Origin of the sequence: Mesorhizobium sp. M0243, assembly GCF_040321775.1 — a bacterium.
In the GTDB taxonomy this organism is placed as follows: Bacteria; Pseudomonadota; Alphaproteobacteria; order Rhizobiales; family Rhizobiaceae; genus Mesorhizobium.
On sequence record NZ_JAMYSF010000027.1, the window covers coordinates 1 to 56,997 of the forward strand.

Below are 56,997 nucleotides of genomic sequence, written 5' to 3' on the forward strand. Positions count from 1 at the left end.
GCCAACCGCCGCTACTGCACGCTCACGAAGATCATTTGAAAGCGCTCGCGTCATCAGATGCTGGCCTCCAATCCAGCCAGCATCTTGAATCACAAACATCCGGCTTTGGGAATCCTACGATTCTCTCAAAATAGGAATCGCTCTAGTGCTCGATCGGTCCCTTGGCCATCACAAGCGCCGTGCCGGCGGTGGTCGGACGCTCGATCATACGCCGCACGCGCGGCGGTTCGTCGCCGCTGTGCAGGGCCCGCACGCGTTCGCCGATGACGGCGTCGGCATGGGTGATGCGTCCATTGTGCCTGATATATTCGATCCAGGTCGGCGTGTGATAATGCTCGATCCATACGGTGGGATTCTCGAGATCGCGTGCCAGCGTCCAGTTGCGGGCGCCGTCACGACGGCGGATGCGGCCGCGTTCGGCCATGATGGCGAGGAACTCCGGTTCGTCCTCGTGCCGGATCACATACTCGATCATGATGGCGATGGGACCACTGCGCGGCTTCAGGTCAAGCGCAAGGTGCGGTTCCTTGAAGCGATTGAGCGGGTCGAGGTTGAGCACCTGCTGTTGCGGCAGCGGGAGCAAAAGGCCGATGGCGCCGCCGGCCAGCATGGCGACGCTGGCTGCGATCAGCGCGGTTTCGGCGCCGTGCGCATCGGCGACGACACCCCAGATCCAGCTGCCGAGCGCGATGCCGCCGAAAGTCGCGGTCTGGTAGACCGACAGCACCCGGCCGACCACCCAGCGCGGCGTCGCCATCTGCACCGTGACGTTGAAATGCGAAAGCGCGATCACCCAGCAGGCGCCGCCGACAAGCAGGCCGAGCGACGTCTGCCAGGCATGCTGGCTGACGGCGGCATTGAAGGCGCAGACAGCGAAGCCGGCAAAAGCACAGCGCACCATCGTCTCGCTAGACAGCAACTGCCGCAGCCTGACGCTGATCAAGGCGCCGCCGACCGCGCCGATGCCGAAGGCGCCGAGCATGATGCCATAGGTCAGCGCATCGCCCTTGACGACATCGCGCGCCACCAGAGGCAGCAACGCAAGCACAGCGCCTGCACTGAAGCCGAACGCAGCTCCCCTGACCAGCACCTTGCCGATGTTGGGCGACATGGCGACATAGCGCAGGCCGGCGCCCATGGCGGCCCCCAGCGACTCGCGCGGCAAGGTCGACATGGGCACGTCCGGCTTCCAGCGCGCCAGCACGACGATCAGGCCGATATAGCTCACCGCGTTCGCCGCGAAGGCGGCCGCCGCACCGGCCGCGGCGACAATGATGCCGCCGATCGCCGGACCGACGCTGCGCGTCAGGTTAAAGCCCATCGAATTGAGGGCGACGGCCGCCGGCACCTTGTTGCGGGGTACGATATCGCCGACGGAGGCTTGCCATGACGGGCTGTTGAGCGCGGTGCCGCTGTCGATCAGGAAGGTGAAGGCAAGCAGCGTCCATGGCGTGATCAGGCCGGAATAAGTGAACACGGTCAGGAGCACCGACACCACCAGCATGAAGGTCTGGGCGACCAGCATCACCTTGCGCCGGTCGAAACTGTCGGCGATGGCGCCGGCTACGAGTGCAAACAGCATGATCGGCAAGGTGGTCGAAGCCTGGACCAGGGCCACCTGATAGGGCGAGGTGGCGATCGTGGTCATCATCCAGGCGGCGCCGACACCCTGGATCAGGCCACCGAAATTCGAGACGAGACTTGCGCCCCATACGGCGCGGAAAATGCCGTGACGGAAGGGCGCCAGCGCCGAGACGCTCTCGCTGTCCGGCTTTTCGTCAATCATTTGGGGTTCCTGCCATGTCGTGCCTGCTCGTCAGACAATCCGTTTGCGCAGACCGTTTGCCGAAAGTAGGGCATGGCGCCGCAAAGGGCAAAAAAGCTCATGGTCCAACAATGGGATAGAGGCGGTCCAGGCCTTGTCCGCCGTGGGTCCGGAGGTGCCGCGGGGATCGGCGGCTCTGTCTTCAGACAATTGCGAACGGCATGCCGCGGCACACCATCCTGGAACAGATTCAGAATCCGTTCTGGATGCGCTCGAAGATGACGTTGGTGAAGGCCGATATCTGGCTGCCGATGAAGGGGCCGGTCAGCGCCACCACCAGCATGATGGCGACGATTTTCGGCACAAAGGTCAAGGTGATCTCCTGCACCTGCGTCAGCGCCTGGATGAGGGCGATGCCGATGCCGACCACCATGGCGACCAGCACCACCGGAGCCGACGCGACGAGCACCGTCCACACCGCATACTGGACGATGTCGAGAGCGTCGGCCTCATTCATGGGACTGGCTCTCTGCCGAAAGCGTCAGCTTGCTGCCTTGACCGAAACTCCCGGACCGACCGCGACTTCGGTGCCGTTCTGCAGCACGGCGATGAGACCGTTGCTGGCGAGGCGCACCGAAGCCACGGTGCCTGTCGTCAGGCCGTCGGCGGAGGTTATCGAGCGCCCGATCAGTGCGTCGGCCTGCGACAGCGCCGAGGACTGCATGATCTGATTGAGCTTGGTGTTGGTCTGCACCGATTGCTCGACCTGAGAGAAGGTGGCGAGCTGGGCGACATATTGCGTCGAATCCATCGGCTTGGTTGGATCCTGGTTCTTCATCTCGGCGATCAGAAGCTTCAGGAACGACTGGTAGTCGACCGCTGTCTTCGAGGTCGACGCCGTGGCCTGATTGGCGCCGGTCGGAATCGTCGTCGTCATGTCCACGTTCATCAGTATCGTGCTCCCACAGCCAACGGGCGCTCGGCACCCGAAACATCGTCATTACCACCCAGCGCGCGGCGTTCGAGCGGATAAAGCGCGCGGATCGCCTTCAGCGCCTCGTAGATATGATCCTCGCCGACCATGCGGTCGATCTGTTTCAGCGCGCTGCAGATCTGGGTGTCCTCGAAGCTTGCCAGAAGCAGCGGCAGCGAACGGCGGAACATGTCGCGTGCGGCGGCGGCGCCGGCCGGGTTCATCAGCATGACCTGCAGGATGAAATAAAGCTGCTTGAGCGGCGTCGAGGCATCGTCGGCCTGAATCACGTGGCTTTCGAGCAGGAACTGGACGTCGTTCATCAATTCGACGGTGACCTTGCGGTCGACCCGGATGACGGCGCCGTTGATGTAGATCTTTTCGTTCGGCTTCAGCGATATCTTCAGCGTGTTGGTCATTGAATGCCGTCCCTGATGATCTGGGACACCTCGATCAACCCTTCGAAATTGTTGGTGCGGCCCTGACGGATGTCCTCCGCCTCGCGCAGCAGCCACAGGCCGATGGAAATGAGGTTGGCGCGCAGTTCCTTGGGCAGGGCGTTGTCGCTGGAGCCAAGATCCTCGACGAAGGCGGTCCAGACGCGGTTGGTGAAGTGAAGCGCCTCGATCGCCTCCATCGAATCGTGGCCGGCCGCTGCTGCCGCCGCCAGCATGTCGATCGAGCGGGTCAGAAGCTCCCGCTCGCGGTCCTTCGCGTCGGCAACGGAGTTGCTCTGGATGTCGGCGTAGGAGAATTGGTACATCGTTGGGGCTCTACCGTTCCGTTAAGCGTTGTCAGGTCAGGTAATTCAACAGGCTGAGCTGCTGCAGGCGTGCGGTCAACGCGAAAGACGTTTCGATGTGCTGTGTCAGGTCCGCGACCCGTGTCGCGGCTGCCGCCGGATCGACGGCTTCCAGATCGAGAATGTGCCGTTCGAAAAGGTCGACCTGCGTTTTCATCCGATCGTTGGCATCGGAAACCCGCTTCTGGACGATGCCGGTCTCGGATTGAAGCTGGCCAATGCCGCTCAGCGCTTCGCCAACCAATGTGGTCGAGCGGCTGACAACCGTATTCTTCGCCGCCTGGCTGATGTTGCTGGACATCAGGCTGCTGACCATGGCTGCCGCCATGGCGAGTTTCTGAATGCCATCGCTGTTGGCGCTGGTCGAAGTCGGTGTGGTTTCGTTGAGTGCGATGCGGCTGACGATCTGCTGGTCGGTGGCGTTCGACCAGTTGCCTTGCCAACCCGCGCCCGTGAACTGCGGCACGACATCATTGGTGATGAAATCGTCCATCTGGGCAGCCGTGATGTTGGCCGCTGCCGGGTCGTCCTGGGTGAAACCGAAATTGGTGAGGAAAGCGGTATCGAATGCAGCCTTGGCAGGAGAGCCGGCAGCGGTGAAATCGTTGATCGGCTTGACGTCTGTGTTGGTGCCGGCAAACAGATATTCACCATTAACGCTGGTGTTGAGGATCGAGGTCAGCTGCTGGATGGTCGCCTTGCCGGAGTCCCGGGTGAGGCTGTTGGACGAGTCGCTCGAGGAAGCGGTGGTCAGGGCGGACAGGAAGGTCTGCGCGGCGGTGGAGAGCTGACCAAGCGAGGTCTGCGTCGAGGAAAGCCGGGCGCCGACCAGGCCGTTGGAATCGATGATGACGTTGAGCCGGTCAAGATCGCGCTGGAAGGTGACGGCCTGGGTGGTGCGCCCACCGAGAGCCAGGCCGACGTCAGCGACCCGGCCCGTCGAGGATTCTTTGGTGGCTTTGACGAGTTCGGCCTGCATGCGCATCTGCTGGGAGCGCATGGCATTGGAGATTGCGGCCGAGGAGACTGAAGTCATGGAATTATCCCACCGCGTTGAGCAAGGCCGTCAACATGTCGTCGACGGTTTTCATCATCCGGGCTGATGCCTGGTAGGTGTGTTCGAGGTCGAGCAGCAGCGACATTTCCTGGTCGACATTGACCCCGGTCGCGTTGGACAGCGCCTCGGCGCTGCGCGATGCCAGTGCTTCCTTGGCGTCGGAGGCGGTCGAAGCCTGCTGGCGCACGCTCTCGAACCAACCGATCGAACTGGCGGCGTAGTCGGATACGCTGGAGGTTGCCGAAACGCCGGCGGCGGGGTCGAAAGTCATCGGCTGGTCGAGCCGGTCGCCATAGGCAACCAGAAGGGTGGAATAGGACGCGCCGCCGCCCGTGTTGGCGACATAGGCCGCACCGTTGGCACCGCCGTCGCGCAGCAGCGTCGGGTTGCCGCCGGTGCTCGGGTCCATCGCTGCATTGACGCTGATGGACGCGGCAAGGCCGGTGACCAGCGTGCCGGCGGCCGGCACGGCCGGCGCTCCCGACCAGGTGAACAGGCCGGCGGCATTGGCCATCGAGGGTGCGGTCTCGGCAAAAGCGGTGATCAGGCCACGCGCGGTCTCATCGAGCTGGCTCTGCATGGTCGAGGCGACGCCGTCGCGCAATTGCAGCAGGCCGGCAAGCGTGCCGCTGGCGCTGGTGTTGCCGCCGGCTCCCGCCGAGATCGGCACGTTGTCGATGTAAACGGCATTGCCGGCGGCACCCGCGGTATAGCCTGCCGACGCCGCGAAGGTGACCGTGCGCGGTATCGTCTCGAACAAAGTCGTGCCGTCACCGGTGGTGATGACCATGTCATTGTCGCCTCGCGTGAAGGTCGACACCGGGACATAGTTCGAAATCTTCTTCAAAAGCGCGTCGCGCTGGTCGAGCGCATCGGAAACGTCGGTGCCGGAACGGGTTCCGGACATGACCGCCGTGTTGGCATCCTGGAACTGGCTGAGCAGCGAGTTCAGGTCATCGACGGCGGTGGCGATCTGGCCGTCGGTCTGGGTGCGGAAATCCTGGACTGCCTTGGAGCCCTCATTGAGCGAGCGCACGACCTGCTTGGCGGCGTCGATGACCGAGGCGCCGAGGTTCTGGTTCGACGGCGAGGTGGCGTAGAGCTGCAGCGCCTGCTGCAGGTTGGCGATCGCGGTCGAGGGCGAGGACGCATTGTCGACGCCATTGACCGCAACGCCCAGCTGATCCATGCCGCTGTAGAGCGCGTTCTGCCCGCTCCAGGCCGACAGCGCGCCGAGATTCTGGCGAAACAAAAGCTCGTTGGCTGCGCGCTGGATATCGACCGAACGCGCGCCCGGCGCCGTGCTGGTGACGACGGCCTGACGCCGTGAATAGTCCGGGTTGGAGGCGTCGGCCACGTTGCGCGAGACAACGCTGGTCTGTCGCGCGGTGTTCATAAGCGCCGACTGGGCGATACTCAATGCGGTAGACAGTGACATGCGGGTCTTTCGCGGGCGACGCCCGTCTTATCTCTTCAGGTTGACAAGGACGTCCATCAGATCGGAACCGGTCTGGAAGACTTTCGAATTGGCGGTGTAGCTGCGCTGCGCCGCGATCATGTTGGTCAGCTCTTCGGCGATGTCGACGTTGGAATTCTCGAGCGCGCCGGAGATGATGGAGCCGAGCTTGCCTTCATTGGCAAAGCCGACACGAACCGCGCCGGACTCGGTGCCCTGCGAATAGACGTTGCCAGGCAGCGCGGTGAGCTGATCCGGGCTCTGTACGTCAGCCAGCGGGATCTTGTAGAGCGGCTTGGTGGAGCCGTCCTTGTACTGCGCGTAGATGGTGCCGTCCTTGCTGATCTGAACCTTGTCGATGGTGCTCGGCGCGTTGCCGTTGACCTGGGCGTCGGAAACCGTGAAGCCGGCGCCAAGCTGGGTCAGCGCAGACAGATCGAGCGAAAAGGCGGCGCCGTTGGGCACGGTGAGGGAGACGCTGTCGACGGCGCCGGTGAGCTTGCCAGTGGTGGCGTCGAACGTCAGGTTGGCCGAGCCCAGCGCGCCGCCGGTATAGGGGAATGCTGTCCCGGCCGTGGCCTGAGACTGATCGAAGACCGAGACCTGCCAGGTGCCGGCGCCGGTGTTGGTGAAATAGACGTCGAGCAGCTTCTTGTTGCCGAGATTGTCGTAGGCAACCATCGAGGATTTCGAGGTGTACTGCGCGCCGACAGCATTGGTGGTGGGCAGATTGCCGGCGGCGACCGGGGTCGCGCCGGCCGGCAGGTTGCCGGCATAGCTGCCCTCGGTGCTCGGCGTTGCGGTCATTCCCTGGTCGGAGATGACAACCGGGACCAACCCCTCGAAGCCATTGACCGTCGCTGCCGGTACGCCGTTGTCGTAGCTGTACGCCATCAGCTGGAAGCCGGCCGAGTTGACCAGTCTGCCTTGACCGTCGGGAACGAAAGCGCCGGCCCGGGTCAGGTAGGGGGTGCCGCTCGGATCCTGAACGACAAAGAAGCCATCGCCGCTGACGGCAAGGTCGGAAACCGAGGTCGTGTACTGAAGCACACCCGGATCGCTGACCGCCTGGCGGATCGTGGTGGTGACGCCGCCGGAATTATAGGCACCGCCGGTCGACGGCATGACCAGCGTCGAGAATTCGGCGGAGGACCGCTTGTAGCCGGTGGTGTCGGAATTGGCGATGTTGTCGGCGACCGTCGACAGGCGGTTTGCCTGGGCGTTCATGCCGGAGACGCCGGTCCGCATCATTCCGTAGAGGCTCATCGAAACGTCTCCGCTGTGTCCATGCTGCTGGCTACGAGGCTACGCATGTTTTCTTGCGCGAGGCTGGCGCGGCGCTGCATCAGAAGACGAGCCGGTAGCCGAGGAAACGCTTGGAATCGATCGGGTCGGTGCCCAGCTTCTCGCGCAGCTTCTTGCGCAGTTTGCTGATGTGGCTTTCCACCACGTTCTCCTCGACCTCTTCGTCGAAGATGCCGTAGATGGCATTGAAAACCTGGGTCTTGGTGACACGGCGCCCCCGATTGCTCGCCAGATATTCGAGGATGCGGCGCTCGCGGCGCGGCAGGGGGAGGGGCTGACCGTCGATCTCGGGGTCGCGGCCGTCCATGAAGATGCGCATGGCGCCGATCTCGGTGTAGGCGACGTCTTCCTGGGCGCGGCGGCGGATGGCGGTGATGCGGGCCAGAATCTCGCGGATATGGACGGGCTTGCGAATGACGTCGTCGACGCCGCTCTCGAACAACCGCAGCGTGTTCTCCAGCGAATGCTGTTCGCTGAGCGCAATGACCGGAGCGCCGGTGCGGTCGCGGATCTGGCGGGGAGAGATGGAACCTTCGCGGCAGTCGCCGATGAGGAAGGCCCGGACCGAGCGCAGATCGGTGTCCGCGGCCGAGTTCACCCACTCACCGAATTCGCCGGACGCAAAGCCTGCACAGGCGATGCCCTCACGATCGAAAAGTGAATTGTATCCCTCTGTTACGAGCTCGCGCTCGTCAACGATCACAATCATCGGCCCCGCCTTCCGAATCAAATCATTTGCCCCGTGAAGAGAGGCGTATCCGCTGGCGGGAATCCTGAACAACCGTCATTTCTTGTAGCTAGTTTCTTGGGAGTCTGGAATCGTACCGGTTGCATTAGCGGGCGGCCAGATGTGCTTTCGGCGGCAAGGTATGATCAAGTCAAACCAACAATTCGGGTTGTACGGTTGGTCTATTAGTAACGGGAAATGCGCTTACGGGTTGCAGAAGCCGCGGGCGTTCGCGGTCCATTTTCCAAAGCCGGTGGCGACCATGTTGGCAATGACGCGGCAGACATAGATCTTCTGCGCCGGGTCGTTGTCGGGACCGGCATGATAGCGGGCAACGGCCATCGACCAGGTCTCGTGACGGGCATGAAGGCTGGCCAGGAAGCGCGCCGCATAGTCGACGTTCTGGCGTGGGTCGAGCATGTCCTCGACGCTGCGAAAATGCGATGCGTGATAGTGGTGATTGATCTGCATGCAGCCCAGATCGATCAGGGTCTTGCCCTCGCGCCGGGCATTGGCGAAGGCGGCAAGGGCCTCGGTCCGGCTCCTCGGAAAGACTGCTTTTCCTTCTATATTCAAGGCATTGGGTTGAAGGCTGCCCTTGTTTCCGGTCTCCGTCAGGCCAACGGCATAGAGGATGCCGGCGGGCACGCCATAACGATCGGCGGCGCGCAGGATCTCCGGCTCGCAGGGGTTGGCCGCGGCTGCGGCGGCGTTTGCCGCGCTAGATAAAGATATCGCCGCCAGCGCGCTCGCGAGCAGGCGAAGTGCCGCGGCCGTAGTCCTGCGCGTCATCGTTGCGTTTCCCTGAGGATTGCTGGCCCGGTTGCTGGCCGCCGGCTCCACCATTGCCGCTGCCCGAATTCCCCGGTTGAAAGGATGCTGGATCGCGGCCTGTCGCCGCCGCCATAGGAGCGGTTGCATCCGTCCGGGTTGTAGCGGGAGCTGCTACCGAAGGTTGCAGTATCGTGACCTTGTCAACCTCGAAGCCGAGCCCCCGCAGTGACTTGACGATGGCCTCGCTGTCGGCGGACAGCCGACGATAAGCGTCGTGCGTTTCAGGCTTCAGCTCAATCGAAAGTTGTTCCCCGGAGAGGCGAAGATTGGCCGTCACCATGCCGAGTTCGGCGGGGTGGAGTTCGATCTTCAACACATGTGTCGGAACGGCAACAGAGCTGGCCAGATGGGTGGTCGTGGGTGAGGCTGAAAGCGCCTTTTGCGGCCCGGCGTCGGCGGCTATGGCGTTGATCACATTGAGGGCTGCCTGGCTGATGGGACTTTGCGGCGGTGCGGGGAAACTCCGTTCCGACACCACGTCGATGCGCGCAGTGGACAGGGACTGTTTTCCCGCTTCTGGACGCATCGAGGACTGGACATCCTCGATGCTCTTCATCGCATTCGCGGTGTGCTTCGACCGCACGCCGGGCACATCGGCGGCCGGTGCGTCCGACAGCTTCTGGGCCGCCGCTGCGGCGTCGCGTTTTGGCGCGCTGGAGGCAGCGCTCGGCGACTGACCGTCAAGCGCCGTCAAAGGTCCGTCGACGATCGACGCCTGCTCCGGCTTCGACATGGTTTCGAGTGCTTCGCGTCCGCCCGCGGCTTTTGGCCGGTAGGTCTTTGGCAGTGAAGCCTGCCCATCGAGCGCCGGGTCCGACGGATTCTCGCCGGTGGCCGTATTGCCCCCGGCTGCCTTGGCCGTTGTCGCGAAATGCCGCAGGTCATGAAACGCGATCAGCAGCGGCAGGTCGTCCTGAAGCGGCCCGGCATCCGGCGCCGTCTCTCCGGCGTCGGCCTTGTGCACCTTTGCTTCCAATTCGTCCTTGCCGGCTTTCACGCTTGCCACTTTGGCCGAGGTGGTCCTTCCGGGCTCGGCCGATGCCGGTTCGGCCTTGGCGTCATGCCCGGCAAGGCCGGCAGCGAGCTTGCTCCAGCGCTGGTCGCGCGATCCCGCCTCTGTCGACGGCTGCCGTTCCGGGCGGGCATCGTCGCGCAGCATCTTGCCGAAGCCGGCGTCATCGTTCCTGCCGTTCGCGGCAGGCTGCTCCGACGTCGCGCGCGTGGAGGCAAATCCTGGCAAGGCCGAGCCGAGGCTGGTGGTCATTTTGGGGCGGCTCCAAGCATCTGGTCGATCAGGTCGAGCTGTCGACGTGTTCTGGTCATGGCGGCGTCGGTCGGATCGGCGGGCTCTGGACCGGCTGCGGGTGACGGTGCCGACGCCGGCATGACAGTCGCAGGGTCGGCGGATGCCGCTGCTGCCATGTCCGGCGCATTGGCGGCTGGTCCGCCGGAGGCCGCGGTGACGGCGGGTTGCTCCGAGATGGCGCCTTCGACCGGTGGCAGGCCACTGTCATCGGCGCCTTGCGCCGTGGCGATCTCGGGCACCGGCTGCGCCGCGGCGGCAGGAACTGGGGCAGGCTTTTCCGCCGGAAGGGCGGTGGGCGGCGCGACGACCTCGCCGGCAATGGCCTGCGCGGCGTCGAGCAAAGCGCGGTCGCCCTCCGACAGCCGGCTGCGGTCGATCTTGCCGAGCTTGGCGCGAACGTCCTCGATTGTACCCGAGGTGACGGTGGAAAGGCTGGCATAGAGCAGGGCGCGTGGATCGTCCTGATTGGTGTTGCCGTCGCGGCCCTGTTCCGCCCGCGCCGAAGCGAAGGCCGACAAGTCGTTCAGGCCGTCTATCGCGGCTCGGCGGGCGATGCGCAGATAGATCACCTTCTCGCGCTCGGGATCCATCATCGAGGTGATGTCGCCCAGCTTGTCCTGGCTGATCGACATGTGCAGCGCGATGACGCCGGAGACGAAGGAGTCGGCGAACTGGCTGGCATAGGGCGAATAGAGATAGCGCTCGACATATTGGGTGGAAGCAAGGGCGAAGCGTGCCGCGTCGCCTTGCGCGACTGCAAGGCCAACCGAACGGCGAAGTGCCGCTTCCTCGACCAGCGTGCCGGGGCTGAGCAATCTTGCCTCGTCGAGCAGACGGAGTGCGGTCGCCGGTTGATCGCCGGCAAGCAGTGAGCCTTTGACCAGGGCGAGGAAGGCGCCGAGATCCGGAGGCAGCGCCATGGGATCGATCGGCCTCAAGGCTTCGATAGCCTCGCCGGGCCGGCCGTTGAGGTAATCAATCACGCCTTTGGCGATGGCAAGGCTTTGCGGGTCCGTCATAGCGCGCGACGTGGCCGCTTCGACGGTCACCGGGTTGCCGCCGCTCATGCCGTAGACAAGCAGAGCTCGAAAGTTCTTGGGATCCTTGTAGTCCTCGGCATTCGCCGCCCGCAGGCGCGCATCTGCCATCTCCAGCAGCTTGGCTTGCATCGGCAGGGCGGCATGATCGCCGGCGGCTATGCGGTCCTGGATGAGTTGCAGCGAGCGCACCAACTGATACGGCTGCAGCGTATCCTGGGCGAAACCGGTCGACGGGTGTCCGCCGGCCAGCAGCAACAGGCCAATCAACCGGCGGGTGACGGCCGCTCGCTTCATCCGCCGGTCGCCATCAGGATCTCGATGCGGCGGTTCGCGGCCGCCAATGGATCGGCTGCTATTTTCGGCTGGCGGTCGGCGAAGCCGGCGACCTCGGTGATGCGGCGTTCGTCGACGCCGCCGCGCACCAGCATGTAATAGGCGGAATGCGCGCGTGCCGTCGACAGCCGCCAATTGTCGTAGCTGTCGCTGCGGAACGGCCGGGCATCGGTGTGGCCGTTGATGCTGATGGTGCCCTTCTGGCTATTGATGATGCGGCCGATCTTCTCCATCGCCAGCACCAGTTCGCGTCTCGGCAACGCCGAGCCGACCTCGAACATGCCGAAGTCGAACTGGTCGGTGATCGAGATGATGACGCCCTTGTCGGTGGCTTCGACCGAGACGCCGTCGTGCAGCTTGTCGCCAGGCTTGAAAGCATCGGCCAACTGCCGCTTGACGTCGGCCGCTGCCTTCACGGCAGCCGCGGTTGGTGCCTTCTCGCCGATGTCGGGCTTGGTGGCGTTTTGCGTCGCGGCTTTCGCTCCGCCCGCGACCGTGGTGCCGTCCGGTTTGGTCTCGCCGGCCATTGCCGTGGCAGGGTTCGCGGCCTGCTTGCCGGTCGCGTCCTTAGCCAGCGGCTCGAGCGGTGCCGCGACAGGCGGCACGGCTTTGACTTTGAGCACTTGCGTTTCGGCGGTCTTGTCGCCGGGCTTGGCCGGATCGCCCTCGATCTTGGTGCGCTCGGCGCTGGCCTCGGCGCCGGGCGCCGCGACCTGCTGCGACCAGAAATCCGGCTCGAAGGGATCGCGGTAGGAGGCGCCACCGGAGGCGCCGGTAGCCGGTCCGGCAGCCTGCACGCCGCCGTCGCCTTTCTGGCTGACATTCTGCATGACGCCGGTATCCGCGGCGATTTCCGAAAGCACCGCGTAGGGGTCGGCGAAGAGATGATCGTCGGTGCGTTCCGCCTGCTGCGGCTCCTGCTTGTCCTGCTTGCGGTCCGACGCGCCCGCGCCGGCATTGCCGTTCTGTCCGGCTTTGCTGGTCGCCTCTTGCGGATCGTCGGCCGTCAGCCCCATGGCGCGCGGGCCGTCGCCGAGATCCTCCAGGCCCTTGCGGCTCGAATTGCGGTCGACCAGCTTGACCGGGTTGAAGTAGCTGGCGACGGCTGCCTTGGTCTGCTCGTTGGCGGCGTTGATCAGCCACATGACCAGGAAGAAGCACATCATGGCCGTCATGAAGTCGGCGAAGGCGATCTTCCAGACGCCGCCATGGTGGGCTTCGTCATGGTCGTCATGACTGCGCCGCACGATGATGATCTCGTGGCGGCCGTGATCGGCGTCGGCGACGCTCATGCCAGGACCTCCGAGAGGGTCGTCGACCATTCGGCCATGCGCGTCTCGAACACCGCCTCGTCGATGGCGACGGTCAGGTCGAAGCCTGGCGTCTCGACAAAATCGAGATTGGCGGCGCGGGGTCCGAGCGACGCCTTCAGTGTTTCGAACATCGAGAGCGGGCCGCGCACGACGATGCGCACCGCTTCGGCATCGCCAACCGCTTCGCGAACGGCGCCGGCCAACGCATCGATCGAACGTTTCTGCAGATCGTCGCTGACGATGCCGCCGATGATGCGGGCGACCGTGGCGGCGACAAGTCCGGTCACGCGCGCCTCCATCGCATCGATGCGAAACGAGACAGCCTTGCCGACATCGTCGCCGAGGCTTTCGAGAAATATCCTTGCTTCCTCGGCACTGGCCTGGCGTTCGGCTTCGAGCGCGGCGTCATGCGCAGCCGACAGGCGGACCTCCAGCGCTGCCTCCGCCTGGGCAACCGCCTCGGCGATCAGCGTGCCGATATCGGCTTGTGGCGCCGGCGTCTCGGGCTTGTGGTCGGGATCGACTGCTGCCCGGGGCTGGCCGGCGCGTTGCGCGCGCGTCCCGAAATCGGGCAGAAGGTCGAAGAGGGCTACGGAGGGCATGGTTTACACCGCCACTTCCTGGGCAGCCCATTTGCGCAGGATCTGCGCGGTGCGCTCCTCGTTGAGATCGACCATCCTGGCAAGCCTGTCCTGCGGCGCCGGCCGGATCTTCTGGCGAAGATCGTCGAGCGGCGTGGGGCCTGGGCGTGTGCCTGGCAAGGTCCCGATCGCGGCACTGTCGGTGGCCGCCATTGCCTCCGGCGTCGGCAGCGAGCGCTGGACGTCGTCGAAGCTGGGACCTGCCAGGGCCGGAGTAGCCTTTGCCGTCAGCGCCGCGGCCATCGGCCTCAGGCCGAAGAAGGCGACCAGGAACACCACGACGATGAAGGCACCGGCATTGATCATCGTGCCGGCATGCTGGCCGATAGAATCGAGCATTCCCGCCTGCGGGATCGCCTCGCCATCCAGGCCGTCGATGAACTCGACCGCCGAGACGTCGATGATGTCGCCGCGCTTTTCGTCCAGGCCGGTGGCGGACGTGACCATCTTCTGGATCTCGGCGACGCGCTTGGCGATCTGCTCCGGCGTGGCGTCCTTGCCGAGGATGGCCGTCAGCCGCTGCTGATTGACGACCACGGCAATCGACATCTTGGTGACGGTGTAACCGTTGGAGACCGTGGCGATCTTCTTGGAATTGATCTCGTAGTTGGTGATCTCTTCCCTGCGGTCGTTTTGCGAGGAGGATTGCGGACCATCGGTGGCGGTTGCCTGGGTCTCGGGCAGGTTCTGCTCGACGCTGGCCGGAGTGGAAGCCTGCTTCTGGTTGTTGTTCTCGTTGGCCCGCACCGACTGCACCGAGCGTTCGACGCGGGAATTCGGATCGAAGATGGTCTCTTCCGTCTGGCGGGTGTCGGTGTTGACCTCGGCCTTGACGCTGGCGCGGAAATTGTCGGGGCCGAGATAGGCCGTCAGCGCACGGCGGATGTTGTCTCCGATCTGCGCCTCGACGGTCTGCTCGACGCCGAGCGTGCGGGCGGCGCTGGTGTTGGAAGGGTCGTCGCCCGCGGCCAGCAGATTGCCGCTGGAATCGAGAACGGTCACCTTGTCGGCCGACAGGCCGGGAACGGCGGCGGCGACGAGATGGCGGATCGACATGGCGCTCTTCTCGGCGTCGATGCCGGCGTAGCGGATGACCACGGAAGCGGAGGGCTGCTGCTCGTCGCGGCGAAAATTGGCGCGTTCGGACATGACGATGTGGACCCGCGCAGCCTTGATGCCCGATATCGACTGGATGGTGCGGGCGATCTCGCCTTCAAGCGCGCGCACGCGGGTGATCTGCTGCATGAAGGAGGTGAGGCCGAGCGAGCCGACATTGTCGAACAATTCGTAGCCGGCATTGGCGCTGGTCGGCAGGCCCTTTTCGGCAAGCAGCATGCGGGCTTGAGCGGTGGTGCCGGCCGGCACCAGAACCGAGGTCCCATCGGCGCCGACATCGAAACCGATACCGGCTTCGCCCAGCACCAGGCCGATCTGGTTCACGTCGGCACGGTCTAGTCCCACATAGAGCGTGTCGTAGGCGGGGCGGTTGAGATAGACCGAGGCGATGCCGATTACGCCCATCACCAGAATGGCGATGCCCGCCAGCATGGCGAGGCGCTTCACGCCAAACCCGCGGAGATTCGAGATGATGCTCTGGATCTGTTCCGGCACGGTTCAACGACTCCCAGCATGATTGTCCGCTGGAACTCTAGTCTTCGAAGCTTGTGCGAAAATGAAATCGGGCCGCGCTTGCGGCGCGGCCCGATTATCTGATGGGAAGGTGGGCGCCCGTGATCAGCTCTTGAACAGTGACAGGATCGACTGCGAGGCGGCGTTGGCGATCGACAATGCCTGGATGCCGAGCTGCTGCTGCACCTGCAGGGCCTGGAGGCGGGTCGATTCCTTGTTCATGTCGGCATCGACGAGCTGGCCGACGCCGCGGTCGATGGAGTCCATCAAGCTCTGGGTAAAGGTCTTCTGCAGGTCGATGCTGCTCTTGGCCGAGCCGAGGATGGTGGCGGAGTCGGTCAGTTGAGCCATGACCTTGTCCATCCTGGTTACCATCTGCGTGATGATGTCGTCGGTTACCCCTGGGGCCGTGATGTCGAGGTTATAGGCGGAAATATTGTCGACCTTGGCGACCGCTCCCGCCGCCGTCTGGCCGGCGGTGTTCGCGGCGATATCCGTTCCTCCGCCCGCGATCACGCCAGCATAGGCGTTATCGTACAGGGTCTGGGCGGCGCCCGTGGAATAGATGGAGGTTTTGCGATCGAGGGTTCCGGAATTCTTGACCTCGGCGGCGAGGCCGTAGTCGAAAAGCTTGGTGCCCTCGACATCGATGTTGATCGTTCCGATCGACACTGCGCCGGATGAGGAGCGATTGAATGAGGACACGATCTGCGAGTCGGGCTGAACGCCATCATTGGGGGCGGCAGTCTGCTTGGAGGTCACCGCCAGGAAATTCGAGCCGGAGAAGGTCGCCGCATCGGCAAACGACTTCATCTGCGTCTGAAGCGCCTTGATCTCGGTCTGGGTTTTTGCCTTGGCGGCATCCGTCTGACCGACCATGGACAGCACCTTGGTCTTGATCTGCCCGATCGTTGTCAGCACATTGTTCATGCCGGTGTAAGCGGCGTCGACCTTCGAGGCGCCGAGGCCGAGTGCATCCTGCACGGTCGACAGGGCCGCGTTGTCGGAGCGCATCGTGGTGGCGATCGACCAGTAGGCGGCGTTGTCCGAGGCCTGCGAGACCCGGTAACCGGTCGATATGCGGGCCTGCGTCTGTTCAAGCGACTTGTTGGTGGCGCTGAGGCTTTGAAGTGCGGTTAACGCCGAAGCGTTGGTCATGATGCTCGCCAAGAAAGTCGCTCCTTCTCAAAAGCCGACATGCTCAGACATGCCGGATGGGCCTGTTCAACGGGTGGCATCGTGCCGGTCGGACCGATTCGCCAACTGTCGTAAGCTATTGGTTAACCATAACTAGCGCGGCATGGTTAACAGCCTGTTAAAAGCTGGCTTTTGAGAGTTAAGCATCGAGGGTTGCGTGGGGCTGGAGCAAAACGCAGATCGGGCCGCGCTTTTGGCGCGGCCCGATTTTTAGTGCGAACTGTGGTTGAGCGAAGGCGATTAGCCGCGGAAGAGCGACAGGATCGACTGCGACGAACCGTTGGCGATCGACAGCGCCTGGATGCCGAGCTGCTGCTGGACCTGCAGGGCCTGCAGACGGGTCGATTCCTTGTTCATGTCCGCATCGACGAGCTGGCCGACACCGCGATCGATGGAGTCCATCAGGTTCGAGGTGAAGGTCTTCTGCAGGTCGATACTGCTCTTGGCGGCGCCGAGCGTGGTGGCGGCGTTGGTCATGGCCTTGAGCGCGGCGTCGACGACGTTCATCTGCTGCGCGATCTGGCTATCGCTGGCAGCCGTGCCACCCGAAAAGATAGTGAGCGAGGCAACCGAATAGGTGTCGGTTGCCGCTGCTGCAGCACCCAGGGTGGGGTTCGAGGCCGTGGCAACAGCAGCGCCCGTGGTGCCGAGGCGAGCCGTGTCGAGAATACCCTTGGCGGTTGGTGCCGCGCCGGCATCGTACAGCTTGATGCTTTCCACATTGACATCGATCGTCGAGATCGAAGCCGCGCCGGTCGCGTCGCGGTTGAAGGCCGAAACAATCTTCACGTCGGCCGCGGTGCCTGTCGCAGTGGACACCGAAAGCATGTTGGTGCCGGAGAAGGTGGCGCCATCGGCGTAGGCCTTCAACTGGTTCTGAAGGGCGGCGATTTCGACCTGGGTCTTTTCCTTGGAGGCGTCCGTCTGGCCGTAGGACGCGACCAGCTTGGTCTTGATCTGGTTGATGGTATCGATCGCGCTACTCATGCCGGTATAGGCTGTGTCGACCTTGGAGGCGCCGAGGCCGAGAGCGTCCGAAACGGTGGACATTGCCTGGTTGTCGGAGCGCATCGTGGTGGCGATCGACCAGTAGGCGGCGTTGTCCGAAGCCTGCGAGACCTTGTAGCCGGTCGAGATGCGGGCCTGGGTGTCGGTGAGGGATTTGCTGGTGGCGTTGAGGCTCTGCAGGGCCGTCAATGCGGCGCTGTTCGTCATGATGCTGGACATGGTACTCGTACCTTGATTTTACAGGTATTTTTTACATACCGGCTCTACCGGTATGACGGTGCGGCATCATGCCCATGATCTCTCAAAATCGATCACCCGCCATCTGCGAGCGAATATGCGGGCAAGTCCCTACCAAAGGGCTAAACCGGACGGTTAATCGAAAATATATTGCTGGGATTTCGAGCCGGCGCGGCAGGATCAGTTGAAGGAGCGCACCAGGCTGCCGACAAGCAGGTTCCAGCCGTCGATCAGGACGAAGAACAGGATCTTGAACGGCAGCGACACCACTGTCGGCGGCAGCATCATCATGCCCATCGCCATGGTGATCGTGGCCACGATCAGGTCGATGACCAGGAATGGCAGCACGATCAGGAAGCCGATCTCGAAACCGCGCCGGATCTCCGAGATCATGAAGGCCGGCACCAGGATGCGCAGGTCGACGGTGTCACGCGAAACGGTCTGGCCGCGCTCGCGGGCGAGGTCGGCGAAGAGGTCGAAATCTTTGTCACGCACATTGTGCAGCATGAAGGTGCGGAACGGGTCCGAAATCTTGTCGAAGGCTTCGGTCTGGGTGATCTGGTTGTCCATCAGCGGCTTGACGCCGGTGTTCCAGGCCTGATCGAAGGTCGGCGCCATGACATAGAAGGTCATGAACAGCGACAGCGAAATCAGGATGAGGTTTGCCGGTGTCGACTGCAGGCCGATGCCGGCGCGCAGGATCGAGAAGGCGATGACGAAACGGGTGAAGCTGGTCACCATGATCAGCAGGCCTGGCGCCACCGACAGAACGGTCAGCAGGCCGAACATCTGGATGATGTAGCCGACGGTGGTGCCGTCAGCCTTGCCGATGCCGCCGAGATCGAGTTGCTGGGCCGCCGCGATGGAGGTGGCGGCGGCGATCATGGCCGTGGCGAGAAGGAGTTTTCTCATTCGAGCAGCAATGTCCTGATGAGTACCTGTTTGGCGTGACCCTGGCTGCGGATCGCGGCGCGGTCTTCGAGGTCGGCCTTCAGGTGCTGGTAGCCGCTGGCGCCCTCGATCTGATGCATCTTCAACGTGCGCACCAGGGCCAGAAGGTCCTGGTGGATGTCATCCGACATTGCCTGTGGCTGCGGCGCGTCATAGACGATGGACACCTCCATCCTGATCCAGGTGCCGGCAGGCGAGGCGATGTTGGTGGTGATCGGCGCCAGCACGACAAGCATCGGGCCCAGGCCTGGCTGCTCGGCCGCGGCGGGCTGCATGATCTTGCCTTCGTTCTCAGGCGCGACCGGTACCGAAGCCGGTGCGCCAACGCCTTTGAGATAACCGCCGGACATCCAGCCCATGCCAATGGCGGCCGCCGTCACAAGCAGCAGCAGGCCGGCCTGGATGGCAGGGGAGGGACCCTTGCGTGGCTGAACCTGTTCGATATTTGCCACGGCGCCCTGCTCCGATCCTAGAACGGAAGAACCTGGTCGAGAATCTGCTGGCCGTAGGCAGGCTGCTGGACCTCGGTGATGCGACCGCGTCCGCCGTAGGAGATGCGGGCCTCGGCGATGCGTTCGTAGGGGATGGTGTTTTCGGCGCCGATATCGGCCGGCCGCACGATGCCGGCGAGCGTCAGCACCCTGAGCTCGGCGTTGACGCGCACTTCCTGCGATCCGGTGATCATCAGATTGCCGTTGGGCAGCACATCGGTGACGATCGCCGCGACATTGAGCTCAAGCGTCTCCGAGCGCTTGATCTCGCCGTCGGCAGTCGTGTCCGTGGTGGAGCTGAGAGCCCCAGCGCCCTTGCCGGCGGTGCTCCACTTGTCCCACTGCGCGCTGAGGTCGTAACCGAGCTTGCGATTGGCGGTGCGGCTCCTGTCGTTCTGGTTCTTGAAGTTGGCCCGATCGTTGATCTTGATCTTGACCGTCAGGATGTCGCCCTGGGACAGCGCCCGCGGGTCGGTGAACAGCCGGCTCTGGCGGTCGTCCCACAACGAGAATTTCTTGACCGGCGCGGGCGGCGTTTGCGGATAGCGATAGAGGGAGCCGGTGCTGCCGCCATCGATGCCGGAGCCGACCGGGGACAGAGCCGGCTCCCTGCCGACCTCCTTGAGGTTGGTTCCGCAACCCGACAGCATGGTGACCGCGCACAGGACAAGCATTTTCCGGATCATGACGGATCTACCCTTCGGGCTGCGCTGGCCATAATGCCGGTGAGCGTCGCCGCCGCCTTCTGGTCCATTTCGTTGAGGATGACGCTCGCCTTGCGTGAATCGAGCTTCATCAATATGGCCGCAGCCAGATCGGCGTTGACGATGGCCAGCCGCTCGGCGGCGGCGTCGGGTTTCATACCGGCGTAGATCTGGACGACGCCGTCCTCGGCCCGGGCCAGGAAAACCTCGCGCCGCTTCAGCCAGGTCTCGTATTCAGCTTTCTTTGCATCGAGAGCTTTCATGCGCTCGTCAATGCCGGCCTGGAGCTGCTTCAGTTCCTCCGCCTGCAGGACATAGCGGCGGTCGCGGGCGGCGTCGGCGATGTTTGAGCAGAAGCGCTCGATCTCGCTTTGGTCCGGCGCCTTTTCCCGTGTCAATTGCCGCGGCGCCGCTGCCACCGGTGCCCCCGGCAGGACCTGGCGGACCGTCTCCTCGCCGCGTGCGGTGTCGCCGGCAAAGGGCAGAGCCGCGAGAATAGCGGTCGCGAGCAGGATCGCGGCTTTGCGGTGTCTGCCGTCATGGCGTGGGAAGGAGCGCGTCATCGGCATCGCCTATTGCAGAACCAGGTCGGCCTGCAGGGCCCCGGCCGACTTGATGCCCTGCAAAATGGCGATGATGCCGTCCGGCTTGACCCCGAGGCGGTTGAGGCCGGAAACGAGGGTTTGGAGATCGGGTCCGTCAAGCACGGCAACGCGGGCGTCGGGCCGGCTGGCGTCGATGGCGGTGAACGGTTCGATGGCGGTCTCGCCCTTGGAGAAGGGCTCGGGCTGGACGACGCGCGGCGCTTCGGTGATGCGCACGGTGAGCGTGCCGTGGCTGATGGCGACCCGCGAGATCTTGACGTCATTGCCGATGACGATGGTGCCGGTGCGCTCGTCGATGACGACACGAGCCGGCGTGTCGGATTCGACCACCAAATTCTCGATTTCGGCATAGAAGCGCGCCGCCGAGACACCCTTCGGCCTTCTGATCTGAACGGTGCGCGAATCGCGCTCTGCCGCCACCCGCATGCCGAAGCGTTGGCCGGTGTAATCGTTGATGGCGTCCGCGATGCGGATAGCGGTCGAGAAATCGGGATTGCGCAGTTGCAGCGTCAGGATCGCCTGATCGTCGAACTCGGCCTGGACAGCACGCTCGACGATGGCGCCGTTCGGCACGCGGCCGGAGGTCGGCACGCCTTGCGTCAGTTGCTCGGCCTGTCCCTGGGCGGTAAAGCCGGACACGATGACCGAGCCCTGGCCGACGGCATAGATCTCGCCGTCCGCCGCCTTCAGCGGCGTCATGATCAGCGTGCCGCCGGAAAGCGAGGTCGCGTCGCCCATCGAGGAGACGTCGATGTCGATGCGGGCGCCCGACTGCACGTAGGGCGGCATGTTGGCGGTGACGATGACGGCGGCGACATTCTTGGCACGTGCACTGCCGCCTTCGGTGGCGATGCCGAGGTTTTCGAGCATCGCGCGGATAGACTGTTCGGTAAATGGCGAGTTGCGCAGGCTGTCGCCCGATCCGGCAAGGCCGATGACCAGGCCGTAGCCGACGAGCTGATTGTCGCGCGAACTCTGCAGCTGGGCGATGTCCTTGATGCGCGAGGCGACCTGGCCCGGCGGCAGCGAACTCGGCCCGGTCGAAACCCGGAACATGCGGCTGGTGGTGGCCGGATCATATTCGGGATCGTTGTAGACGCCGCCATTCTTGGCGGCGAGCTCACGCTTGGCCTTCGGCGTCAAGCCGTCGGCCAGCGCCGGCTGCAGGCCAAGCACGGCTGCCAGTATCAGGGTAAGCCCGCGCATCATGAAGCGCTGACCTGGATGGTTCCATCCGCCATCACGGTGCCGGACAGGACTTTGCCGCTGTCGATGTTGCGAACCTTGACGAGGTCGCCCGCGGCTCCCGGCTGCAGCGTCACGGCGGTGGCCGAGATCGTCAGCCCGCCGGCGATGAAGAAGATCTGCACGGAAGCACCCTGTTCGACCAGCCAGGCCTCGCGGATCGCGGTGGAGGGAATGTAGCGGCCGGGCAGCAGCGTGCGCTTGGCAACCTTGCCATCCAGTTCCTCGACCCGTGTGGCGACCGCCTCCGGCTTGTGCTTGCCGACGATAAGGGTGACCTGTTTCAGGGCAGCCAGGTTGATGGTCTCGCCGGGATAGATAACCCGGCTCGGAATAAGCACCACCTCGCCGACAGCTTGATTGCTGGCGATCTGGGTGGCCGATTGGTTGGCCGACTCCTGGGCAAAAGCCGGCAGGCCGCCGGTCACCAGCGCAAGGACGAGCGCGGTGCGGCGGAATGCGGACAGGAGGCCGGGCGTCGACATCATGCTTTACCTGATGTTCTTGGAGACCACGGAGGCCATGTCGTCGGCGGCCTGGATGACCTTGGAGTTCATCTCATAGGCGCGCTGCGCCGAGATCAGCTCGGTGATTTCCTTGACCGGGTCGACGTTGGAGGCTTCGAGATAGCCCTGCTGGATGGTGGCAAAGCCGGGATCGCCAGGCACGCCGACATTGGCTGGCCCCGAAGCCGTGGTTTCCTGGAACAGATTGTCGCCGAGCGGCGCCAGGCCGGCCTCGTTGGCGAAATTGGCGATCTGAAGCTGACCGAGGTTCTGCAGGTCGGTCTGGCCGTCGATGCGGGCGAAGACCTGGCCGGTCTTGTTGACGATGACCTCGACGGCATCCACGGGGACATTGATTGCCGGAATGACGGCAGCGCCGTCGACCGTCACCAACTGGCCGGTGGCGTTGGTGTTGAGAGCTCCGGCGCGGCTGTAGAGCGTGCCGCCGTCGGCACCCTCGATCTGAAACCAGCCCCTGCCGGTCAGCGCCAGGTCGAAACTGTTGCCGGTGCTGGTCAGTTCGCCCTGGGTGTGCACGTTGCGCACGGCCGTCGTCTTGACGCCGAGGCCGATCGAGACGCCCTCCGGCACCAGCGAGGCGTTGGAGCGGTTGGGCACGCCTTGCGTGCGGTCGACCTGATAGAGCAGGTCGGAGAATTCGGCACGGGCGCGCTTGTAGCCGGTGGTGTTGATGTTGGCGATGTTGTTGGCGATGACTTCCAGATTTGTCTGCTGGGCATTCATGCCGGTGGCGGCGATGGCGAGTGCTTTCATGGCGGAATCCTCAGATGCCCATTCGGCTGACTTCGAGATAGGCGGAAACCACCTTGTCGCGGATGGCGACGGCGGTCTGAAGCGCCTGCTGCGCGCTCATCACGGCGTCGACCACCTGGCGGGTGTCGGCGTCGCCCTTGAGCGCCTGCAACGATACCTGCTCGGCATTCTGCAGCGTGTCGACGGTCTTGGAGGCTGCCTGGCTCAGCGCCTCGGCGAAGGAGGTGCCGACATTGCCGCCGGCCGAGGGTGCCGCGCCGCCCTGGAGCAGGCTTGTGGCCGCGTCGTCGCCGCCGATCGACGGCTTGAACTGAAGCGCTCCGATACCGCTGATCATTACTGGTTCCTCATCAGGTCGATGGTCATGGAAATCAGGTCGCGGGCCTGCTTGACCACCTGAAGGTTGGCCTCGTAGGAGCGATTGGCCTCGGTCATGTCGGCCATTTCGATCAGCACGTTGACGTTGGGCATCTTGACATAGCCCTTCTCGTCGGCGGCCTCGTTGCCGGGCTGGAACTCGACTGGAAAGTCACTGGGATCTCGATCGATCGAGTTCACTGCAACAGTTGAACTGCCGGAGGCCCGGTCAAGCTCGGAGACGAAGCTGATGGTCTTGCGGCGATAAGGATCGGAGCCGGGCGCGGTGCCGGTCGACTGGGCGTTGGCGAGGTTTTCGGAAACCACGCGCAGGCGCTCCGACTGGGCGCCGAGGCCGGATGCTGCGACTTTGAGGGCTGCGGTCAGTGCGTCCATGGTCAGCTCTTCACCGCCATCATCATCATCGTATGAAAAGCCTTGACGATCGCCGTGTTGAGTTCGAAGGAGCGGCGCACCTCGCCGGCTTTCAGCAACTGGTCTTCCAGAACGACCGAGTTCTTGGACGGCATGACGACGCCGTCATCCTCCTGCGGCTTGATGGTGAAGCCGGCATTGGTCGCTGCATTGCCGAGATGGCCGGCCTGGGTGGCCTGCAGCGATACGGCGGCGCGGTCGAGCACCTTTTCGAATGGCTCGACGTCGTTTGCCGTATAACCCGGCGTGTTGGCATTGGCGATGTTGCCGGCGACTGCCGACTGGCGCACGGCCAGCCATTGCGCTTGCTTGGCGGCGAGGTCGAAAAGGGAAACGGGCTCCATGGGAATCTCCGAGCAGGTACCCAGAGACTAGGCCGCCAGTCTTGCGCGGGCCTTGCGGATGGCCGGAAGCCGGAGATCGTTTATCTGGAGAGTTCGATTACCCGGTCGGCACTGGTGACCATGACCCATTTGCCGTTGCGCTGCTCGATGGAGGACACTTGGCTGGAGTCAGGCAGTATCGAGCCGCGCTGGACGATCCAGAGGCCAGCGTCGTCCTGGATCATGGCACGGCCGTTGGCGACATGAACCATGCGGAATTTCGCCGCGTCGGCCGGAAACGGTTGCTCGTCGGGTGCGGCTGCGGGATTGGCATCATCCCGCACCGTCCCCGTGGCAAGAAGATCGAGATTGGCCGCGGGAATATCCTTTGCCGTCAGCGGCGCGCTGCGTTCGGCGACCACGCCGCCGCCCGCTCGCCCGGAATTGGAGCCGGTGCCGCCGAACTTCATCGCCTGGACGCCAAACTGATCCTGGTTGAAGAAGATGTACCAGGGAAACAGGGCGCAGATCAGGCCGAGCGTGATGCCGAGCGCGGCTATGACGAAATCGCTGCGTCGGTCGGACTTCTTCTTCAGTCGGGGAAACGGTGCCTTTGGCGGCTGCGGCCATTCGGTGCGCGGGAACAGCCCGTCGATCAGCGAGTCGCGGCTGGCCTGCGTCATCTCGGCAGCCACCGCCCGGGGAGCCCGGGGCAGAGCGGGTTCGACGGGCCTGGCCAGATCAGGATCGGCTTTGCCAGCCCGTGGCAGGATTGGCTTGACGGCTCTGGCCAGAACGGCCTCGGCTTTCGCTGCGATGGTACGGGCAGCCTTTGCCTTGGCGGTTCTCGTTTCGTCAGCCTCGGCTTGCTCCACGGCATTGGCCTCGGCGATCATGTCGCGCAGGATGCGCTCGGTATATTCGCGTTCAGTCTCCGGCATCGGCGTTCAGCTTGCTCTTGAGGTGGCGGGCGAGATCGGAGAAAGGGTCGGCCGACGGGCGATCCTTCGGCGCTTGCGTCAGCGCCTCATAGATCAGCGGCACCTGGCGCACGGCGATGTCGAGTTCGGCATCGACGCCCCCCTGATAGGCCCCAAGCAACCGGATATCGCGCGTGTCCTCGAAGCGCGAGATCATCGACTTCAGCCTTGTCACCAGCGCGCGCTGTTCGACGCTCCAGGCCTTTCCGGCCAACCGCGATATGGAGGACAGCGGGTTGACGGGGGGATAGCGACCCTGTTCGGCGATCGTGCGATCGAGCACGACATGGCCGTCGAGGATGCCGCGCACGCAATCGGCGACCGGGTCGTTGTGATCGTCGCCGTCGACCAGCACGGAAATGATGGCGGTGATCGACCCTTTGCCTTCCGTACCCGGCCCGGCGCGTTCGAGCAGCTTGGGCAGTTCGGTGAACACCGAGGCCGGATAACCGCGCGCGACCGGCGGCTCGCCGGTTCCCGTCGCCACCTCACGCAGGGCGTGAGCGAAGCGGGTGATCGAATCCAGCACCAGCAAAACGCGATGCCCCTGGTCGCGAAAGTGCTCGGCGATGCGCATGGCGGTGTCTGGCGCACGCCGGCGCATCATGGCGCTTTCGTCGCTGGTGGCGACGACGGCGACGGTCTTGGCCATGCTGTCGCCGATCGTGTCCTCGAGGAATTCACGGACTTCGCGGCCGCGTTCGCCGACGAGCGCCACCACGACGGTATCGAATGCGTCGGCGCCGGCGAGCATGGCGAGCAGCGTCGACTTGCCGACGCCGGAGCCGGCAAAGATGCCGAGGCGCTGGCCGAAGCAGAGCGGCGTGAAGATATCGATGACCTTGACGCCGGTCATGAAGGCAGTGCCGACGCGTTGCCGCGCCATGGCCCCCGGCGTCGTCTGGGCGCCGCGCGTCGTGTCGTCTCCCCGGGCGAGTGGCGGGCCGCCATCGATGACCCTGGTGAGTGCGTCGATGGTGCGGCCGCGCCACGAGGCATGCGGCGCCACCACGAGCGGACCGCGGCGGAACACGGCATCACCGATGCCGGAATCGGCGCTGCGTTCGAAGGGCGCCACGACGGCCTCGTCGCGGCCGATCTTGACGATCTCGCCGCGGCGCGCACCGGCATGGCCGCGCTGCTCGACGATGTCGCCCAGCCTGGCGAAACCGGAAAGGCCGTGCACCTTGTAGTGCGTGGGCGTGACTTCGATGACGCGGCCGCCGCGCTTGAGCAGCGCCTCGGCGTCGGCGAAACGCCGCCAGACCCGTTCCAGCGCGGCAAGCCGGTCTTCCGGCGCCGGCTGCAGTTGTCTTTCGAGTGCGCGCAGGGATGGCTGGTCGAGCGACATGGATTATTTCGAGCCGAGCGTCTTGATCGCCTCGTCGGTGGACGAGTCGGTCTGCCGCATCAGGGCGGCGGTGTTCTCGAAGGCGCGCTGGACCATGATCAGCCTGGTGATCTCCAGCACCGGATTGACATTGGACTCTTCGAGAAAACCCTGGGCAACGCCGATATCCGAGCGATCGGTGACAGGCTCCGGGGTGCGTGCCGGAACGATGCCGGAATTGCCGTAGCGGACGAAGTTCGCGCCCGGATCGAAATTGTAGAGACCGATCGAGCCGACAAGCTGATCGTTCTGGCGCAACGAACCATCAGCCCCGGCCTTGGGCGGACCGTTGCGGGGGTCAAGCTGGATCGGCGAGCCGCCCGCATCGAGCACCGGGTGGCCCTCGATCGACATCAGTTCGCCGTTCTCGTTCATTGAAAAGCGTCCGTCGCGGGTCATGACGGTGCCGACCGGCGTCTCTATGGCGAACCAGGCATCGCCCTGGACGGCGAAATCGAAGGGATTGCCGGTCTCGCTTAAGGCACCGTGAGCGCCGGAAAGGTAGGTCTTGCCCGGGGAGGCGAAGGATACCGATTTCTGCCCGGTGCCGGAGACGACGTCCTCGAACTTCACGCCGGTGGCGCGAAAGCCGATCGTCGAGGCGTTTGCGACGTTGTCGGCGATGGTGTCGAGGCGCCGCTCAAGCGCGATCTGCGACGAAAGGGCGACGTACAGGCTGTCCCGCATGATGGTCTCAGAACCTCAGTTTCTGCATCGCCATCATCAGGTCGGTGGAGATGCCGACGGTGAGTGGCTGGGCAAACAGCACGCTGACCGAGGCGACGGCCGATGAAGTCGGGTGGTTGATCTCGTACATGCTGGTGAAGCGCGTCAGGAACTTGCCGAGTTTTTCGGGGTCGGAGAAATCCGAGATGTCGAGTTTTTGCTCGAACAGCTGCGCCTGCTTGTCGACATCGGCGGTGGCGAAGGAATCGGGCAGGCCGAGCACGGTGCGCACGACACTGGCAAGCGCGGTGTCGGCCAGCACGTCATACCAGCTGGTGATGGTTGGGGCCTTGCGATCGAAGTAAAGCGCCAGCCGCACGCCCTGGTTGGTCTGACCGGCATCCTCCTCAAGGGTCTGGCGCATGTATTTGTCGACGGTCGGCTGCTGCGCCGGATTGATGGTGGTGGTGTTTTCGCCATAGGCTTCGAAGTTGAAGGCGGAGGCAAGCGCGGCATAGGTCTTGTCCGTCATCTTGTTGGCGACACTGTCGGGGTCGCGGACGCCGCCCTGCAGAACCCGCTTGATGAGATCCTTGTCCTCCGTCGCCGAATCGAGACCGAATGACGCCAGCGCGTATGTGTAGAGCCGGTTGTTCGACATCAGATCGTCGATCGACTTCACCTTGGTGATGTTGGCAAGATAGTATGTCGTCTCGCCCTTCACATAGGCCGAATTGGGATCGAGGCCGGCGATCTGCGCCTGGGTGGCATAGTTCTTGGTCACCAACTGCTGTGTCTTGTTGTAGATGGTCGCATCGGCGCCGTTGGCGGCGAAGTTGAAGGCGCTGACGAATTCGGCGTAGCGCTTGTCGGTCAGCTTGTTGGCGAAGCTGTCGGGATCGGAGACGCCTTCCTTGAGTGCCTTGACCATGAAGGCCTTGGCGTAGTCCATGTCCTCCAGCCCGTAGGCCTTCATGGCATACTTGAACAAACGGTCGTTTTTGACGAAATCGTCGATCGATTTCACCTTGGTGATATTCGCGAGATAATATTTGGTGTCGCGATCAACCACGGGCTGCTGCTCGATCCTGTCGATCGATTTTGAAATGTCCTTGGTGATGAGCTGATAGCTGGTAAAGGTATTGAGCAAAGACGTGCCTCCGGCCGAAGCTATGCCGGCACAATACCCCTACTTCCTTGCGCGAAACTGAATCGCTTCCAAGCCCTCGATTCAAGCCTCACACAAGGCACGGGGACTATCCCTAGCTCCTGATGTGAAATGCGGAAGGACCTATCGTGGGCATTCTGATTGGACTGGTGGTAACGCTCGGCTGCGTCCTTGGCGGCTTCATGGCCATGGGCGGCCATCTTCATGTGCTGATTCAGCCATGGGAAGCCGTGATCATCTGTGGTGCGGCTTTTGGCACCTTCCTCGTCGCCAATCCGATGAAGACGGTCAAGGACACCGGCAAGGGCATCCTCGAAGCCTTCAAGCAGGCGGTGCCGAAGGAACAGGACTATCTCGAGACGCTCGGCGTGCTGCACTCGCTGATGCGCGAGCTGCGCTCGAAATCCCGCAGCGAAGTCGAGGCGCATATCGACAATCCGGAAGAGTCGGCGATTTTCCAGGCGTTCCCAACCGTGCTGCATAACCACGACCTGACGCATTTCATCTGCGACTACTGCCGTATCATCATCATCGGCAATGCCCGCTCGCACGAGATCGAGGCGCTGATGGACGAAGAAATCCAGACCATCAGGTCCGACAAGATGAAGGCCTATCACGCGCTGGTGGCGGTGGGCGACGGCTTGCCGGCGCTCGGCATCGTCGCCGCCGTGCTCGGCGTGGTCAAGGCGATGGGCGCGCTCGACCAGTCGCCTGAAATCCTCGGCGGTTTGATTGGTGCCGCACTTGTCGGAACGTTCCTCGGCATCTTCCTGTCCTATTCGGTGGTCGGGCCGGTCGCCACCAAGATCAAGACAGTGCGCGAGAAGAAGAACCGCCTCTATATCATCGTCAAGCAGACGCTGCTGGCCTACATGAACGGTGCGCTGCCGCAGGTGGCGATCGAGTTCGGCCGCAAGACCATCTCGTCCTATGAACGGCCGACGATCGACGCCGTCGAGCAGAGCACGATGAATACCGGCACCGTCGAAAAGAAGGCCGCCTGAACGATGCACGACAGATCGGTCCCGGCACTGTCATGACCAGCCTGGGCAGTCCAGCGGAAGCGCGTTCGCTGATCATCGAGCGTCTGGTCGGTGACAGCGGCGAGGCCGCGCAGGTCATCGACGCAGGCCGCGCCATGGCCGAACGCGCCGTACCGCTGTTGCAGAAAAGCCTGACCAGCGAGCTTGGCGTTCCGGTCGTCGTCGAACTCAAAGCGATCGAGGTCAGCCGCGTTCCCGAGGCGCGTTCGCGTGCCGGCGACACGTTTGCCATGACCGTGATCGGCTCGTCGGCGTCCTCCGATGCGATGACCCTGGTGATCGATGCTCCGGCGATCGCGATCATGGTCTGCACGCTGTTCGGCGGCGACCCGGATCTGCCGGCATCGCCGATCGAACGCGATCTGTCGCAGATCGAAATCGATGTTTCGACCATGGTGTTCCAGCAGGTCGCGCAGGCCCTCAACGGATCGGGAAAGCGCTCGCTCGACCTGCGCCTGCCCGCGCCGCGAGCAATGTCCGGCACCGAGGCGAAGCGGTATGTGCTGCGCGATGGCGCGGCAATCCGTATCGTGCTTGGCATCTCGACGCCGGCCGATAGTGGCACCGTCACGGTGACGATGCCGCAGCGCGTCGTGCTGGCCAGCCGCGACGGAGCCGTTTCTGTCAGCGACGACGATCACGGCCCCAGCTGGCGCGCCCGCTTTTCGGAAGAGGTGATGCGCTCCACCGTGGCGCTCGAGGCCACGATGCCGCTGGCGCGGCTGACGCTCGGCGAGCTCGCCGGTTTCCAAATCGGCGACGTCATCGAATTCGAGGAAACGGCCCAGTCCCAGGCGCGTCTCAGCGCACGGGGCAAGACGCTGTTCGTATGCGAGTTCGGCAAACTGGGACAGAACTACACCGTCCGGATCAGGCATCCTTACGACGCCGGACAGGACTTTATCGACGGGCTGATGCCGGCAGCCGCCGGACGCGCCTGAGAATTTGGAGACGATCATGGCCAAAACCAAGGCGGAAGCCGACCTCGACCAGCCGGACGAGCAACTCGACCGTGCCATCGAAGAGTTGCGCGGTGTCCTGCATGAAGAGGAGCAGCGCCCCGATGCGGCGTTCAGGGCGGCCTCATCAGCCAATTCGAGCGTGATCATGAACATCCCCGTCGATGTCCAGATCATCCTCGGCAGCACGGAGATGCCGGTCTCCGATCTGATGGCGCTGCAAAAAGGGTCGACCGTGGCGCTCAATCGCCGCATCGGGGAACCCGTCGACGTCGTGGTCAACGGCCGCAAGATCGCGCGCGGCGAGATCACCGTGCTGGAAAGCGATCCGTCGCGTTTCGGCATCAGGCTGACCGAAATCATCGCCGGCACGAAGGGCGCCTAGACATGGTTTGCGGGGCTTGCCGGTGGCGGCGGAGGCGAGTGGCATGACGACGCCGGTGACCTTGACCCGCGCGCAGAAGGCGGCCGCCATACTTGTGGCGATGGGCAAGCCGTCGGCCAGCCGCCTGCTGAAATTCTTCAAGCAGGAAGAACTGAAGGCCCTGATCGAGGGCGCCCGCCTGCTGCGGACGATTCCGCAAAGCGATCTTGAGCGCATCGTCGCCGAGTTCGAAGCCGAGTTCACGGAAGGGGCGGGGTTGCTCGATTCCGCCGACAGGATGGACACCATCCTCAACGAATCGCTCTCGCCCGAAGAGATGAGCGCGATCATGGGCGACAAGAAATTCGAGGTCGCACCGGAAGGCCCGCCGCCGATCTGGCCCGAGCTCGAAAAGCTCGAGCCGGCGCGGCTTGGTGCCTTCATGGCCGGTGAGCATCCGCAGACGGCGGCCATGGTGTTGTCGAAGCTGGCACCGCAGGTGGCGGCCAACGTGCTGCTGACACTGACCAAGCCGATGCGTGGAGAAATCATTAAGCGCATGGTGACGATGGCCAATGTTCCCGACGCTGCCGCCAGGATCGTCGAAAACCGGCTGCGTACCAGCGTGCTGGCGGAAACCTCGACCAAGGACACCTCGGCCGGGCAGGCGCGTGTCGCCAGCGTTCTCAACGAACTCGACAAGCCGCTGCTCGAGGAGGTCATGCAGGATCTGGAAGCCGCCGGCACGCCTGATCTCGACGGTGTGAGGGCCCGCCTGTTTGCTTTCGAGGACTTGCCGCTGCTCACTCAGAAAGCGCGGGTGCTGCTGTTCGACGGGCTGTCGACGGAGTTGGTCACGCTGGCCCTGCGCGGCACTTCGGCCGCACTCGCGGAATCGGTGCTGTCGGCCATCGGCGCCCGCTCGCGGCGCATGATCGAAGCCGAACTCGGACAGGGCTCGGACGGGGTCCCTCTCGCCGACATCACGGCGGCCCGCAAGACGATCGTTACGACGACGATCCGGCTGTCGCGCGAAGGCGCCTTCGAACTACCCTCGACCCAAGACGCCGCCTAAGACCGCGCCATGGCTGACGCGGTCGACAAGGATTCGAAAACCGAAGAGGCGACGGAAAAGAAGATCCGCGACACCGTCGAACAGGGCAAACTGCCCCATTCGCGGGAGACAGCGCTCTTTGCCTCGTTCGTTGCCATACTGGTGTTCACCGTCTTCTACGCCAAGGATGCGATCATTGATCTCGGCATGTTCCTGTCGATGTTCCTGGAGAAGCCGGAAGCCTGGCCGATGGACACGGAGACCGACGTCATCGCGCTCTACAAGATCGTCCTCCTCGAGGTTGGCCGCGCCGTCCTGAGCCTGATGGTGCTGCTGACCGTCGCCGGCGTCGGCGCCTCGGTGTTCCAGAACATGCCGCAATTCGTAGGCGAGCGGGTCCGGCCGCAACTCTCGCGCATTTCGATCGCCAAGGGGTGGAACAGGCTGTTCGGCATCCAGGGTTGGGTCGAGTTCCTGAAGTCACTCGGCAAGGTCGGGTTTGCCATCGTCGTGCTGAGCTTCACGCTGTCGGAAGACCACCGAAAGCTGCTCGCCGGGATGATCACCAATCCGGTCGCCTTCGGTCTCGTCATCCGCGGCATCGCCGTCGACATCCTGGTGGCGATCGTCTTCGTCATGGGGCTGATCGCGGCAATCGACATCGTCTGGTCGCGCTTCCACTGGAAGCAGGATCTGCGCATGAGCAAGCAGGAGGTCAAGGACGAGTTCAAACAGTCCGAGGGCGACCCGATCGTCAAGTCGCGGCTGCGCTCGCTGGCGCGCGACCGGGCGCGCAAGCGGATGATGACGGCGGTGCCGCGCGCGACGCTGATCATCGCCAACCCAACGCACTTCTCGATCGCGCTGAAATATGTGCGCGACGAGGACTCGGCACCCATGGTGCTGGCCAAGGGCCAGGATCTGGTGGCGCTGAAAATCCGAGAGATCGCGCGGGAACACAACATCCCGGTCTTCGAGGACGTGGCGCTCGCCCGCTCCATGTACAAGCAAGTTTCGGTCGATAGTGTAATCCCATCACAATTCTACCAGGCCGTCGCCGAACTGGTGCGGATCGTCTACTCGAAAAAGGCTGAGCGCAGACAGATTTCATGAACCGGCAACCGCACGCAAAATCCCGCGAGATCATCGTCGCCAGCGCCATCGAGCAGGTGGTGGGGGAACTCAGGCTGATCGATGTCGCCGACTACATCGCCTTTATCCGGCTGGAGCATTTCGCGTGCCTGTCGGACCTGGTCGATTCAGCGGTTGAGTTGTTCTTCATGCCGGGCACTCTACGGCTCGGCCATGGTGGTGAGGCGCATGTCGACTGGAGCGGCAGCCCGCGCATCGTGCTCGATCTGGAACTGAGGCCGCCCGGCGTCACCGTCTATTTCCAGCTGACGCTGAGCGAGCTCGGCGCATCGGTGGCGGTCAACTACGTGTCGTTCGAGAAGCCGGGCGAAGACCCGGAGCACAATACGGCGCTGCTTGAGGCGGTGATCGAACAGGCGCGTATCCGCAAGGTCGAGCCGCTCGCCTATCGCTGACCGTCGGTCGCCTTTCGAAGCGCTGTCGAATTCCCCTATTCGATCAAGCCCAGCCGCAGCGCCTTGGCAACGGCCTGGTTGCGATTGACGGCGTTGAGCTTCTGGGTCGACTGGGTCAGATACTGGTTGGCGGTGTGCACCGACAGTTTCAGGAGCCGCGCGATCTCCTCGCTGGTGTTGCCGTTGGCGGTCAGCTTCAGGCATTCGAGTTCGCGCTTGGAGATTGCGCGCATGCGGCCGGTATCGCCCGGACGGATGCGGGCGACGGCGGCGAACAGCGAAAAGCAGCGGGCGTGTATTTCGTAGAGCGCATCCTGCTGCATGGTCATCTCCGAGCCGAGGAACACGACAAGGCCGCATTGGCCGCGGTCGGCGTGAACGGGAAAAGCGATGCCGCTGGTTCCGGGCACCAGCGCCGCCATCTGCTCGGTCCAGCTGAGATCGCCAAACAGCTCCGCCATGGCAGGGACGCCGTCATCCGTCCACCAGCGCGGTTCGGTCGAGATGCGGGTGTGGCGCACGATCTCCTCGCCGTTGGCGCCTGAGATGAACTTGGTCGCCACGGCAATGCCGGGATAGTCGGAATCAAAGCATGGGACTAGCCGCGCCCGCTCGGGCGAGGGGCTTACGAAGAAGAGGCCGAAAGCCGAGGCATTCATGTCAACGGCGATCCAGCGGCAGCGGCGCACGGCATCGGGAATGGTGACCGCGTGATGGGTTTCGGAGCCAAGGGTGAAGGCTCCGAACGGGTTGCGCTGCTCGTTGAAAAGGGCTTCGGCCGTTTCCTTGATATCGGCGTGTTTCAAATGATGCCGCTCCTGATCGCCGTGGCGATGGCCATCGCGCGGTTGCTGGCCGCGAATTTCTGGATGGCGTGGGTGATGTAGCTGTTGACGGTGTTGGAGGAGACGCCAAGGATGACGGCGACCTCGTCGGTGGTCTTGCCTTCGGAAACCCAGAACAGGCATTCGCGCTCGCGATCCGACAACGGATCCTGCATGGCGGCAGCGGCAATGAGTTGCGGGATGTGCGAGAGCGCGTAGCAGCATTTCAGCTGCGCCCGCATCAGCGCCGGCTGGTCGATGCTGCCGGCGGTCGCCGCAGAGAACAGGGCGAACAGGCGCTGGCGACCGACATTGAGGCGCAGCGAATAGATTTCGGCATGGCCGAGCACGTCGAGAAGGCGGGCTTCCTCGCCGGTGATCAATCCGTCTGTTTCTGGTGCCCGGGATGCCACCAGCGGCTGTGGGCGGATGCCCGGCGCGACGGTGAGCGCGCCTTGCGCAAGCCCGGCGATCAGCCGCTTGCCGATCAGTTCGATGGCATCGAAAATCCAGTTGGAGGAGACGATGCGCGCATCGTTGCGGTCCTGGTCGTGGACAATGGCGACCAGCATGTAGCTGTCGGCGCCGATCTCGGCGGTCAGTTGCATGAAAAAGCTGGTGAGATCGCCGCGCGACGTCAGGCGCGAGCCCAATGTGTCGGATTGAAGAAGTGCGGCGGGACTGCTCATTCTTGTTGCTTTTGGCCGGAATCGTTTCTGCTGTCCGGATGCTGGAAGCCAGCCGCCGAAACCGAATACGCATTACTTTGACGAAGACACACGCGTGGCGCAGGGCTGCGCCGAACCAAATCCCGAATCCATTCAGGGAACGCGAAGCCGTCCGCGTCTGGTGCCGGAAAAGCTCCGGAACAAGAGACTTTGGGTGGTCGCCGCGCCCCCCGAGGACCGGCTGATTCGGGTCTAATCTACCCGCAGTTGAATCTGACATCAAACGCGATTTGACAAAATCGAATCCGATGGACTCAGGTGCGACTCAGAGGTCGGTTTTCGCGCCTTGGACAGAAGACCGGGACGCGAAAGTCTTCGCCGGCCCTCTCGGCGGCTGGTCGATTTCGCCAGGCTCGGGAGCATTGAACAGATGGGCGCGCCGGTTGCTGTGCCGAAGGCTGGTGCCTTGGCCCGATAGTGGGAACCGGGCGATGTTGCCGCCGGTCCCGGTGGTCCTTTGCTATGCCTGTCGTTGTCCCAAAATCGCTAGATGCTCCTGAACGACAGGCATTTACCGATCCTCGAACCCGGTCAGCACGCCTACCGCGTTGATGCCGATCTCCTCGACGGCATAGCCGCCTTCCATGACGAACAGCGTCGGCAGGCCGAGCCTGGCGATGCGGCGGCCGATCTTGGGATAATCAGATGTCTTCAGCTTGAACTGGCTGATCGGGTCCTTCTCGAACGTATCGACACCCAGCGAGACGATGACGACATCCGGTGCATAAGCGGTGAGCCTGGCGCAGGCATCCTCGAGCGACGCGTTCCATGCATCCCAGTCGGTGCCGAAGGGCATTGGATAGTTGATGTTGAAGCCTTCGCCTTCGCCTTCTCCGCGTTCGTCGGCATGGCCGAGGAAGAACGGGTACTCGACCATCGGATCGCCATGCAGATTGAGCACCTGCACGTCGGCACGGTCGTAGAATATCTCCTGCGTGCCGTTGCCGTGGTGATAGTCGACATCGAGGATCGAGATGCGTTTGGCGCCCTGGTCGCGGAACCATTGCGCGGCGACGGCGGCGTTGTTGATGTAGCAATAGCCGCCCATGAAGCCAGCCCCGGCATGGTGGCCGGGCGGACGGCAGAGCGCGAAGGCGGAAGCCTCGCCATCCTTGACCAGGCCGGCGGCGGTCAGCGCCACGTCGTAGGAAGACTTGATCGCCGCCCATGTGCCTTCGACGAAGGTGGCGCCGGCATCGAAGGAATAATAGCCCAGTAGCGCGTCGACGCGTTTTGGCGGCACGTCGCCGCGCAGGCCGCGCGTCGGCCAGGTGAAGGGCATCGCCGTGCCCGTGAGGCCTGCTTCCAGCCATTTCGGCCAGACCGTCGGGAGAAAGTCAATATAGTCTGATTTGTGGATGCGCTTGGCGGCGGCGAGGTCATGTTCGTGCGGCGCGATGATGGGACCCAGTTTCTCGCTTTCGACCCGTGCCTTGATGAATTCGGCCCTCGATGGCTTTTCGAAACCCGGCACAATGGCCGATGTGACCAGTTCCATTTGGCCGGCATGGCCGGCGTGCAGGGGGGAGAAAACAGTCTTCATAAATTCCTCTCGAAGTGTGAAATCAGTCAAGATTCAAGATTGAGATAAGGGCTCACCAGGGCGAGCCACATTCTTTCCACATCGTCCTCGATGAGGTCGTATGTCTTGCGGTCCCTTTTCAGCCCCACAAGCCGGCAGGCGTGCCCGACGTCCATCATCAGCACGCCGAGCCGGCTGGCGATCTTGTCTTCAAGCGCCGGGTTCACATGCTGCAGCCATGCGGCGTAGAGGGCGATGATCTGCTCGTCATATTCGTCCTGGATCGGCCTGAGGTCGGCATTGCCTGAAATAGCCTCGATCACCGGCATCAGGGTGGCGTTTTCGAGATAAATCCTGGAGGTATCGATGAAGAGCTTGCGCACTTCGCGCCGAAACTCTTCACGGTTGGTGGGCGGGGCGACCTTGATACGCCTGGCGATCACCTCGGGAAAGGATGACAGCCAGCGCCGGGCGAGGTCCAGAAGAATGGCTTCCTTGTTGGGAAAGTATTGGTAGATCGAACCAACCGACAAGCCTGCGCGCTGCGCAATGGCGAGCGTCGTCGGCGTCTTGGTTCCTTGCTCCCGCGTCAAGACCAGCGCTGCGTCGAGAATCCGGTCGACCACCTTGCTGGAGCGTTGTTGCCGCGGCTGTTTGCGCGGTTCGAGCGCTATCCTGGTTTTGCGATCGAGACTGCGCTTCACGGCTTGATGTCCTCGTTCCCCGCCCGGTCTCAACATGGTGGGAGCTTGCTGTCCACAATACATTCCAGATTCGGTATGTTGACAAACGCGAATAATCAGTCGCATTCTTTATCCACGCTGCCTCTTGGGATGACAAGGGGAATTTCCAAGACAGCGCGCTGGCATTCTTTTTCGTCCCATGGCGCCACTCCGCTGGAGCGGCAGGTCGTTGGACGTGAGAGGTTGTCGGTCCCAGTCAGTCGTCAAAAGCGCGGAGTCGCGATGTCTGTCACAGGTGCGGGTCACAATGCGGATCTGATCGTCATCAACGGTCGTGTACGGACCATGGACGACGACAATCCCGCCGCCGAAGCCGTCGCCGTCAAGGACGGCGCCATCATCGCCATCGGCAGCCGCGCCTCCATCGAAGAGTTCAAGGGACCGACCACCAAGGTGATCGACGCCAAGGGGGGTTCGGTGGTCCCGGGGTTCATCGAAGCCCATATGCATTTGTTTTCGGGCGGGGCTGAACTTGCCCACCTTCAACTCACCGGTATTCATGGCTTCGAGGCGCTGCAGAAGGCGATCCGCGACTATGCGCCGACCCGGCCCGACGCGAAGATGCTGGTCGGCCAAGGCGTCGACTACACCGTGCTCGGCAGCGAGCGCGTGACGCGCCATCACCTCGACGCCATTTTGCCCGATCGCCCGTTCTGCATGGCGGCGCCCGACCATCACACCATGTGGGCCAACACCAAGGCGCTGGAAATGGCCGGCATCCTGCAGGGGCGCACGCTCGGCCCTGGCAATGAGATCGTCATGGGCGACGACGGACTGGCCGCGGGTGAATTGCGCGAAGGCGAGGCCTTTGGCCCGGTGCTCGACCTTGCCGGCGAAGGCCGGGTGCGGCTGGGGCTGTCGACCGGCGGCGAGCCGGACCCGATGCCGACGACGGCCGAGCGGGACGCCGACCGCGACATCATGCGGCGCGGGCTCGCCTGGTGCGCCCGCCACGGCATCACCTCGATCCAGAACATGGACGGCAATCTCTATCAACTTGAGCTGCTGGCCGAGATCGACGCCGAGGAAGGTTTGCCCTGCCGCGTCAAGATCCCGTTCCACTACAAGAATTTCATGACGCTCGACATACTCGACAAGGCATCCGATATGGCCGAACGCTACAACAGCGAATGGCTGTCGTCGGGCATGGTCAAGGTGTTCTACGACGGCGTTCTCGATTCCTGGACAGCTGTCATGGTCGAGCCTTATGCCGACCGCCCGGACTGGGTTGGCGAGCCGCTGTTCACGCCGCTACAATTCATCGATCTGGCCGTCGCGGTCGACAGACGCGGGTTGCAGATCGCCGTGCATTCGATCGGCGACGGCGCGGTGCGCGCGGTGCTCGACGGTTATGAGGCGGCGCAGAAGGCGAACGGCAAGCGCGACAGCCGTCACCGCGTCGAGCACATCGAGGTCACCACCACCGCTGATGTGCCGCGTTTCGCCGAACTCGGCGTCATTGCCTCCATGCAACCGCCGCATCCGCCCGGCGCAATGGATTTTCCGCTGGAGCCGACGGTATCGCGCATCGGGCCGGCGCGCTGGCCGCTGAGCTATGCCTGGCGGACCTTGAAGGATGCCGGCGCGCATGTCGTCTTCGCATCCGATTGGCCGGTGTCGCCGATCGATCCGATCCTGGGCATTCAGGCGGCAGTGTTGCGCAAACCGTGGGCAGAAAGCGACCCGGACCAGAGTTTCTCACTGCATGAAGCGATCGCCGGTTACACGATCGAGGGCGCCTACGCCGAATTCGCCGAGCACCGCAAGGGCACGCTGAAATCAGGCTACATGGCCGATCTGGTGGTTTTGTCGATGGATATCGAGAACACCGCCCCGGCCGACCTGCACAAGGTGCGGCCGGTGACGACGATTTGCGGCGGCAAGGTCACCTATCAGGCCTGACTGTGGCATGGGGCTTGCAGGCCTCAATGACTGATTGAACTGTGACCCAATGCCGGGCTTGCCAACCCACCGGCCATGTGGTCACATCGAACAGGGGAAGAGCTCCGCCAGCAAGAGCGGGGTCAACAGTGAGGCGTAATCGTGCCGGACAAACCGGATCGGAATGCGATTGAAGTAGTAAACGTCAGCAAAATTTTCGGATCAGGTGAGGGGCAGGTAGCTGCCCTCGACACGGTCTCGGTATCTATCCGGGAGAACGAATTCTTCACGTTGCTGGGGCCATCCGGCTGCGGCAAGACGACGTTGCTCAGGCTGATCGCCGGCTTCGACTTTCCAACCGCCGGTGAAATCCTGCTCTACGGCCAGGACATCGCGCCGCTGCCGCCCTTCAAGCGGCCGGTTAACACCGTTTTCCAGTCCTATGCGCTGTTCCCGCACATGACGGTCGCCGACAATATCGGCTTTGGCCTGGAAATGCTGGGCAAGCCGAAGGCGGAGATCAAGGCGCGCGTCGCCGAGATGCTGAAGCTGGTCAAGATGGAGGCACTCGCTGGTCGTCGCACCAGCCAGATCTCCGGCGGCCAGCAGCAGCGCGTGGCTTTGGCCCGCGCTTTGGCGCCGCAGCCGAAGGTGCTTTTGCTCGATGAGCCGCTGTCGGCGCTTGACTACAAGCTGCGCAAGGAGATGCAGATCGAGTTGAAACGGCTGCAGCACGAGACCGGTATCACCTTCATCTTCGTCACCCACGACCAGGAAGAAGCGCTGACCATGTCAGACCGCATCGCGGTGATGTCATCGGGCAAGATCCTGCAGGTCGGTTCGCCCTGGGATATCTACGACAAGCCGGCGGAGCGCTTCGTCGCCGACTTCATCGGTGAAACCAACTTCCTCACCGCCGCCATCAGCGAGATGGCCAACGGCAAGGCGCGCGCCACGCTCAAATCCGGTGCGACCATCGAGGCGACCGTGGCCCAGGGTTTCCAGCCCAAATCCAACGCCACGGTGGTGGTTCGGCCCGAACACGCCAAGCTGACCAAGGCCAAGGGCGAACTGTCGGGGACGGTCGAAAACATCGTCTATTTCGGCACCGACACCCACATCCATGTTCATCTCGACAGTGGCGAACTCTTCACCGTACGCCAGCAGAACACGCGCAGCGCGGGCTGCGGTTTCGAGAAGGGCGACGCAGTCGGCATCCTCATCGGCAGCGATGCCGCTCAGGTCCTGAAGGACTGACGATGGCGACCGCGGAAGAAGTCGCCAAGGCAGCGGAGCGGCGCGATGTCCGTGACCGCTGGCTTTTGTCAGCGCCAGCGCTGCTGGTCATTTTCCTCGCCGCGACCGGCCCCTTGCTGATCGTGCTCGTCTACTCGTTCCTGACGCCAGGCTCCTATGGCGACGTGAAGTGGCAGTTCTCGCCGGAAGCCTGGACATCGGTGTTTCTGGAACGTGATATCTTCGACGACACGCTTTCGATCGCCGCCGCCCACGTCACCATCTTCCTGCGCTCGATCAAGCTCTCGGTGGTGACGACGATCGCCACTTTGGTGCTTGGTTTCCCGACCGCCTATTTCATGGCGACGCGCAGCGAAAAGACCCGCGATCTCTGGCTGTTCCTGATTACCATTCCGTTCTGGACCAACCTTTTGATCCGCACCTTCGCGGTGCTGCAGATCATCCGCAACGAAGGCATCGTCAACACGATCCTGCTCAAGCTCGGCATCATCTCGGCGCCCATCCAGATACTCTACACCGACACGGCGATCCTGATCGGCATGGCCTATGTCTACCTGCCACTGATGGTGCTGCCGATCTATGCCAGCATGGAAAAGCTCGATTTCCGGTTGGTCGAGGCGGGGTACGACCTTTACGCGTCGCGCTTCCAGGTGCTGCGGCGGATCATCTTTCCGCTGGTCAAGCCGGGCGTCATCGCCGGCTCCATACTGGTCTTCATTCCAGCGCTTGGCGCCTATGTGACACCGAGCGTTCTTGGCGGCGGCAAGAACATGATGCTGTCCAACCTGATCGAATTGCAGTTCGGGCAGGGCCGCAACTGGCCACTCGGCTCGGCGCTGTCGATCGCCGTCATGATCATCGTCATGGTGGCGCTGCTTGCCTATGTGCGCAATGCCGGCAAGTCGGGGGTACGTCATGGCTAAGAACTTTTCCATCAAGCACCAGCCAGGATTCACCGCGATCGCCGCGACCTGCTTTATCGTGCTGTATCTGCCGATCATCGTGCTGGTCATCTATGCCTTCAACGCGGCGAGCTCGACCTCCGAATGGGGCGGCTTTTCGCTGAAATGGTTCCAGTCGGCATGGCAGAACACGCAGGTCGTCGATGCCACGCTGCGTTCCTTCCAGATTGGCTCCATCGCGGCGGTGCTCTCCACGATCTTTGCCACCATGGCGGCGCTCGCCACCACCCGCACCGCGCCCTATCCCGGCCTCACCTTCAAATATGCGGCGATCAACCAGCCGCTGATGGTGCCCGAGATCGTCACCGGCGTGGCGCTGCTGATCTTCTTCTCGCGCATCAAGATCTTCACCGGCTATTCCGGCATCGGCTATCTGGTCGCCGCGCACACGGCGTTCTGCATTCCCTTTGCCTATTTGCCGATCCGGGCGCGGCTTGAGAATATGGACCTGACGCTGGAGCGTGCCGCAGCCGACCTCTACGCGACGCCCTGGAAGGCTTTCCGGCGCATCACGCTGCCGCTTCTGTGGCCTGGCATCCTGGCCGGGCTGATGCTGGCCTTCGTCATCTCGCTCGACGACGTCGTCATCACCGAGTTCGTCAAATCAGGCGGCCAGGACACGCTGCCCACCTACATGCTCGGCCAGATCCGCCGCGGCATCACACCCGAGATCAACGCGATATCGACCGCCTTCCTGCTGCTTTCGGTCGCGATCGTCACGTTGTTTTTCTTCGTCAGCAGGAAACGAGACTGAACCGAAAAATGGGAGTTAAAACCATGAACTGGAAGACAACAGCAACCGCCATGGGGTTGGCGTTGCTCGCCTCGACGGGCCTGGCCCGCGCCGACGGCGTGCTCAACATCTACAATTGGGGCAACTACACCAGCCCCGACGTGATCAAGAAGTTCGAGGCCAAATACAACGTCAAAGTGACCATCACCGACTACGATTCCAACGACACCGCGCTGGCCAAGGTTCGCCAGGGAGGCACCGGCTTCGACATTGCGGTGCCGTCGCAGACCTACGTGCCGATCTGGATCAAGGAAGGCCTCATCCAGGAGACCGATCCTGGCAAGATGGAAAACTTCAAGAATGTGGCGCCGGAATGGGCCAATCCCGATTTCGATCCGGGTCGCAAATACAGTGTTCCATGGGCGTGGGGCACGATCGGCGTGGTCGTCAACACCGATGCCTACAAGGGGCCGGCCGATAGCTGGGGTATCATCTTCAACACGCCTGACGAGCTCAAGGGCAAGGTCAATGTCGTTCCGGAGATGGGCGATGTGATGTTCGCCGCGATCAAGTATGTCGGCGGCCAGCAATGCACCGACGACAAGGCGGTGCTGAAGAAGGTGCGCGACCTGCTGGTGGCGGCCAAGCCGAACTGGATCGCGATGGAATACAACACCATCGAGAAGATGGGCGCCGGCGACTTCAAGGCGACCAGCGACTGGAACGGCTCGGCGCTGCGCCAGCGGCTGGCCAACCCGGCCATCCACTACAACTATCCGAAAGAAGGCTTCGGCCTGTGGAGCGACAACGTCGTCGTTCTGAAGGAAGCCAAGAACGTCGAGAACGCCAAGCTTTTCCAGAACTTCATCATGGATCCGGAAAACGCGGCAGGTCTCTCGGCCTTCCATCGCTACGCCAATGCCATCACCGGCTCGGACAAGTACATGCCGGCCGACATGAAGGACGCGCCCGAAGTCATCATTCCGGCCGCGGACAAGCCACGCGGCGAGCTGCAGCAGATGTGCTCGCCGGAGACCCAGGAAATTTACACCAAGATCTGGACCGAGTTGCAGAAATAAACTGGGTTCGACGGACCCGGCGGCACACGCCGCCGGGTCCGTTTTCATGTTCAAAGGACTCGGCCGTCATGGACTCCTATCGCAATTCCGATCCGCGGCCGCCGATCATGCAGGGCTCGCCGCCCGCCATGGTACCGCCGAAGCTCGACTGGGACCGGCCGCCGTGGAACCGCTGGGCGTTCCAGAACATCCGTGAAATTCTGCCGACCGCCGAAGTCTGGCGCGGCAATGGCCATCGCCACCGCTTCGAACGCGCCGAGGCCGATCTCGACGGGCTGACGGTCGAGGACAGCACAGGCGCGCCGACGACGCTCGCCGGGCTGCTCGACGAGACCTATACGGACGGCTTCCTGGTGCTCAAGGACGGCAAGGTCGCCTATGAGCGCTACTTCAACGGCATGGATGAGCGCACGCTGCACCTGTCGCAGTCAATGGCGAAGTCCCTTACCGGTTCGGTGTTCGGCATACTGGTTGGGCGCGGCCTGATCGATCCGGCCAGACCGGTAACGGACTACCTGCCGGAGCTCGGTGTTACCGGCTGGGCCGGCGCCAGTGTGCAGCATGTGCTGGACATGACCAGCGGCGTCCGCTTCTCCGAGGAATACACCGACCGCTATTCGGACATTGGGCAGGTCGATGTCGCCACCGGCTGGAAGCCGGTGCCGCCGGGCAGCGATCCGGCCTTTCGCTGGCCATCGCACATGTTCGAGCTGATCCTGGGCTTGAAGGAAACGATCCGGCCGCATGGTGCCCAATTCGAATACCGCTCGATCGAGACCGACGTGCTTGCCTTCATCATGGAACGGGTGACGGGCAAACGGCTTCCGCAGCTGGTTTCGGAAGAACTCTGGCAAAAGCTCGGCGCTGATGAAAGCGCCTGCTTCACGGTCGATAACGCCGGCTATGCGGTGGCCGACGGCGGCTTCAACGCGACGCTGCGCGACTATGGCCGCTTCGGCCAGCTGATCCTCGACAATGGTGGCGGCGTCGTGCCGGCCGGCTGGGTCGAGGCGACGCGCAACGGCAGGCATGGGCCGGACTTCAGCCCCAGCCTGCCGGAGGGCAGCTATCGCAACCAGTTCTGGATCGAGGACCCGCGCTCGCGCGCACTGATGTGCCGCGGCGTGTTCGGTCAGATGATCCATATCGACTGGAACACCGGAATGGTCGTGGTGAAGCTTTCGACCTGGCCGGATTTCGCCAATGGTGGCTATTCCATAGCGACGCTGAAGGCCGTGCACGCTATCGCCACGGCACTTCGCTGAGCCCCACAAAGAAGAAACGACCCGGAAGGAAACGCCATGACCGGCAAGACCGTGTTCGAGACCCGCTATGGCTTCCGGCGCAACCAGGTGGTGCTCGCCAACTGGCGCGAGAACCCGTTCAACCGGTGGTCGTTCCAGAATCTCGACGAACTGGTGCCGACCGCCCGCGTGGCGGCGACGTCGGGCGTTGTCGAAACCCCCGTTCGCGATATGGGCGGCCTACTCGGCGGAAAGGTCGCGATCGCCGGCACACCGGAGACGGTGGCTGAATTTCTCGCACGTTCGAGCACCGACGCACTGACGGTGATGAAAGGCGGCAAGATCGTCGGCGACTGGTTCGCCCCGCATATGGATTTCGGCGCCCGCCACATCATCTTCTCGATCAGCAAGTCGGTGACAGCCATCATCGCCGGCATATTGCAAGGCGAGGGGATGTTCGACCCGGAAGCGCCTGTGACGGCCTACATCCCTGAAGCCGCCGGCTCTGCCTATGGCGATGCGAGCGTGCGGCATGTGCTCGACATGAGCGTCAGCCTCGATTTCGAGGAGGCCTATCTCGATCCGGAGAGCGCTTTCGCCCGCTATCGTCGCGCCACGTTGTGGAATCCGGGCGGCGGCACGGAGAGCCTGCGCGAATTCATTTTGACCTTGCAACGCCTTGCAGAGCCGCATGGCCAGACCTTCCGCTACCGCTCGCCGAATTCCGACCTGCTCGGCCTGCTGCTCGAGCGTGCGTCGGGCCAGCGTTTTGCCGACCTGATGCGCGAGAAGCTGTGGCTGCCGCTCGGCGCTGTCAGCGAAGCCTCGATCGGCGTCGACATGGAAGGCACGGCGCGCACGGCCGGCGGCATTTCGGTGACGCCGCGCGACCTGGCGCGTGTCGGCGAGATGATGCGGCAAGGCGGGGTGGCCAATGGCCGCCGCATCGTGCCCGAGGTGTGGGTACGCGACACGACCAGCACCGGCGGCAGTGCGGACGCCTGGCAGCGGGGTGCGATGCTGCCACTGTTTCCCAAAGGTCGTTACCGCAACAAATGGTACCAGACCGGTTTGCCGAGCGGCGCCTATTGCGGCATCGGCATCCATGGTCAGTGGCTGTATGTCGATCCCAGGACCGAAGTGGTGATCGCCAAGATGTCGTCGCAGCCCGAGCCGGTCGACGATCCGCTCGATGTCGAGATCGTCGCCTTCTTCGAGGCGCTGAGCCGCATGGTCTAGACTGGGCCCGAGCCGCCACATTAGCGCACGCTTTCCTGTGGACCCGCCGGGCTGATCAAAGCGCGGCGGTTGGCGGGCCGGACGTCTGCGCCTATGGTCGCCGCTCTTTTCGATGAGAGCAGGAACGACATGGCATCCGACATCAAGCGCATCGCAGCCATCATCGCGGCCGAGATCAACGCGCGGCCAGAACAGGCGGCCGCGGCGATCGGGCTGCTGGACGAGGGCGCGACAGTGCCGTTCGTGGCGCGCTACCGCAAGGAAGTCACCGGCGGGCTCGACGACACGCAATTGCGTGACCTTGCCGAACGGCTTGCCTATCTGCGCGAGCTCGACGCGCGCCGCGACACCATCCTTGGCTCGATCCGCGAACAGGGCAAGCTGACCGAGGAGCTTGAAGGCAAGATCGCCGCCGCCACCACCAAGGCGGAATTGGAAGATATCTATCTGCCCTACAAGCCCAAGCGCCGCACGAAGGCTGAAATCGCCAGGGAGCGCGGGCTGGGCCCGCTGGCTGAAGCTATCCTGGCGAATCGCGCGCTGGTGCCGGCCGAACTGGCGCTGGCCTATCTGACCGAAGAGGTGGTCGACGCCAAGGCGGCGCTCGACGGCGCGCGCGACATCCTGTCGGAACAGTTCGCCGAGAATGCCGATCTGGTCGGCAAATTGCGGACCTACATGAAGGAACGCGCCTTCATGCGGGCCAGGGTGGTCGACGGCAAACAGGAGGCCGGCGCGAAGTTCTCCGATTATTTCGACCATGTCGAGCGCTGGACAAATGTGCCGAGCCATCGCGCGCTGGCGATGCTGCGCGGCCGCAACGAGGAAGTGCTGTCGCTCGACATCGAGGTCGATGCCGATGATACGTCGCCGGTGAAGCCGGTCGAGCGGATGATCGCCAACGCCTATGCTATAGGCGGCAATTTGCCGGGTGACAGATGGCTGATGGAGGTGGCGGGCTGGACCTGGCGCATAAAACTGTCGCTGCACCTGACGCTCGATTTGATGCGCGACCTGCGCGAGCGGGCAGAAGAGGAAGCGATCCACGTCTTTGCCCGAAACCTCAAGGATTTGCTGCTGGCGGCGCCCGCCGGCTCGCGCGCGACGATGGGGCTCGACCCCGGCATCCGCACAGGTGTCAAGGTGGCGGTGGTCGACGGCACCGGCAAGGTGCTGACAACGACGACGGTCTATCCGTTTCCGCCGAGGAACGATGTGCGCGGCACCCAGGCCGAACTCGCCAAGCTCATCCGCCTGCACAAGGTCGAGCTGATCTCGATCGGCAACGGCACCGGCAGCCGCGAGACGGAAAAGCTGGTCGCCGAGATGCTGTCCGACATGCCGGCGGATGGTGGTCCGAAGCCCCTGAAGGTGATCGTCAGCGAGGCCGGCGCCTCGGTCTATTCGGCATCGGCGACGGCGGCGGCGGAATTCCCTGGTCTCGACGTGTCGTTGCGCGGCGCTGTGTCGATTGCCCGGCGGCTGCAGGATCCGCTGGCCGAACTGGTCAAGATCGAGCCCAAATCGATCGGCGTCGGCCAGTACCAGCATGATGTCGACCAGTACCGTCTCGGCCGCTCGCTGGAAGCGGTGGTGGAAGACGCGGTCAACGCCGTCGGCGTCGATCTCAACACCGCCTCGGCGCCGCTGCTGGCGCGCGTTTCAGGTCTCGGCGCGTCTCTGGCCGACGCGATCGTCGCGCATCGCGATGCGACCGGCCCCTTCGCCAGCCGCAAAGACCTGCTCAAGGTGCCGCGGCTCGGACCTCGCGCATTCGAACAATCCGCCGGCTTCCTGCGCATTGCCAATGGCAGCGAGCCGCTCGATGCCTCGTCGGTGCATCCGGAGGCCTATGGCGTGGCCAAGAAGATCGTCGCCGCCTGCGGGCGCGATGTGCGGTCGTTGATGGGCGACAGTGCAGCACTCAAGGCGCTCGATCCGCGCGTCTTCGTCGATGAGCGTTTCGGCCTGCCAACGGTACGCGATATCCTGGCGGAGCTGGAAAAGCCGGGCCGCGACCCACGTCCGGGCTTCAAGACGGCGACGTTTGCCGACGGCATCGACGATATCAAGGATCTGAAGCCCGGCATGCTGCTGGAAGGCACCGTCACCAATGTCGCCGCCTTCGGCGCCTTCGTCGACATCGGTGTCCATCAGGACGGGCTGGTGCATGTCTCTCAGCTGGCCGACCGGTTCATCAAGGACGCGCACGAGGTGGTCAAGGCCGGCGATGTGGTGAAGGTGCGCGTCGTTGATGTCGACATCAAGCGCAAGCGCATCGCGCTATCCATGCGCAAGGATGGTGGCGAAGGCGGCGCGTCGAAAGGTGGGCCGCGCGATACCGGAGGCGGCAGGCCGGCACCGCGTTCGCCGACGCCGCAGCGCCAGCCGGAAAGGCCGGCGCAGCAAGGTGCGTTCGGCGCGGCGCTGGCCGATGCGCTGAAGCGAAAGTAGTTACCACGCCAGAACGGCCGGCTCCTTCTCGACATGTCTCAGCAGCCAGTCGCGAAAACTGGCGACCGGCGGATGGCCGCGCTTGTCGTGTGGGACGACGAGATAGTAGGCGCTGCGGCTTTGCATGGGCTGGCCTGGCGCCGGCACCAATTGGCCGCGCTGCAATTCGCCTGCAATGAGGATCAGCGGTAGCAGCGCCACACCGAGCCCCGCCATGCAGGCCTGGGCGGCGGTGCCGAACTGCTCGAACTGCATGCCGGGCCCCGTCGGTGCGCTCAGGCCCTGATGCTCGAACCATTCCGTCCACGCGCCAGGGCGCGTCGCCATATGCAGCAGCGGCAACCGGCCGATATCGGCCGGTGTGGCGATGGCGCGGCCGGCGAGGAATTCGGGCGATACCACCGGCGCCACCGTTTCGCGCACCAGCAGTGTGGAGTCGGCCTCAGGCCAGTCCGGCAGGCCATAGTGGATGGCGGCATCCAGCCTCTCCCTGGCGAAGTCGAAGCGACCGACGCGGGTGACGAAATTGATGGTGATATCGGGATTGTTTTCGACGAAATCGGGGATCATCGGCATCAGCCAGCGCGTGCCGAAGGTCGGCAATATGGCAAGGTTCAGGATGCCGCTATGCCGATTGCTCATCAATCCAAGGGCTGCGTCACGCAACTGGCCAAGTGCTGAACGCACCGCCTCGGCGTAGATTTCGCCCGATGCCGACAGCCTGACATTGCGGCTGTCGCGTTCGAACAACCGGCGGCCGAACTGATCTTCCAGCAATCTGATCTGCCGGCTGACCGCGCCCTGGGTCAGATCGAGCTCCTGGGCGGCAGCGGTGAAACTGCCCAGCCGGGCCACAGCCTCGAAGGCGGCAAGGGCGCTTATGTTGGGCAAAAGGCGGCGCTGGACACTCATGATCCATTCCTAACGCTCATTGATTGGTGAATCAATTTCGTTTGATTTTTTCGAGGCGCAGGCCGATAGAACGGGCCAAGATTTTGCTTCATGCATGCCGTCATTTTGAGCGACACGCATTGTTTGGGAGAAACGCGATGGCCGCCGACAAGAACGCATTCGTCTGGGAAGACCCGTTCCTGATCGAGGGCCAGCTTTCGGAAGACGAGCGCATGGTGCGCGACGGCGCGGCCGCCTTCGCCGCCGACAGACTGGCGCCGCGGATCGAGGACGCCTACCTCAACGAGACATTCGACACCGCGATCTTCCGCGAAATGGGCGAGGCCGGCCTGCTCGGCATCAACATCCCCGAGGAATTCGGCGGGCTTGGCGCGAACTACGTCACCTATGGGCTGGTCGCGCGGGAAGTCGAACGTGTTGACTCGGGTTATCGCTCGATGATGTCAGTGCAGTCGTCTCTGGTGATGTATCCGATCTACGCCTATGGCTCGGACGAGCAGCGCAAGAAGTACCTGCCCAAGCTTGCCAGCGGCGAGTGGATCGGCTGTTTCGGCCTGACCGAGCCGGATGCCGGCTCCGATCCGGGCGGCATGAAGACACGCGCCGAGAGGACAGCCAACGGCTACAAGCTGTCCGGTTCGAAGATGTGGATTTCCAACGCGCCGGTCGCCGACGTGTTCGTCGTCTGGGCGAAGCTGAAGGGCGAGAACGGCAAGGACGAGATCCGTGGCTTCATGCTGGAAAAGGGCATGGAGGGGCTTTCGGCGCCGAAGATCGGCGGCAAGCTGTCGCTGCGGGCGTCGATCACCGGCGAAGTGGTGATGGAAGGCGTGGAGGTCGGCGAGGACGCGCTGCTGCCCAACGCAAAGGGCCTTGGCGGACCGTTCGGATGCCTCAACCGGGCTCGCTTCGGCATTTCCTGGGGCTCGATGGGCGCCGCCGAGGATTGCTGGCACCGCGCCCGCCAATACGGGCTCGACCGCAAGCAGTTCGGCAAGCCGCTGGCCGGAACGCAGCTCTACCAGAAGAAGCTGGCGGATATGCAGACCGAGATCGCGCTTGGGCTGCAGGCATCATTGCGCGTCGGGCGGTTGCTCGATGAAGGCAAGATGGCGCCGGAAATGATCTCGATCGTCAAGCGCAACAATTGCGGCAAGGCGCTCGACATCGCTCGCCAGGCCCGCGACATGCATGGCGGTAACGGCATCCAGATCGGCTACCACGTCATGCGCCACGCGCAGAACCTGGAGACGGTCAACACCTATGAAGGCACGCATGACGTGCATGCGCTGATCCTGGGAAGGGCGCAGACGGGGATACAGGCGTTTTTCTGAGCCGGCAACCGTTGCTTAAATTAGGTGCACCGCAACATCTCTGCTTGGAGAATGGCGGCCTGATGTGTCAGGGTTCGGCGAAATCGTTGAAACGCTGAATTCCGGGGCTTCATGGCAATTCTGGCAGCCGTCTATCACCTGACCCATTACAAATATGACCGGCCGGTGGTTCTCGGGCCCCAGATCATCAGGCTGCAGCCGGCGCCGCATTCCCGCACCAAGGTGCTCAGTCATTCGCTCAAGGTCGAGCCGGCGAACCATTTCGTCAATCTGCAGCAGGATCCTTACGGCAATTTCCTCGCCCGCTTCGTCTTTCCGGAGCCGGTGACGGAGTTGAAGATCGAGGTCGACCTCGTCGCCGACATGACGGTCTACAACCCGTTTGATTTCTTCGTCGAGCCGTCGGCCGAGGCGTTTCCGTTCGAGTATCCGGAAGAAATCCGCGACGATCTCGCCATCTATCGCACCCCGGAACCGGCGGGACCGCTGCTGTCGGCGCTGCTGAAGACCATCGATCGCAGCGCAGCCAACACCGTCAATTTCCTGGTCGACCTCAATGCGCGGCTGCAGCGCGAGATCGCCTATATCGTGCGCATGGAAACCGGGGTGTTCTCGCCGGAAGAGACCTTGGCCGCGAAAAAGGGGTCTTGCCGGGATTCGAGCTGGCTGCTGGTGCAGATCCTACGCAATCTCGGTATCGCGGCACGCTTCGTTTCCGGCTATCTGGTCCAGTTGAAGCCCGATCTGGTGGCGCTGGACGGTCCGCCGGGAACGGCGACAGACTTCACCGATCTGCATGCGTGGTGCGAGGTCTATCTTCCCGGCGCCGGCTGGATCGGCTTCGATCCGACCTCGGGCCTGCTCACCGGCGAAAGCCATGTGCCGCTGGCCGCCACACCGCATTTCCGCAACGCGGCTCCCATTTCCGGCATGGCGAGCTTCGCCAATGTCGAATTCGGCTTCGAGATGCGGGTCGACCGCATCGCCGAGCATCCGCGCATCACCAAGCCATTTTCGGACGAAAGCTGGCAGGCGCTCGACGCGCTGGGCAACAAGGTCGATGCAGCGCTTGCCGCCGGCGACGTGCGGCTGACCATGGGCGGCGAGCCGACTTTCGTGTCGATCGACGATTTCGAGTCGGCCGAATGGAACACCGCCGCCGTCGGTCCCACCAAGCGTGAAAAGGCGGACGAACTGATCCGTAAACTGCGCGAGCGCTTCGCGCCCGGCGGCTTTCTCCATTACGGCCAGGGCAAATGGTATCCGGGCGAAAGCCTGCCGCGCTGGACCTTTTCGCTCTACTGGCGTGCCGACGGCCAGCCGGTATGGAGCGATCCGTCGCTGATCGCACGCGAAAAGAGCGAGGCCGATATCGGCCCGAAGCAGGCCGAAAGCCTGCTCACCGCGATTGCCGGCGAACTCGGCATCGACAAGGCCATGGTCAGCGAAGCCTATGAGGATCCGGCCGAATGGCTGCTCAAGGAAGGCAAGCTGCCCGACAATGTCGATCCGTCCAACTCCAGGCTGGAGGATCCGGAAGAACGCAGCCGCATGGCGAAAGTGTTTGAACGCGGACTGACCAAGCCGTCCGGCTATGTGCTGCCGGTGCAGCGCTGGAACAGCCAGGCATCGGATCCGCGCTGGCGCTCGGAAAAATGGAAGACGCGGCGCGGCCGGCTGTTTCTGGTGCCAGGCGATTCACCGGTCGGTTACCGCTTGCCGCTCGGCACGTTGCCCTATGTGCCGCCGGAGCAATTCCCCTATATCGTGCCGGTCGACCCGTCGCTACCACGCGGCCCGCTGCCCGCGCGTGAAGCCATACTGGCCGGACCGGCTCCAGCCGAACTCGAAGGCGCCGACGAGATGGCGCGCCGCCAGCAGGCGGCATCGTTCACCGCTGCGACCGGCCAGCAGGAGCGGGTCGAGCAGGAGATCACCGAGATTGGCGGCGCTGTGCGCACCGCGCTTTCGGTCGAACCGCGCGACGGGCGGCTGTGCGTGTTCATGCCGCCTGTCGAGGCGCTGGAAGACTATCTCGAACTGGTCGCGGCGGCCGAGAACGCGGCAAAGGCGATCGGCCTTCCCGTGCATATCGAGGGCTACGGCCCGCCTCACGATCCGCGCCTCAACGTCATCCGCGTTGCGCCTGATCCCGGCGTCATCGAGGTCAACATCCATCCTGCTTCCAACTGGCAGGATTGCGTGGCGACGACGACGGCGATCTATGAGGAAGCGCGGCAGACACGGCTTGGCGCCGACAAGTTCATGATCGATGGGCGCCACACCGGCACCGGCGGCGGCAACCATGTCGTGGTCGGCGGTGCGACACCCAATGACAGCCCGTTCCTGCGAAGGCCGGACCTGTTGAAGAGCCTGGTGCTGCAATGGCAGCGCCATCCGTCGCTGTCCTATCTGTTCTCCGGCCTGTTCATCGGGCCGACCAGCCAGGCGCCACGCTTCGACGAAGCCCGTCACGACTCGCTCTACGAGCTTGAGATCGCGATGGCGCAGGTGCCGCATCCGGACCAGGGCAACGCACCCTTGCCATGGCTGGTCGACCGGCTGTTCCGCAATTTGTTGACCGACGTCACCGGCAATACGCATCGTTCGGAAATCTGCATCGACAAGCTGTTTTCGCCGGACGGACCGACCGGTCGGCTGGGGCTGGTCGAATTCCGCGGCTTCGAGATGCCGCCCAATGCACGCATGAGCCTCGCGCAGCAACTGCTTGTCAGGGCGATCATTGCCCGCGCGTGGAAAAGCCCGCTCGACGGCCGTTTCGTGCGCTGGGGCACATCGCTGCACGACCGCTTCATGCTGCCGCATCATGTCTGGGCCGATTTCCTCGACGTGCTCGACGACCTCAAGCTCAACGGCTTCGAATTCAGGCCCGAATGGTTCGACGCCCAGCTCGAATTCCGCTTCCCGTTCTGCGGCGAGGTTCAGCATGCCGGCATCAAGCTGGAGCTGCGCCAGGCGCTGGAGCCGTGGCATGTGATGGGCGAGCAAGGCGCGATCGGCGGCACCGTGCGCTTCGTCGATTCCTCGGTCGAACGGCTGCAGGTCAAGACCGAAGGGCTGAACCCGGAGCGCCACGCAGTCGTCTGCAACGGCCGCATCGTGCCGATGAAGGTCACTGACAATCGCGAAGTGGCGGTGGCGGGTGTCCGCTTCAAGGCCTGGCAGCCGGCATCGGGCCTGCATCCGGCGCTGCCGGTCAACACGCCACTGGTCTTCGACATCTATGACCGCTGGTCGGGACGTGCGGTCGGCGGCTGCGTCTATCATGTCGCCCATCCCGGCGGGCGCAATTACGACACCTTTCCGGTCAATGGCAACGAGGCGGAAGCTCGGCGGCTCGCCCGCTTCGAACCGCGCGGCCATACGCCATCCGCCTATGTGATCCGTGAAGAACAACCGGCGGAAGATTTCCCGATGACCCTTGACCTTCGGCGGCCGGCAAGACTCTGATCAGCGATGGCAAAGGGGAATCACAAGAGAGGACACGGCAAGCCGCGGACCCACAGCCTGCTGGAGCACTACCAGCCGATCGACGGCGTCGTCGACGAGATGGTCGATGCGTCAGGCAATCCTCGCCCGGCCTGGAAGCATTTTGTCGAGGCGCTCGAGGAACTTGGCGCTGAAAAGCTCGGCCAGCGCTTTGCCCGCGCCGACCAGTATCTGCGCGATGCCGGCGTTTATTACCGCGTCTATGACAAGGCCGGTGCCAATGAGCGCGAATGGCCGCTGGCGCATGTCCCGGTTCTCATCGAGGAGAGCGAGTGGGCGGCGATCAGCGCCGGCCTCGTGCAGCGCGCCGAACTGTTCGAGGAAACCATCGCCGATATCTACGGGCCGAACCGGCTGGTCGAGCAAGGTATCCTGCCGGCGGGATTGATCGCCGCCAGCCCCGAATATTTGCGGCCTGTCGTCGGCACCAGGCCGGCCGGCGGCCACTTCCTGCATTTCTGCGCCTTCGAGCTCGGCCGTGGACCTGACGGCCAGTGGTGGGTGCTGGGCGATCGCACGCAGGCGCCGTCCGGCGCCGGTTTCGCACTGGAAAACCGCGTCGCCACCACACGCGCGCTGTCCGACATCTATGGCGAGATGCATGTGCACCGCCTTGCCGGCTTTTTCCGCCGTTTTCGCGATGCGTTGATCGGCATGGCCAAGGAGACCGACGGCCGCGTCGCCATCCTGACGCCGGGGCCGCTCAACGAAACCTATTACGAACACGCCTACATCGCCCGCTACCTCGGCATCATGCTGCTCGAAGGCGAGGATTTGACCGTCTCCGGCAGCCGGCTGATGGTGCGCACGGTTTCCGGCCTGATGCCGATCAGCGTGTTGTGGCGGCGGCTCGACGCCGCTTTCGCCGACCCGCTCGAACTGCGCCCGGATTCGCAGATCGGAACGCCGGGCCTGGTCGAGGCGATCCGCCAGGGCGCGGTTGCTACCGTCAATGCGCTGGGCTCCGGCCTGATGGAGACGCGCGCGCTGCTTGCCTTCCTGCCCAAGATTTCACGGGCCTTGCGTGGCGAGGAATTGCTGCTGCCAAGTGTCGCGACATGGTGGTGCGGGCAAGCTACCGAGCGCGCGCATGTGCTGGCCAATATCGATCGCATGGTGATCGGGCCGGCGCTGTCGACGAGGCTTGCCTTCGAGGACGACGATTCAACGAAGCTAGGCTCGGCTCTGTCGGCCGGGGAGCGGGCGGAACTGGTGGCGCGCATTGAACGTGATGGCGGCGATTTCGTCGGCCAGGAAGCGGTGACGCTTTCGACGACGCCCGTCTATGTCGGCGGCTGGCTGGAGCCGCGGCCAGCGAGCCTGCGCGTCTACCTGGCGCGAACGCCGGAGGGCTGGACGGTGATGCCGGGCGGTTTTGCCCGTATCGGCCTGTCGCTCGACCCGACGGCGATCGCCATGCAGCGTGGCGGCCAGGCGGCGGATGTCTGGGTTGTCAGCGACAAACCGGTGGAGCGCGAGACGCTGCTGCCGCAAGAAGGCGACAGTTTCAGCCGCACCAGGCCCGGCAGCCTGCCCAGTCGCGCGGCGGAGAACCTGACCTGGCTCGGCCGCTATATCGAGCGCTCGGAAGACACGGTGCGCATCCTGCGCGCCTACCATGTGCGGCTGGCCGAAACCTCCGACCCGGATATGCCGCTGCTCGCCGACATCAGGGATTATCTCGAACCTTTCGGCATCGATGTGGAGACAGCGATCCCGTCAGGGCTGATCGGCACGCTGGATAGCGCGGTCTACAGTGCCGGGCAGATCCGCGACCGCTTCTCGCCCGATGGCTGGCTGGCGCTGAAGGACCTGTCGAAAACCATCCATCAGTTCGCAACGACGGTCGCGCCCGGCGACGACGCGACCCGGGCGATGACAGTCATCCTGCGTAAGCTCGCCGGCTTTTCCGGCCTGCTGCACGAGAACATGTACCGCTTCGCCGGTTGGCGCTTCCTCGAGATTGGCCGCCGGCTGGAGCGCGGTATCCAGATCTCCCGCACGCTGTCGCGGCTGACCAGCGCCAAGGCGCCGGACGGCGCGCTCGACATGATGCTGGAAATCGGCGACAGCGTGATGACCCATCGCCGCCAATATCCGGTGCAGGCCGGTCGGCGCACGGTGATCGACCTGCTGGCGCTCGATCCGCTTAACCCGCGCTCCATCCTGTTCCAACTTGAAAGGCTGAAGGCCGAAATCGGCCTGTTGCCGTCGCTCGGCGGGGAGGGGCAAATGTCGCCGGCGGCGAAGGAAATCCTGCAGCTCAACACCCAGATTGCCATCAAGGAGCCTTCGGACATGACGGCAAAGGCGCTGGACGACCTCGCCTATGAAATCGGCGGCCTCTACAACAGCCTCGCCAAAGCCTATTTCGGATAAAGCATGCTCTACGACATCAGGCTTCATCTGCATTACGATTACGCTGCGGCGGCCGGCGGCGGTCGTCATCAGGTGCGCGTACTGCCGTCGACGATACCGGGCGTGCAGCGTGTCATCGCCGCATCCCTGTCCTTTGCGCCGGCACCCAACGAGCGTTCCGACTTTTCCGATTTCTTCGGCAATAACGTCACCTCGATCGCCTTTCGCGACGCGCATGACGCGCTCGACATCAGGATGAGCGCCCGCGTGTCGGTGTCTCGGCCCGAGCCTGGGCTCGACGTGTCGCCCGATATCGCCCGGCTGAGGCAGGAGCTCGCCGCGGTGCGGTCTCTGGCACCTGATGCACCGCACCATTTCCTGACGGCCAGCACCCATGCCGGCATCGACGATGCGATCACCGCTTACGCACGCGACAGCATCGCCGGCTCTGCCGCCGGCACGGTCATGAGCCTGTGCAATCGCATCCATCGCGATTTCACCTATGACGGCGAAGCGACAACGGTGCGGACCCGGGCCAGTGATGCCTTCAAGTTGAAGCGCGGCGTTTGCCAGGACTTTTCGCACATCATGATCGCCGGCCTGCGCGGGCTCGGTATTCCGGCCGGCTATGTCAGCGGATTCTTGCGCACCATCCCGCCGAAGGGCAAGCCCCGGCTGGAAGGCGCCGATGCCATGCATGCCTGGGTCAAGGTCTGGTGCGGGCGCGATGCAGGCTGGCAGGAATTCGACCCGACCAACGGCATGCGGGCCAGCAACGACCATATCACCGTCGGCCACGGCCGCGACTATTCGGACGTGGCGCCGATCGTCGGCGTGCTCAAGACCACGGGGGGACAGGTTGGCGAGCAAGCTGTCGACGTCATTCCCGTCGTGCTCGAAAGAGCCTGAAGCAGGTCGTACACGCAGCGGTATTTGCGCCGCAATTCGGGATGGACAAGACTGCTTCTCAAATACCGATGCGGCCGCTAGTCTGTATTCGTTTCGGGGTGACGGTAGTTGTATCCTCAAGCG

Annotated in this window: 54 protein-coding genes; 18 read left to right on the top strand and 36 right to left on the bottom strand. The window is 63.6% G+C overall.

The window, feature by feature from the left end; translation table 11 throughout:
- Nucleotides 1-142: 142 nt before the first annotated feature.
- The 31 genes from NKJ11_RS26860 to NKJ11_RS27010 all read right to left on the bottom strand — a co-directional run bounded on the left by NKJ11_RS26860 (nt 143) and on the right by NKJ11_RS27010 (nt 28,200).
- Complete coding sequence (locus NKJ11_RS26860) at nt 143-1,786, bottom strand: MFS transporter (protein ID WP_128303092.1); 1,644 nt, start codon at nt 1,784-1,786, stop codon at nt 143-145.
- Nucleotides 1,787-2,015: 229 nt separating this feature from the next.
- Nucleotides 2,016-2,282 carry a flagellar biosynthesis protein FliQ gene (gene fliQ, locus NKJ11_RS26865; protein WP_013529773.1) on the bottom strand — a complete coding sequence of 89 codons (267 nt, stop codon included), beginning with the start codon at nt 2,280-2,282 and terminating at the stop codon, nt 2,016-2,018.
- A gap of 24 nt (nt 2,283-2,306) precedes the next feature.
- On the bottom strand, nt 2,307-2,714 hold the full coding sequence (flgD, locus tag NKJ11_RS26870; protein ID WP_013529774.1) for a flagellar hook assembly protein FlgD: 408 nt from the start codon (nt 2,712-2,714) through the stop codon (nt 2,307-2,309).
- Complete coding sequence (gene flbT / locus NKJ11_RS26875; RefSeq protein ID WP_023810019.1) at nt 2,714-3,157, bottom strand: flagellar biosynthesis repressor FlbT; 444 nt, start codon at nt 3,155-3,157, stop codon at nt 2,714-2,716. Before flbT ends, flgD begins: the two co-directional genes overlap by 1 nt.
- Entirely contained in the window at nt 3,154-3,501 is a 348-nt protein-coding gene (flaF, locus tag NKJ11_RS26880) for a flagellar biosynthesis regulator FlaF (RefSeq protein ID WP_023810018.1), read from the bottom strand. Before flaF ends, flbT begins: the two co-directional genes overlap by 4 nt.
- Before the next feature lie 31 nt (nt 3,502-3,532).
- Nucleotides 3,533-4,576, bottom strand: coding sequence for a flagellar hook-associated family protein (locus tag NKJ11_RS26885; protein ID WP_023810017.1), 1,044 nt, complete (start codon nt 4,574-4,576; stop codon nt 3,533-3,535).
- A 4-nt stretch (nt 4,577-4,580) separates the two neighbouring features.
- Nucleotides 4,581-6,035, bottom strand: coding sequence for a flagellar hook-associated protein FlgK (flgK, locus tag NKJ11_RS26890; RefSeq protein ID WP_128303090.1), 1,455 nt, complete (start codon nt 6,033-6,035; stop codon nt 4,581-4,583).
- A 27-nt stretch (nt 6,036-6,062) separates the two neighbouring features.
- Nucleotides 6,063-7,319, bottom strand: a complete 1,257-nt coding sequence (locus NKJ11_RS26895; protein ID WP_352613314.1) for a flagellar hook protein FlgE — start codon at nt 7,317-7,319, stop codon at nt 6,063-6,065.
- Between the two features lie 79 nt (nt 7,320-7,398).
- Nucleotides 7,399-8,067 carry a response regulator transcription factor gene (locus NKJ11_RS26900; protein WP_013529780.1) on the bottom strand — a complete coding sequence of 223 codons (669 nt, stop codon included), beginning with the start codon at nt 8,065-8,067 and terminating at the stop codon, nt 7,399-7,401.
- 222 nt (nt 8,068-8,289) lie between these two features.
- Entirely contained in the window at nt 8,290-8,877 is a 588-nt protein-coding gene (locus tag NKJ11_RS26905) for a transglycosylase SLT domain-containing protein (RefSeq protein ID WP_050592657.1), read from the bottom strand.
- Nucleotides 8,807-10,183: a flagellar hook-length control protein FliK gene (gene fliK / locus NKJ11_RS26910; RefSeq protein ID WP_352794699.1), complete on the bottom strand. Its 1,377-nt coding sequence runs from the start codon at nt 10,181-10,183 to the stop codon at nt 8,807-8,809. The genes NKJ11_RS26905 and fliK overlap by 71 nt, the downstream gene beginning before the upstream one ends.
- On the bottom strand, nt 10,180-11,559 hold the full coding sequence (locus NKJ11_RS26915) for a MotC family chemotaxis protein (protein WP_352631636.1): 1,380 nt from the start codon (nt 11,557-11,559) through the stop codon (nt 10,180-10,182). Before NKJ11_RS26915 ends, fliK begins: the two co-directional genes overlap by 4 nt.
- Nucleotides 11,556-12,890 carry a MotB family protein gene (locus tag NKJ11_RS26920; protein WP_352794700.1) on the bottom strand — a complete coding sequence of 445 codons (1,335 nt, stop codon included), beginning with the start codon at nt 12,888-12,890 and terminating at the stop codon, nt 11,556-11,558. Before NKJ11_RS26920 ends, NKJ11_RS26915 begins: the two co-directional genes overlap by 4 nt.
- Entirely contained in the window at nt 12,887-13,513 is a 627-nt protein-coding gene (locus tag NKJ11_RS26925; protein ID WP_352794701.1) for a hypothetical protein, read from the bottom strand. The genes NKJ11_RS26920 and NKJ11_RS26925 overlap by 4 nt, the downstream gene beginning before the upstream one ends.
- Nucleotides 13,514-13,516: 3 nt before the next feature.
- Nucleotides 13,517-15,163: a flagellar basal-body MS-ring/collar protein FliF gene (gene fliF, locus NKJ11_RS26930; RefSeq protein WP_352775076.1), complete on the bottom strand. Its 1,647-nt coding sequence runs from the start codon at nt 15,161-15,163 to the stop codon at nt 13,517-13,519.
- 123 nt (nt 15,164-15,286) lie between these two features.
- A complete protein-coding gene (locus NKJ11_RS26935) occupies nt 15,287-16,351 on the bottom strand; it encodes a flagellin N-terminal helical domain-containing protein (RefSeq protein ID WP_127290416.1) in 1,065 nt (354 codons plus the stop codon).
- 267 nt (nt 16,352-16,618) lie between these two features.
- Nucleotides 16,619-17,605, bottom strand: coding sequence for a flagellin N-terminal helical domain-containing protein (locus tag NKJ11_RS26940; RefSeq protein WP_023810008.1), 987 nt, complete (start codon nt 17,603-17,605; stop codon nt 16,619-16,621).
- A gap of 198 nt (nt 17,606-17,803) precedes the next feature.
- Nucleotides 17,804-18,535, bottom strand: coding sequence for a flagellar type III secretion system pore protein FliP (gene fliP / locus NKJ11_RS26945; protein WP_128304917.1), 732 nt, complete (start codon nt 18,533-18,535; stop codon nt 17,804-17,806).
- A complete protein-coding gene (locus NKJ11_RS26950; protein ID WP_352733656.1) occupies nt 18,532-19,026 on the bottom strand; it encodes a flagellar basal body-associated FliL family protein in 495 nt (164 codons plus the stop codon). Before NKJ11_RS26950 ends, fliP begins: the two co-directional genes overlap by 4 nt.
- Before the next feature lie 17 nt (nt 19,027-19,043).
- Nucleotides 19,044-19,751, bottom strand: coding sequence for a flagellar basal body L-ring protein FlgH (gene flgH, locus NKJ11_RS26955; protein WP_127257844.1), 708 nt, complete (start codon nt 19,749-19,751; stop codon nt 19,044-19,046).
- A complete protein-coding gene (locus tag NKJ11_RS26960) occupies nt 19,748-20,332 on the bottom strand; it encodes a MotE family protein (protein ID WP_502905820.1) in 585 nt (194 codons plus the stop codon). Before NKJ11_RS26960 ends, flgH begins: the two co-directional genes overlap by 4 nt.
- A 9-nt stretch (nt 20,333-20,341) precedes the next feature.
- Nucleotides 20,342-21,583, bottom strand: a complete 1,242-nt coding sequence (locus NKJ11_RS26965; RefSeq protein WP_023810004.1) for a flagellar basal body P-ring protein FlgI — start codon at nt 21,581-21,583, stop codon at nt 20,342-20,344.
- The gene (flgA, locus tag NKJ11_RS26970) at nt 21,580-22,107 is read right to left on the bottom strand and encodes a flagellar basal body P-ring formation chaperone FlgA (RefSeq protein WP_352613306.1); all 528 of its coding nucleotides are present in this window, start codon (nt 22,105-22,107) and stop codon (nt 21,580-21,582) included. The genes NKJ11_RS26965 and flgA overlap by 4 nt, the downstream gene beginning before the upstream one ends.
- A 3-nt stretch (nt 22,108-22,110) precedes the next feature.
- Entirely contained in the window at nt 22,111-22,899 is a 789-nt protein-coding gene (gene flgG / locus NKJ11_RS26975) for a flagellar basal-body rod protein FlgG (protein WP_013529795.1), read from the bottom strand.
- A 10-nt stretch (nt 22,900-22,909) separates the two neighbouring features.
- Nucleotides 22,910-23,236, bottom strand: coding sequence for a flagellar hook-basal body complex protein FliE (gene fliE, locus NKJ11_RS26980; protein ID WP_127290400.1), 327 nt, complete (start codon nt 23,234-23,236; stop codon nt 22,910-22,912).
- Nucleotides 23,236-23,652: a flagellar basal body rod protein FlgC gene (gene flgC / locus NKJ11_RS26985; protein ID WP_013529797.1), complete on the bottom strand. Its 417-nt coding sequence runs from the start codon at nt 23,650-23,652 to the stop codon at nt 23,236-23,238. Before flgC ends, fliE begins: the two co-directional genes overlap by 1 nt.
- 2 nt (nt 23,653-23,654) lie before the next feature.
- Nucleotides 23,655-24,035 (bottom strand): flagellar basal body rod protein FlgB, encoded by a 381-nt coding sequence (gene flgB, locus NKJ11_RS26990; protein WP_127257833.1) that lies wholly within the window; start codon nt 24,033-24,035, stop codon nt 23,655-23,657.
- An 80-nt stretch (nt 24,036-24,115) separates the two neighbouring features.
- Nucleotides 24,116-24,955 (bottom strand): hypothetical protein, encoded by an 840-nt coding sequence (locus tag NKJ11_RS26995; RefSeq protein ID WP_128304922.1) that lies wholly within the window; start codon nt 24,953-24,955, stop codon nt 24,116-24,118.
- The gene (gene fliI / locus NKJ11_RS27000; protein WP_128304923.1) at nt 24,942-26,345 is read right to left on the bottom strand and encodes a flagellar protein export ATPase FliI; all 1,404 of its coding nucleotides are present in this window, start codon (nt 26,343-26,345) and stop codon (nt 24,942-24,944) included. Before fliI ends, NKJ11_RS26995 begins: the two co-directional genes overlap by 14 nt.
- Nucleotides 26,346-26,348: 3 nt before the next feature.
- A complete protein-coding gene (gene flgF, locus NKJ11_RS27005; RefSeq protein ID WP_352794703.1) occupies nt 26,349-27,071 on the bottom strand; it encodes a flagellar basal-body rod protein FlgF in 723 nt (240 codons plus the stop codon).
- Nucleotides 27,072-27,078: 7 nt separating this feature from the next.
- A complete protein-coding gene (locus NKJ11_RS27010; protein WP_023809997.1) occupies nt 27,079-28,200 on the bottom strand; it encodes a DUF1217 domain-containing protein in 1,122 nt (373 codons plus the stop codon).
- Between the two features lie 146 nt (nt 28,201-28,346).
- On the opposite strand from NKJ11_RS27010, the gene motA reads away from it, so the two are divergent.
- The 6 genes from motA to NKJ11_RS27040 are packed head-to-tail and all read left to right on the top strand — an operon-like array spanning nt 28,347 to nt 33,185.
- Nucleotides 28,347-29,222, top strand: coding sequence for a flagellar motor stator protein MotA (gene motA / locus NKJ11_RS27015; protein ID WP_027038260.1), 876 nt, complete (start codon nt 28,347-28,349; stop codon nt 29,220-29,222).
- Between the two features lie 32 nt (nt 29,223-29,254).
- Nucleotides 29,255-30,202 (top strand): FliM/FliN family flagellar motor switch protein, encoded by a 948-nt coding sequence (locus NKJ11_RS27020; protein WP_128304925.1) that lies wholly within the window; start codon nt 29,255-29,257, stop codon nt 30,200-30,202.
- 16 nt (nt 30,203-30,218) lie between these two features.
- Nucleotides 30,219-30,605 carry a flagellar motor switch protein FliN gene (fliN, locus tag NKJ11_RS27025; protein WP_023809994.1) on the top strand — a complete coding sequence of 129 codons (387 nt, stop codon included), beginning with the start codon at nt 30,219-30,221 and terminating at the stop codon, nt 30,603-30,605.
- A 43-nt stretch (nt 30,606-30,648) separates the two neighbouring features.
- On the top strand, nt 30,649-31,659 hold the full coding sequence (locus NKJ11_RS27030) for a flagellar motor switch protein FliG (RefSeq protein ID WP_352794704.1): 1,011 nt from the start codon (nt 30,649-30,651) through the stop codon (nt 31,657-31,659).
- A 9-nt stretch (nt 31,660-31,668) separates the two neighbouring features.
- Nucleotides 31,669-32,751, top strand: coding sequence for a flagellar biosynthesis protein FlhB (gene flhB / locus NKJ11_RS27035; protein WP_023809992.1), 1,083 nt, complete (start codon nt 31,669-31,671; stop codon nt 32,749-32,751).
- Nucleotides 32,748-33,185 carry a BspJ family T4SS effector nucleomodulin gene (locus NKJ11_RS27040; RefSeq protein WP_127268991.1) on the top strand — a complete coding sequence of 146 codons (438 nt, stop codon included), beginning with the start codon at nt 32,748-32,750 and terminating at the stop codon, nt 33,183-33,185. Before flhB ends, NKJ11_RS27040 begins: the two co-directional genes overlap by 4 nt.
- A gap of 35 nt (nt 33,186-33,220) precedes the next feature.
- Here the strand turns inward: NKJ11_RS27040 and NKJ11_RS27045 are convergent, their stop codons facing one another.
- The 4 genes from NKJ11_RS27045 to NKJ11_RS27060 form a co-directional block, all read right to left on the bottom strand.
- Complete coding sequence (locus NKJ11_RS27045; protein WP_352794705.1) at nt 33,221-33,991, bottom strand: helix-turn-helix transcriptional regulator; 771 nt, start codon at nt 33,989-33,991, stop codon at nt 33,221-33,223.
- The gene (locus tag NKJ11_RS27050) at nt 33,988-34,698 is read right to left on the bottom strand and encodes a helix-turn-helix transcriptional regulator (protein ID WP_128304928.1); all 711 of its coding nucleotides are present in this window, start codon (nt 34,696-34,698) and stop codon (nt 33,988-33,990) included. Before NKJ11_RS27050 ends, NKJ11_RS27045 begins: the two co-directional genes overlap by 4 nt.
- A gap of 550 nt (nt 34,699-35,248) precedes the next feature.
- The gene (locus tag NKJ11_RS27055) at nt 35,249-36,280 is read right to left on the bottom strand and encodes a histone deacetylase family protein (protein ID WP_352794706.1); all 1,032 of its coding nucleotides are present in this window, start codon (nt 36,278-36,280) and stop codon (nt 35,249-35,251) included.
- A gap of 26 nt (nt 36,281-36,306) precedes the next feature.
- Nucleotides 36,307-37,068, bottom strand: a complete 762-nt coding sequence (locus NKJ11_RS27060) for a TetR/AcrR family transcriptional regulator (protein WP_352794707.1) — start codon at nt 37,066-37,068, stop codon at nt 36,307-36,309.
- Nucleotides 37,069-37,224: 156 nt separating this feature from the next.
- Here NKJ11_RS27060 and NKJ11_RS27065 point away from each other — a divergent pair, with 156 nt between their 5' ends.
- The 8 genes from NKJ11_RS27065 to NKJ11_RS27100 all read left to right on the top strand — a co-directional run bounded on the left by NKJ11_RS27065 (nt 37,225) and on the right by NKJ11_RS27100 (nt 47,851).
- On the top strand, nt 37,225-38,904 hold the full coding sequence (locus NKJ11_RS27065) for an amidohydrolase (protein WP_352794708.1): 1,680 nt from the start codon (nt 37,225-37,227) through the stop codon (nt 38,902-38,904).
- Between the two features lie 141 nt (nt 38,905-39,045).
- On the top strand, nt 39,046-40,140 hold the full coding sequence (locus NKJ11_RS27070; protein WP_352441909.1) for an ABC transporter ATP-binding protein: 1,095 nt from the start codon (nt 39,046-39,048) through the stop codon (nt 40,138-40,140).
- Nucleotides 40,141-40,142: 2 nt separating this feature from the next.
- Nucleotides 40,143-41,063, top strand: coding sequence for an ABC transporter permease (locus NKJ11_RS27075; RefSeq protein WP_352441910.1), 921 nt, complete (start codon nt 40,143-40,145; stop codon nt 41,061-41,063).
- Nucleotides 41,056-41,856, top strand: a complete 801-nt coding sequence (locus NKJ11_RS27080) for an ABC transporter permease (RefSeq protein ID WP_023809983.1) — start codon at nt 41,056-41,058, stop codon at nt 41,854-41,856. Before NKJ11_RS27075 ends, NKJ11_RS27080 begins: the two co-directional genes overlap by 8 nt.
- Before the next feature lie 23 nt (nt 41,857-41,879).
- Nucleotides 41,880-42,914, top strand: coding sequence for an ABC transporter substrate-binding protein (locus tag NKJ11_RS27085; RefSeq protein WP_023809982.1), 1,035 nt, complete (start codon nt 41,880-41,882; stop codon nt 42,912-42,914).
- A gap of 68 nt (nt 42,915-42,982) precedes the next feature.
- Entirely contained in the window at nt 42,983-44,179 is a 1,197-nt protein-coding gene (locus tag NKJ11_RS27090) for a serine hydrolase domain-containing protein (protein WP_352794709.1), read from the top strand.
- A gap of 36 nt (nt 44,180-44,215) precedes the next feature.
- The gene (locus NKJ11_RS27095; RefSeq protein WP_352613214.1) at nt 44,216-45,397 is read left to right on the top strand and encodes a serine hydrolase domain-containing protein; all 1,182 of its coding nucleotides are present in this window, start codon (nt 44,216-44,218) and stop codon (nt 45,395-45,397) included.
- 129 nt (nt 45,398-45,526) lie between these two features.
- The gene (locus NKJ11_RS27100) at nt 45,527-47,851 is read left to right on the top strand and encodes a Tex family protein (RefSeq protein WP_352794710.1); all 2,325 of its coding nucleotides are present in this window, start codon (nt 45,527-45,529) and stop codon (nt 47,849-47,851) included.
- On the opposite strand, the gene NKJ11_RS27105 is transcribed toward NKJ11_RS27100, so the two are convergent.
- On the bottom strand, nt 47,852-48,763 hold the full coding sequence (locus NKJ11_RS27105; protein WP_352794711.1) for a LysR family transcriptional regulator: 912 nt from the start codon (nt 48,761-48,763) through the stop codon (nt 47,852-47,854).
- A gap of 137 nt (nt 48,764-48,900) precedes the next feature.
- On the opposite strand from NKJ11_RS27105, the gene NKJ11_RS27110 reads away from it, so the two are divergent.
- The 4 genes from NKJ11_RS27110 (at nt 48,901) to NKJ11_RS27125 (ending at nt 56,874) form a co-directional block, all read left to right on the top strand.
- On the top strand, nt 48,901-50,097 hold the full coding sequence (locus NKJ11_RS27110; RefSeq protein WP_352794712.1) for an acyl-CoA dehydrogenase: 1,197 nt from the start codon (nt 48,901-48,903) through the stop codon (nt 50,095-50,097).
- Nucleotides 50,098-50,208: 111 nt separating this feature from the next.
- A complete protein-coding gene (locus tag NKJ11_RS27115) occupies nt 50,209-53,568 on the top strand; it encodes a transglutaminase family protein (RefSeq protein ID WP_352613209.1) in 3,360 nt (1,119 codons plus the stop codon).
- Between the two features lie 6 nt (nt 53,569-53,574).
- A complete protein-coding gene (locus NKJ11_RS27120) occupies nt 53,575-55,986 on the top strand; it encodes a circularly permuted type 2 ATP-grasp protein (RefSeq protein WP_352794713.1) in 2,412 nt (803 codons plus the stop codon).
- A 3-nt stretch (nt 55,987-55,989) separates the two neighbouring features.
- A complete protein-coding gene (locus NKJ11_RS27125) occupies nt 55,990-56,874 on the top strand; it encodes a transglutaminase family protein (RefSeq protein ID WP_352736225.1) in 885 nt (294 codons plus the stop codon).
- Nucleotides 56,875-56,997 lie beyond the last annotated feature (123 nt).

Bases quoted from the DNA above. Each gene is read 5' to 3' on its own strand.
- NKJ11_RS26860 (WP_128303092.1), bottom strand. From the start codon at position 1,786: ATGATTGACGAAAAGCCGGACAGCGAGAGCGTCTCGGCGCTGGCGCCC.
- fliQ (WP_013529773.1), bottom strand. From the start codon at position 2,282: ATGAATGAGGCCGACGCTCTCGACATCGTCCAGTATGCGGTGTGGACG.
- flgD (WP_013529774.1), bottom strand. From the start codon at position 2,714: ATGAACGTGGACATGACGACGACGATTCCGACCGGCGCCAATCAGGCC.
- flbT (WP_023810019.1), bottom strand. From the start codon at position 3,157: ATGACCAACACGCTGAAGATATCGCTGAAGCCGAACGAAAAGATCTAC.
- flaF (WP_023810018.1), bottom strand. From the start codon at position 3,501: ATGTACCAATTCTCCTACGCCGACATCCAGAGCAACTCCGTTGCCGAC.
- NKJ11_RS26885 (WP_023810017.1), bottom strand. From the start codon at position 4,576: ATGACTTCAGTCTCCTCGGCCGCAATCTCCAATGCCATGCGCTCCCAG.
- flgK (WP_128303090.1), bottom strand. From the start codon at position 6,035: ATGTCACTGTCTACCGCATTGAGTATCGCCCAGTCGGCGCTTATGAAC.
- NKJ11_RS26895 (WP_352613314.1), bottom strand. From the start codon at position 7,319: ATGAGCCTCTACGGAATGATGCGGACCGGCGTCTCCGGCATGAACGCC.
- NKJ11_RS26900 (WP_013529780.1), bottom strand. From the start codon at position 8,067: ATGATTGTGATCGTTGACGAGCGCGAGCTCGTAACAGAGGGATACAAT.
- NKJ11_RS26905 (WP_050592657.1), bottom strand. From the start codon at position 8,877: ATGACGCGCAGGACTACGGCCGCGGCACTTCGCCTGCTCGCGAGCGCG.
- fliK (WP_352794699.1), bottom strand. From the start codon at position 10,183: ATGACCACCAGCCTCGGCTCGGCCTTGCCAGGATTTGCCTCCACGCGC.
- NKJ11_RS26915 (WP_352631636.1), bottom strand. From the start codon at position 11,559: ATGAAGCGAGCGGCCGTCACCCGCCGGTTGATTGGCCTGTTGCTGCTG.
- NKJ11_RS26920 (WP_352794700.1), bottom strand. From the start codon at position 12,890: ATGAGCGTCGCCGACGCCGATCACGGCCGCCACGAGATCATCATCGTG.
- NKJ11_RS26925 (WP_352794701.1), bottom strand. From the start codon at position 13,513: ATGCCCTCCGTAGCCCTCTTCGACCTTCTGCCCGATTTCGGGACGCGC.
- NKJ11_RS26940 (WP_023810008.1), bottom strand. From the start codon at position 17,605: ATGTCCAGCATCATGACGAACAGCGCCGCATTGACGGCCCTGCAGAGC.
- fliP (WP_128304917.1), bottom strand. From the start codon at position 18,535: ATGAGAAAACTCCTTCTCGCCACGGCCATGATCGCCGCCGCCACCTCC.
- flgH (WP_127257844.1), bottom strand. From the start codon at position 19,751: ATGATCCGGAAAATGCTTGTCCTGTGCGCGGTCACCATGCTGTCGGGT.
- NKJ11_RS26960 (WP_502905820.1), bottom strand. From the start codon at position 20,332: ATGACGCGCTCCTTCCCACGCCATGACGGCAGACACCGCAAAGCCGCG.
- NKJ11_RS26965 (WP_023810004.1), bottom strand. From the start codon at position 21,583: ATGATGCGCGGGCTTACCCTGATACTGGCAGCCGTGCTTGGCCTGCAG.
- flgA (WP_352613306.1), bottom strand. From the start codon at position 22,107: ATGATGTCGACGCCCGGCCTCCTGTCCGCATTCCGCCGCACCGCGCTC.
- flgG (WP_013529795.1), bottom strand. From the start codon at position 22,899: ATGAAAGCACTCGCCATCGCCGCCACCGGCATGAATGCCCAGCAGACA.
- fliE (WP_127290400.1), bottom strand. From the start codon at position 23,236: ATGATCAGCGGTATCGGAGCGCTTCAGTTCAAGCCGTCGATCGGCGGC.
- flgC (WP_013529797.1), bottom strand. From the start codon at position 23,652: ATGGACGCACTGACCGCAGCCCTCAAAGTCGCAGCATCCGGCCTCGGC.
- flgB (WP_127257833.1), bottom strand. From the start codon at position 24,035: ATGGAGCCCGTTTCCCTTTTCGACCTCGCCGCCAAGCAAGCGCAATGG.
- NKJ11_RS26995 (WP_128304922.1), bottom strand. From the start codon at position 24,955: ATGCCGGAGACTGAACGCGAATATACCGAGCGCATCCTGCGCGACATG.
- fliI (WP_128304923.1), bottom strand. From the start codon at position 26,345: ATGTCGCTCGACCAGCCATCCCTGCGCGCACTCGAAAGACAACTGCAG.
- flgF (WP_352794703.1), bottom strand. From the start codon at position 27,071: ATGCGGGACAGCCTGTACGTCGCCCTTTCGTCGCAGATCGCGCTTGAG.
- NKJ11_RS27020 (WP_128304925.1), top strand. From the start codon at position 29,255: ATGACCAGCCTGGGCAGTCCAGCGGAAGCGCGTTCGCTGATCATCGAG.
- fliN (WP_023809994.1), top strand. From the start codon at position 30,219: ATGGCCAAAACCAAGGCGGAAGCCGACCTCGACCAGCCGGACGAGCAA.
- NKJ11_RS27030 (WP_352794704.1), top strand. From the start codon at position 30,649: ATGACGACGCCGGTGACCTTGACCCGCGCGCAGAAGGCGGCCGCCATA.
- flhB (WP_023809992.1), top strand. From the start codon at position 31,669: ATGGCTGACGCGGTCGACAAGGATTCGAAAACCGAAGAGGCGACGGAA.
- NKJ11_RS27040 (WP_127268991.1), top strand. From the start codon at position 32,748: ATGAACCGGCAACCGCACGCAAAATCCCGCGAGATCATCGTCGCCAGC.
- NKJ11_RS27050 (WP_128304928.1), bottom strand. From the start codon at position 34,698: ATGAGCAGTCCCGCCGCACTTCTTCAATCCGACACATTGGGCTCGCGC.
- NKJ11_RS27055 (WP_352794706.1), bottom strand. From the start codon at position 36,280: ATGAAGACTGTTTTCTCCCCCCTGCACGCCGGCCATGCCGGCCAAATG.
- NKJ11_RS27060 (WP_352794707.1), bottom strand. From the start codon at position 37,068: ATGCGACTGATTATTCGCGTTTGTCAACATACCGAATCTGGAATGTAT.
- NKJ11_RS27065 (WP_352794708.1), top strand. From the start codon at position 37,225: ATGTCTGTCACAGGTGCGGGTCACAATGCGGATCTGATCGTCATCAAC.
- NKJ11_RS27075 (WP_352441910.1), top strand. From the start codon at position 40,143: ATGGCGACCGCGGAAGAAGTCGCCAAGGCAGCGGAGCGGCGCGATGTC.
- NKJ11_RS27080 (WP_023809983.1), top strand. From the start codon at position 41,056: ATGGCTAAGAACTTTTCCATCAAGCACCAGCCAGGATTCACCGCGATC.
- NKJ11_RS27085 (WP_023809982.1), top strand. From the start codon at position 41,880: ATGAACTGGAAGACAACAGCAACCGCCATGGGGTTGGCGTTGCTCGCC.
- NKJ11_RS27090 (WP_352794709.1), top strand. From the start codon at position 42,983: ATGGACTCCTATCGCAATTCCGATCCGCGGCCGCCGATCATGCAGGGC.
- NKJ11_RS27095 (WP_352613214.1), top strand. From the start codon at position 44,216: ATGACCGGCAAGACCGTGTTCGAGACCCGCTATGGCTTCCGGCGCAAC.
- NKJ11_RS27100 (WP_352794710.1), top strand. From the start codon at position 45,527: ATGGCATCCGACATCAAGCGCATCGCAGCCATCATCGCGGCCGAGATC.
- NKJ11_RS27105 (WP_352794711.1), bottom strand. From the start codon at position 48,763: ATGAGTGTCCAGCGCCGCCTTTTGCCCAACATAAGCGCCCTTGCCGCC.
- NKJ11_RS27110 (WP_352794712.1), top strand. From the start codon at position 48,901: ATGGCCGCCGACAAGAACGCATTCGTCTGGGAAGACCCGTTCCTGATC.
- NKJ11_RS27115 (WP_352613209.1), top strand. From the start codon at position 50,209: ATGGCAATTCTGGCAGCCGTCTATCACCTGACCCATTACAAATATGAC.
- NKJ11_RS27120 (WP_352794713.1), top strand. From the start codon at position 53,575: ATGGCAAAGGGGAATCACAAGAGAGGACACGGCAAGCCGCGGACCCAC.
- NKJ11_RS27125 (WP_352736225.1), top strand. From the start codon at position 55,990: ATGCTCTACGACATCAGGCTTCATCTGCATTACGATTACGCTGCGGCG.